This window comes from Nocardia carnea (assembly GCF_029869215.1).
GTDB classification, from domain to species: Bacteria; Actinomycetota; Actinomycetes; order Mycobacteriales; family Mycobacteriaceae; genus Nocardia; species Nocardia carnea_B.
In genome coordinates, this window is sequence record NZ_JARWPM010000302.1 from 1 (window position 1) to 57,671 (window position 57,671).

Annotated in this window: 20 protein-coding genes and 3 pseudogenes; 13 read left to right on the plus strand and 10 right to left on the minus strand. The window is 65.7% G+C overall.

Annotated elements, in window-relative coordinates; translation table 11 throughout:
• The first annotated feature begins 243 nt into the window (after positions 1 to 243).
• The 4 genes from QH276_RS21345 to QH276_RS21365 all read left to right on the plus strand — a co-directional run bounded on the left by QH276_RS21345 (position 244) and on the right by QH276_RS21365 (position 37,813).
• Positions 244 to 34,455 (plus strand): hypothetical protein, encoded by a 34,212-nt coding sequence (locus tag QH276_RS21345; protein WP_280406875.1) that lies wholly within the window; start codon positions 244 to 246, stop codon positions 34,453 to 34,455.
• Between the two features lie 364 nt (positions 34,456 to 34,819).
• A complete protein-coding gene (locus QH276_RS21350; protein ID WP_280402860.1) occupies positions 34,820 to 35,353 on the plus strand; it encodes a hypothetical protein in 534 nt (177 codons plus the stop codon).
• 802 nt (positions 35,354 to 36,155) lie between these two features.
• Positions 36,156 to 36,599, plus strand: coding sequence for a hypothetical protein (locus QH276_RS21360; RefSeq protein WP_280402861.1), 444 nt, complete (start codon positions 36,156 to 36,158; stop codon positions 36,597 to 36,599).
• Positions 36,600 to 36,601: 2 nt separating this feature from the next.
• A complete protein-coding gene (locus QH276_RS21365; RefSeq protein WP_280402862.1) occupies positions 36,602 to 37,813 on the plus strand; it encodes an MFS transporter in 1,212 nt (403 codons plus the stop codon).
• A 408-nt stretch (positions 37,814 to 38,221) separates the two neighbouring features.
• Here QH276_RS21365 and QH276_RS21370 read toward each other — a convergent pair whose 3' ends face one another.
• Positions 38,222 to 39,577 carry an MFS transporter gene (locus QH276_RS21370; RefSeq protein WP_280402863.1) on the minus strand — a complete coding sequence of 452 codons (1,356 nt, stop codon included), beginning with the start codon at positions 39,575 to 39,577 and terminating at the stop codon, positions 38,222 to 38,224.
• Positions 39,578 to 40,820: 1,243 nt separating this feature from the next.
• Here QH276_RS21370 and QH276_RS21375 point away from each other — a divergent pair.
• Positions 40,821 to 41,087: a hypothetical protein gene (locus tag QH276_RS21375; protein ID WP_280402864.1), complete on the plus strand. Its 267-nt coding sequence runs from the start codon at positions 40,821 to 40,823 to the stop codon at positions 41,085 to 41,087.
• Between the two features lie 220 nt (positions 41,088 to 41,307).
• On the opposite strand, the gene QH276_RS21380 is transcribed toward QH276_RS21375, so the two are convergent.
• Complete coding sequence (locus QH276_RS21380) at positions 41,308 to 41,919, minus strand: hypothetical protein (RefSeq protein ID WP_280402865.1); 612 nt, start codon at positions 41,917 to 41,919, stop codon at positions 41,308 to 41,310.
• 302 nt (positions 41,920 to 42,221) lie between these two features.
• On the minus strand, positions 42,222 to 42,410 hold the full coding sequence (locus QH276_RS21385; RefSeq protein WP_280402866.1) for a peptidoglycan-binding domain-containing protein: 189 nt from the start codon (positions 42,408 to 42,410) through the stop codon (positions 42,222 to 42,224).
• A gap of 55 nt (positions 42,411 to 42,465) precedes the next feature.
• On the opposite strand from QH276_RS21385, the pseudogene QH276_RS21390 reads away from it, so the two are divergent.
• The 6 genes and pseudogenes from QH276_RS21390 to QH276_RS21415 all read left to right on the plus strand — a co-directional run bounded on the left by QH276_RS21390 (position 42,466) and on the right by QH276_RS21415 (position 48,009).
• Positions 42,466 to 43,547, plus strand: a pseudogene (locus tag QH276_RS21390) (IS701 family transposase).
• A 108-nt stretch (positions 43,548 to 43,655) separates the two neighbouring features.
• Positions 43,656 to 43,814 (plus strand): hypothetical protein, encoded by a 159-nt coding sequence (locus tag QH276_RS21395; RefSeq protein WP_280402867.1) that lies wholly within the window; start codon positions 43,656 to 43,658, stop codon positions 43,812 to 43,814.
• Positions 43,811 to 44,107 (plus strand): hypothetical protein, encoded by a 297-nt coding sequence (locus QH276_RS21400; RefSeq protein WP_280402868.1) that lies wholly within the window; start codon positions 43,811 to 43,813, stop codon positions 44,105 to 44,107. The genes QH276_RS21395 and QH276_RS21400 overlap by 4 nt, the downstream gene beginning before the upstream one ends.
• Positions 44,108 to 44,750: 643 nt before the next feature.
• The gene (locus QH276_RS21405; RefSeq protein WP_280402869.1) at positions 44,751 to 45,806 is read left to right on the plus strand and encodes a methyltransferase; all 1,056 of its coding nucleotides are present in this window, start codon (positions 44,751 to 44,753) and stop codon (positions 45,804 to 45,806) included.
• Positions 45,803 to 47,461: an FAD-dependent monooxygenase gene (locus QH276_RS21410; protein ID WP_280402870.1), complete on the plus strand. Its 1,659-nt coding sequence runs from the start codon at positions 45,803 to 45,805 to the stop codon at positions 47,459 to 47,461. Before QH276_RS21405 ends, QH276_RS21410 begins: the two co-directional genes overlap by 4 nt.
• 83 nt (positions 47,462 to 47,544) lie before the next feature.
• A complete protein-coding gene (locus tag QH276_RS21415) occupies positions 47,545 to 48,009 on the plus strand; it encodes an RDD family protein (RefSeq protein WP_280402871.1) in 465 nt (154 codons plus the stop codon).
• 45 nt (positions 48,010 to 48,054) lie between these two features.
• On the opposite strand, the gene QH276_RS21420 is transcribed toward QH276_RS21415, so the two are convergent.
• The 5 genes and pseudogenes from QH276_RS21420 to QH276_RS21440 form a co-directional block, all read right to left on the minus strand.
• Positions 48,055 to 48,555, minus strand: coding sequence for a GNAT family N-acetyltransferase (locus QH276_RS21420; protein WP_348536682.1), 501 nt, complete (start codon positions 48,553 to 48,555; stop codon positions 48,055 to 48,057).
• Positions 48,556 to 48,842: 287 nt separating this feature from the next.
• A pseudogene (locus QH276_RS35380) lies at positions 48,843 to 49,751 on the minus strand (hypothetical protein); the annotation flags it as partial.
• A pseudogene (locus QH276_RS21430) lies at positions 49,714 to 49,869 on the minus strand (MFS transporter); the annotation flags it as partial. The pseudogenes QH276_RS35380 and QH276_RS21430, both read right to left, overlap by 38 nt.
• Before the next feature lie 386 nt (positions 49,870 to 50,255).
• Positions 50,256 to 51,170: a TAXI family TRAP transporter solute-binding subunit gene (locus QH276_RS21435; protein ID WP_280402872.1), complete on the minus strand. Its 915-nt coding sequence runs from the start codon at positions 51,168 to 51,170 to the stop codon at positions 50,256 to 50,258.
• A 223-nt stretch (positions 51,171 to 51,393) separates the two neighbouring features.
• Positions 51,394 to 52,272: a TAXI family TRAP transporter solute-binding subunit gene (locus tag QH276_RS21440; RefSeq protein ID WP_280402873.1), complete on the minus strand. Its 879-nt coding sequence runs from the start codon at positions 52,270 to 52,272 to the stop codon at positions 51,394 to 51,396.
• Between the two features lie 770 nt (positions 52,273 to 53,042).
• On the opposite strand from QH276_RS21440, the gene QH276_RS21445 reads away from it, so the two are divergent.
• Both QH276_RS21445 and QH276_RS21450 read left to right on the plus strand, forming a co-directional pair.
• Entirely contained in the window at positions 53,043 to 53,705 is a 663-nt protein-coding gene (locus tag QH276_RS21445) for a response regulator transcription factor (RefSeq protein WP_280402885.1), read from the plus strand.
• A gap of 45 nt (positions 53,706 to 53,750) precedes the next feature.
• Complete coding sequence (locus QH276_RS21450; RefSeq protein WP_280402874.1) at positions 53,751 to 55,142, plus strand: sensor histidine kinase; 1,392 nt, start codon at positions 53,751 to 53,753, stop codon at positions 55,140 to 55,142.
• A gap of 18 nt (positions 55,143 to 55,160) precedes the next feature.
• Here QH276_RS21450 and QH276_RS21455 read toward each other — a convergent pair whose 3' ends face one another.
• Together QH276_RS21455 and QH276_RS21460 are read right to left on the minus strand one after the other, a co-directional pair.
• Entirely contained in the window at positions 55,161 to 56,117 is a 957-nt protein-coding gene (locus QH276_RS21455) for a TAXI family TRAP transporter solute-binding subunit (RefSeq protein WP_280406876.1), read from the minus strand.
• Positions 56,118 to 56,741: 624 nt separating this feature from the next.
• The gene (locus QH276_RS21460; protein ID WP_280402876.1) at positions 56,742 to 57,467 is read right to left on the minus strand and encodes a cytochrome P450; all 726 of its coding nucleotides are present in this window, start codon (positions 57,465 to 57,467) and stop codon (positions 56,742 to 56,744) included.
• Positions 57,468 to 57,671 lie beyond the last annotated feature (204 nt).

The window sequence follows — 57,671 nt, forward strand, 5'->3', positions numbered from 1 at the left end:
CCGCCGAGTAGACCCCGGCCGGGGGGGGCCGGAACCCCCCGGGGCAGCGGGGGGTCCGGTGAGGAGCGACCGCCGCATAACGCGGGGGGCCGGTGGGCGGGGGGCCGGGCGGGCTGTATAATGCCGTGGCCCCCCACCGCCGCCCCCCCCCCCCCGCCGGGCCCGCCCCCCCGGCGGGGGGGTCTACTCGGCGGCGCCGCGAAGCTGGCCGCCGGTGCGGCCGCCGCGGCCGGGTTCGCGGCTGTGGGTGACGCGATCACCGATTCCAGTTACGACACACCTGACGACCAGCCGGTCGAAACCCCGGAACACGTGATGACCTGGCTGGGTGCGGACGTCGATGAGCTGGTGAATCGCTCGGCTACGTTGGCGGGTCAGGTGGCCACGCTGCTGGGCGGCACGCTCAGGCACCGGGGCTCCGCGCAGCCGCAGATCTGGCGGATCGTGTTCGGCGCGCGCAGTGAGCTGGTGATGGAGCCTGATGGCATCACCTGGACCCTCGCGATCGACCGGAACCTGCGGGGAGAGCCCGGGATCGTGGTCCAGGAGTTGGTCGTACTTGCCAAGCGCGCCCTGGAAGCCGCGCCTCCGTACAAGCTGGAGCCGCCCTCCGACGGCATGAGCTTCGACGAGTGGTCCGAACGTGAACTGACCAAGCGATTCGGTCCTGACGCTGTGGAAATCCTGCATGCCGAGCTGGAGCGGCGGCAGATTCGCAGCAGCGAGGGCAATCCCGATATCGGTTCGTATACCGAGCGGAAATTCGGTATCGAGAATGCGTTCGGTGAGGAAGAGGCCGCGGCCGCTTTCACTTCCGGTCAGGTGAGCCTGGAAGAGGCGGGCAACCGGGTATTGAGCGGGATGCTCGCACAGCGCGATACGGAGCCGATGGCCCAGGTGCTCACCGAACTGGAAGAGTGGTGGTCCGAGAACGCAGCGGACGGGGCGTGGAATTCGGGCGGGAACAGTGTGCCATCGGCTTCGCATTCACCGGATCCGGGTATACCGGTGGCCGGCGCCGCAGCAGCCGCCGGGGCGACAGTCGGCGGCAGCGATGATCAGGATTTGTCCTCGGGCGTCACGCTCGAGCGGGGACAGACCGAGCGTAGCGGCCGGCTGCGTGTGAAGGTCGTGCGGCTGCTGGACGCGGCCGGGATCGCGCCGGAGGACCCGGGGCGGGTGGACCTGATGTTCACGGTGGAGCAGGATCTGCAGTACCTCCTCGAGCATTCCGATGTGACTTTTACGTTGTCGCTGCACGGGAAGAGGCCGCGGCGATGGGTCGAGGGGACGGTCGTCACGAAGTCCCGGATCGGCGAGGACGCCCGCACCCGGGGCGACTCCCGGACACGAGCGGTGCGGATATACGAATCATCGTGGGCTGCGAAAGACGTGCAGTGGCTGGTGCCCCTCGAAGTCGCTGTGGTGCCGACCGTGGACGGCCCGCGGCCGGTGGTGGTGGGTCCGCGGGACGCGCCGGCGGACCATATGAAGGCTGTACTCGACCGCGTGCGTCGTGACCCTGAGCTGACTGCGGCTATCGGTGAGGGCGAAGTGCTGGCGGCACGCTGGACCAAGCGTCCTTCTGGTAACAGATTCGGCGCCGTCGATGTTCTCGAACCGGGGTCGTCGCTGCCTGGCGCGCTGGTGCCGGACACCGTTCCACCGGTAGTGCCCGCGCGAGATATCGCCCGCACATCCGGGATGTCCGTCGAATCGGCGGACGACGGTCCGGAGGCCCCCGACGACACCGAGACGGGCGGATCACCGGCTGAGGGTGAAAATCCGGACGGGCCGGAGCTGAACTCGGAGGAACCCCATGGGCTCGACTCCGACGATGTCCCGCGGTCCGGCGATCCGGATGCTGAGGCAACGGCCGCTGCCTTGTCGAAACAGTTCAGGAACATCTCGAGGTTGGGGAACCCGGTCGTGGGTCCTGTCACCGAGGTGGCAGGCCGGCCCGGGACAATGCGGGTGGACGTACGCACCAGCGAGGACCAGCCTCTACTGCGTATCGAGGTTGCGCCGGACGGCACACGCACTGTCGAAATCTCCAGTCGAGACCTCGCGATCCGCCGTGCGGTGGCGAACATTCTGGCGGCGGGCCGGCTGTCGGGTAGAGACGCGGGCCGGGTGGGAGCAGCGCTGGGGTCCGCCGGCGGTTCCGTAAAGTTGTCGGTCAAGGATGCCGAATTCGTTATCGAAGTGCCCGGCAACGAATTCTTCACGCTGGGTGAGCCGATCACCGGCCGGGCTCGCTCTGCCGCAAGCGCCCGCGAATTCAGCCTCGAGCGTCACTGGTTACCCGCTCCGATTCCGGAGGGCGCATCCGACGGTACTTCCGGTTACGACCTGCCGCTTGTGTTCGGAGCGGAATGGCGTGGTGCCGGTGACGGCGAGATGCCGTGCCGGAGTATGGCCGAGGTATTCGACCTGGTCGAGGTGCAGGGGGGCTATGCACACGCTTTCGCGCGTAGGCGGATGGCCGACCCGCGGTCCGGAAGTCCCGTCTCCTGGGTGGGGACGATAAGGCGGGATGGTCACGGGACGATCTGGGTGCGTGAATGGACCGACGATCCGGCGACGCTGCCTGCCCACGCAGTGGATTGCGGTCGCGGCGTATACGAATATCGAGCCACCCGCCGGTCTCTCGCTGAGTGGGCCCAATTCACCAAAGGCGTTGTGGGGGTTTTCCATCGCCCCGGCGACGAATGGGCGCACCCGCTTGGCGAAGGAGTCGCATCGAGCGCTGTCGCCGGCGAACATTTTCCGGATATCCAATGGGACAATGTCTACAACACCGATGATCCGCCCGGACGAGCCCGGGACTCCGACGTCGACTCGTCGGCGGATACTTCACGCGGACTAGCGCGGAGAGATGCGATCGAACTGACGGCGAATATCGTCGTGGGCTCACTGGCCGTCTTCGTCGGCTTATCTATGGCAATGTGGGCCTTTGACGAGACCCGGGAACCCCTCGCGCCAGAGGGCCCGGCGCCCGAACCATTGCCGCCCACCCCGTGGCCCGCGGTAAACGAGCTGCTTTCGAACGCGCCCTCCTTGGTCGAGAAGCTGTCGAGACTCACTTCGCACGACGAGGACGGCGGTGGCTGGTCCGTACAAGCAGTGAAAGAGCGGGGCAGTTACGTCGATTTCGAGAACAGGGTTCTCGCGCTCGGCGTCGATCCCGAAGACAACCCCACCGAGGCGGTGTGCGTGCTCTCGATGCTGGCCGGCATCGCTTCCTACGGTCCGGTCGCCGCTGCCGCGCTACGGGAGCCCGCCGACTTGGCGGAGGTGCCCCGGATGTTGGAGATCCGCGCCGCGGTGGACGCCGCGGGACTGCTGAGCTTCGCTCAGGCATGCAGTGAGATCGAGGCCGGGACTGGCGAAGACATCGCAATGGATTACTCCGGTGAACGCACCGAGAGTTTTGTCAAACGCTACTTCGGGGTCGAGCATTTCGGTGAGCGCGAGGCGTACGACGAGGTCGTCCGGGAGGCGCAGTCGGACAACCCGTTCACGCCGGCCGATGCGCGTGCCCGGATCGTGGACACGATGCTGAACGATCCCGAATCGCACTACTACAACTATCTGGCGTCTTTGGCCGAGAACGCGCCCACCCAAGATGTGTATTGGCTGTGGCCGGTGGACAGCAGGTCCGGAGGCGGTTACCTCGCCCCCGCTGCCGCCGTTGCCGGGGCCGGCGCGGTTGCCGGAGATCCGGCGACTCCGGGCTCTACTGCTGCCGCCGATTCGGGGGCCGCTCCGGTCGATGACGGTGGTGGGGCACGTCCCACCCCGGCAAGGTATCGGCGACGCTGGGCACCGGGCCCTGTTCCGGAGTGCTACCGGTTCAGTGCGATAAAAAACTATCCCGGTGTCGAGTGGGATGCCCGCGTGCCCGGGAATTTCGACGACCTGTCTGCGGTGCAGTACGTATTGAAGGCGCAGTTCCGGCAGGGTGATGACAAATTCCGGTCCGTTCAGGACGCGGTGGCGCATGTGAAGGCCACTGGCGATGTGGTGCATCTGTTCATGCCGGATGGTCGTGTCCTGTCGCTTTTCCTCATGCGTGAGGGACAGGTGTGGGTCCACGAATGGAACGAGGACGAGGCCCAGATCCCACTTCCGGATCGGCACCGCGTGGCGATCCCACATGTCTACGAGTATCCGTTCGATCTGCTGGGTCGGTTCGCGGACATACCGCTCGGAGAACCGCTGGAAGCGGTGGTGTTGCCTGGTGGCGGAAGCGAGAACGGACAACCAGTTCTGGTCGCGGAGTCGGGTTTGGATCCGGGGGCGTCCGCGGAAGCCGGACGGGCGGACCTCGGTGCAGGATCGCCGGTCGCCCGGGAGTGGCGGGATACCAGTGCGGCGGCAACCACCGTGGTGCGGGTGTCACGTATGCCGGACGGTCGCTTGGTGGCTTTGCCGTCCGGTGTTCACCTCGATACTGCGGTGACCGGTGCGGTGCCGCTGGAGGAGGTTCTGGAATCGCTGTCCGGGCTGCCAGGCCGGGTTGTACTCGACCTGTCGGCCGCACCGGGTGCGGCGGCCGCGCGGGCAGTGCTGAAATCGGCAGCCGAGACAGTGCACCGATACGACCTCCAGGTCGAGGTGAAGAGCAGCTTCGCGCGTGTCGACCAGCGTGCGAAGAAGATCTTTCCGGATGGTCTCACCCGTGCGGCGATCGTAGCCGGGCTCATGGATCTGCCCCCTCTTCAGCGCGAGACGCTCACCCGGCGTTACAGAGACGGGCTCAGCCGGTGGGAAACGGGCAAATCACTGTCCAGGGAAGTGCTCAAAGGAGTCACGGCCTGGATGGTGGGTGACTTGGAGGCCAGAGCGATCCCGAAGCTGGTCGCACTTCGAGGGTCGCGAACCCAGATATACAGCGACGGGTTCACCAGCACCGGAGGTCCCGGGACCGGGAGTCATCGTCCCCGGGCCGGGGCGGTGGATCGGTCGAACGAGTTCCGGGACCGATCGACCGCGTTCGACGCCTCCGCCGGCTTCCGGGCGCGGCTGGTATCTGCCTTGTCGCCGCTCGAAGCAAAACTACTGCGCAGTGCCGGGCTGGTAGGTGAGGTTACCGAAGCGAGTGTCGAAGACCTACTCACCATCGCTCTTGGTGTGCTGCGGGAACCTGGGCTGGCGGCCGAGGAATGGGAGCCGGTCGCCGATATCGTGGCCGATCACAGCACGGTGGCCCAGCGTTGCCGGGCCAGACTGGAAACCGCGCTCGAACTGCTGAAGGAGTTCTCGGCGGAAACGATTGGACTGCAGAAAGAGTTGTCGCCGAATACGCAGTTCGCGGCGCTGGTGAACAGCACCCGTGAGCTCCTGGCCAACGACGCGTCGTTCGGCGCACTCATTGCGTCTGCACGCGAACTGCTGCGGGAGGACCGGAAACGCCGGTCGGCGTTCGCTGAAGAAAACCGGCGGAAGGCGGCCGAGAACCAGCCGGAACGCGAACCGGCGCGTGAAGAATTCCTGCCGGATTGGGCGCGGCGCTGGATGATGGATGCCGTCGCCTGCTACGACGCGGCGCTCGACGGGACAGGGATACCGCCGGAATCCGGTGAGCGGCCTCTGCCGGTAGCCGGTGCGTACCCAGGCCACCGGAAGCGCCCGGTGGTTACCGTGACCGGAAGCGTGGCGGCAGATTTCGATATCGGCCAGGTGAACTGCCTGCGTAACGGGGTGATGTCGGCCAAGTATCTCGGCCTGATCACCGACGGGCGCCTGGCCCCCCTGCCCGACCCGAAGCAAGCCCCGAATCCCCGCAAGGCGGAGATCGTACTCGGCGGCAGGCACCACCCGGGCGGCTTCGGCTCCCTCACGAACCCGTCGGCGTCCGACGATCCGTATCAAGCCATCAAGGACGCCTACCAGGAGATGGCGGACTGGCTGCTGTACGGCGACTCGCCGGACCGAACCGCCGACCCGGCAGACCGTGACGGTGCCTGGCTGATGGCGTTCGAGCAGGACCGGTCGCGAATGGGGCGCGACGAGGTGGGTGCGCATGCGGTGATCCTCTGCAACGAGGGTGGTCGCATCAAGGTGTACGAAACCGACAGTCCACGGAACTTCGGTAAACCGATCTCGTTCGAGAAATGGTCGCCGCGCTCGAACATTCTGCCGTGGATTCCGGCTATCGTCTTCCACGGTCCGGACCAGCCGGAGATTCCGCGCCGGGGCGGGTTGTTCGGGTGGTTCCGTTCCGCATTGGGCACTCGGGGCAAGGATTACTCATTCGGGCGGATCGGGTCACCCGCGACCGGTGCGGCACCAGGCGAGTGGAATACCCATGTCGATCCCAGCTCTACGGCCGCCGCGGACCTGCCGGACGGGACGGCGGCGCTGCCCGCAGCTACCGCAGAAGAAGAGGGGCAGACGGGCCACGCAGTGGATCCCTCCGGGGATACTTCCGCGGGCCCACAGGAATACCCGGCCGAGCGCGTGCCGGACGGAACCCCCGTGGACTGGAACGCCCGCCGCGAAACAGAGATGGTGGCACTGCTGACAGCCGCGCGCGAACATCCGGCGCTTCTCCGGTTCGTGTCCCTGGCGATACGGAACTCCAGCGGGAATCCGGCGGCGGACACCTTCGACCGGTGGCGAGACGGTGAGCTGACCCTGGAGCAGTTGACGGAGCTGACCATCCTGCTTCCTGCCGACGGAGAAACCCTGGCCGGTCGCGGCATCATGGAGCAGGCGGCGGACCTGTTGTCCGGTCGAATTGATGGATCGGTCAAACCCGGTGATGTGGTGGAGGCGGCCCGGCGCTGGCCTAGCGGTGCTTATCCGGCCGCTTATGCCGCGCTGACGCCCGGTCGGCGGGATGAACTGGAAGGCCCGCACCGCGGCCTCGCTGTCGCCGAATTGCGACGCGGACTCGGTATGTTCGGGAAACCCGGCACCGTATCGGTGGTCGGCACCGGTTCCGCGGATTCCGAGCCCACGGGTGAGTCGGGGCGCACAGTGGCCGACGGACAGTCGGCCGCCAGTGAAGCGGAAGCGGCGGCGATCGCGTACGCAAAGGCCCGGCAGCGTCTGGTCGAATCGGCGGACGACGCCGGGGAATGGTATCGGCGGGCGCCGGATGAGGTGCTACCCGGTGATCCGATCCAGCAGCTGTGCCGGCTGATCGAGGCAGTACAGCCCGGTGTTGTGCACACCCGGCACGCGGAACGAACGGGCCGGCCCACAGTGGCCGATGTGTATGCCTGTTCCGGCGGACCCGCAGTATTCGAAGAGGTCCGCGGTGACGACTCCGGGACCGCTCACGACAAGATTGCGGAGCACCTTGCGGTGGGTGAGCTCGCGGTCGTGATGGACCGGCACGAACGGCCGGGCGACTCGAGCACGGACGTGTACGTGTATGCGGTGATGAAACTCGACGGCCCCGCCGTAGTGGCCTGGGAATGGCGGGCGGGACAATGGGTGCCGAACCGGCACGTGCCCGGCACACCGCTGCGCGGCGCGGCGTACGAGGCACCCACGCAGACGTGGGCGGCGGTCGTCGGGGTCGACGGCTTCCGTGCCGGGGTAGGTGATCCGGACGCGGCAGCGCTGCCCGCGGACCTGACCATCGGCGGGCCGCTTCGTGAGCTGGCCGGCTCGGCGGATACGGACACGGATGCCGATACGACGACGGCGATCGGGAACTCGATACGTCGCGTGATGGCAGCAGCCGACACCAGAAGGGTGCCCACACGCGCCGCGGACGACGTAGTTGTGGCGACGGCCGCCATCGTCGGTTCCTGCGGGGATGGCACGTCTCCGGTGGACATGCGCGTGCGCCGGGATCGGTCCGGGATGCCGCTGCTGGAATTGGATACCGGCCTCGGCCACCGACTGACCCTGAGTCGCCGGGGATTGCAATACACCACCACCATCGAATCCGGCGATGCCGCGGAGATCGAGGAACTGTGCCGGCATATGGCGCATATGGTGCAGTCGGCGGGGGCCGAGAATTCCGATCCGCTGGATCTGCTGCGTCGGGCATTCGACCCGGGCGATAACGGAGATGATCTCGGCTCGGTCCAGCAGCTGGCAAATCGGCAGGCGCCGATCACGGTGACCTTGACACTGGACACCGCAACGAAGTGGCGGGGTCTGCACGCCACGGTGAGCGCCGCGGACTTCGAACGCACGACAGTGCTGTACACGGCGGCTGAGCACACGAACGTGGGCGGCGACCCGGTCCAGGTGTGCGTCGAAGCGCCGGATCCCGAGGCGTCCGGGTACGTAGTCGCAGCGAGGGATGTGGCGGCAGCGGTGCAGCGCGACCACAACGCACGGCAGCAGCTGTTGGCTACGCTGCACCGGGAACGGTTCGCTCTGGTGGAATACCGCCAAGGTGCCGATTCCCTGCCGAGCGGGTGGCCGGTGACGATCGAGGGTGCGGATATCTATGTGCGGGATCCGAACGGTCGCTGGCACTGTGCGAGCGGCCACGTCGTCGAGACCTTCGACCAGAGTGTGTGCTGGACGGACTTCGGACTGACCACGACCAGGCCGGGCGCGAACTGGCCGGAGTTCCCGCGCGCCGAATCGACAACCTTCCCACATTGGGACGCCGCCACGGCGGGCACCGTGCGCGACCCATTCATGGCGCGGGGTACAGAACCGCTGATCGCGCTCACCATTGCGCACGGTACCGAACACGAGAAAGCCTGGCTGGACAGCCGCCTGTACGACGCCGCGCGAAATTCGGAGTTCCCTGTCGAGTGGATCGATCCGATCTGGGAGCGACTGGTCGCGGCTCTACAGTCGTCCGGAGATTCGGGCCGGGAGGTGCGCGAGTGCTGGGTTCGGCCGGGTCGGAAGGCGATATCGCTATATCTGGTCTATGACGGGAAACCGTGGTTCGGCCTGCGGGTGTCGGAGAAAGACGGTTCCATCCATGTGCATACCGAGCTATCGCCGGCCGGCCCCGATTCGGAGATAGCACCAGAAATGGCCGAGCGCAGTATCGGCGACGATCTGCGTGGGGTGCCACCCGAGCGACGGATCGGGATGACACAGCGAATGCGCCGAAGGGTGCGGCAAGAACTCCGTGTTTGGCGCTGGGGTAACGAGCCACAGTGGCATATGTGGACATCGGTGGACTGGGGGAACGAGAGATTCGAGGTCTTCTCTGCCCGCGGCACCATTGCGAGGAACGAGGCACCGACAGCGGGATTGGCTGCCGATCGGATCGCTGGACGTCAGCTCCTGGCGGCCATTGCCACCGAACGGGGCGATCGGCGGCCCGAAGCGGGCATTGTGGCGAACCCGGGCCCGCGTCCGGATCATCGAATCACCGTAGACGGATCCGTGGACTCCGCAACCACTCCGGATATTGCGGACTGGCTGGCCGGACAGGGTTTCGGTACGTGCACCACCGAGGTGGCCGCGCTCATGGCGGAATGTGCCGGCGGCTCAGTCACCGCGTCGATATGGTCGCCGGGCGGCGACGCGCTGCTGCTGGTGGAGTTCTACGACGAATCCGGCCGGCGCCGGGTGACACTGGATATCGTCGGCCGCGATGGTGATGCCCGGATCGTCCGGCAGGTGGTACCACCCCCGCCGGTCTCTGCGGACGCCGATCCGCCCCACACCGAACCCAGCGAGGATCGCGGGCAGCTGCGGCGTCTCGGGACATGGTCGGCGGCTACCGGGCCGGACGGTTCCGGCACGCCGCTGAGCGCAACCTATCAGGTGGTGGATGCTGCCCTGTGCGGCGACCGGCCCAGGCGGGTGACCACCGAGATATCGGACGACTCGAAGATCCTGGTGACGGTGGCGGAGGCCGACGGCGGGGCTACCCGCGTCACGATGGCCGAGCGCGCGCAATGCTCCGGGACGTGGCTCGATATCGAGGTGGGCGCGGAACTGGCGGCCGGGGAACGGGACCCGATCCTCGCGGCAGCGGTCGGGTGCCTGCCGTCCGCCCGGCCGCCGGCAGCGGCCGCATGGACGAGTATTCTCGCGGACGCCACCGATGATTCCGACCCGCTGCAGCTCAGGCTTGCGGGGACGGAACCACCCGGGATGATCGCCTATTGCGGTTCCCGCACCGACGATCCGACTCAGTGGCTCGAACTATCACCGGACACAGCGAAATTCGTCTTGCAGGTAACCGACGACGCCGCCTCGGAGGAGTCGGCCGCGCTGGTCGGGTCGCTGGTCGATGCCGTCCCGGGGGTCTCGATGCCGTGGTTGGCCGAATGGCTGCAGGCCGGATCAACTCCCGGAACTCGAATCGAGGTGATCACTCGGTCGAACAATTCGGTGGATATCGCGCTGTATCAACGGGAGGGTGACCAGTGGTACAGCGAGCCGTACCATCGGCTGTCCATCCCTGCGGTTCGACCGAACGAGACCTTTGACGGCCAGGCGGTCGCCCACTGGGATCGGCGGTATACCGGTACCGAAACGCGGCAAGAATTCGTCGATATCGTCCGAACGCAATTGCTGCGAGTGTGGAGCCATGGCGAGAAAATGGTCGAACTCGAAAATTACGACAAGCCGCTCGCGGATGCGTCGGCGCTGAGCTCGGCCGCGGATCATGTCGAGGTGGTTCAGGCGGAATTGAGCGGGATTCCGCAGCAGAGCCGGCTCGGCGTGGACGTGGACACGAATATCCTCCCCCGGAGGAACTATGTGGCCGTGCCGGCAACCATGGTCGAATTGGTGCACGACGAGCTCCGAATAGCGGAACGTCACCGCAGTCGGGTGTACGGCAAGTACTCGGGCGAGATCGCGGACAGGAAGTTCGATGAGGCCGTCACCGAGGTGGAGCGTTTGCGCGGCGAACTGCGAATGCTCGAGGCACATCCGTTCCTAGGTGACCTACCGCCGGTGTGGGACCCGCAGCTGGGGATCTTCAAACCGGACCTGTCGGACGAATTGCCCGAACCGGCCCGACCCGCGGATATGGGCATGCCCGCCATCGTGGCCGAAACGATCGATCGGGTGCGCGCCACGGTGTCGTGGGAGAACGGCAGACCACACTACCGCACCGACGACATCGATCCTCGGGCACTCGACCTCACCTTCCGGTACCTGATGGAGAAACAGGAGAACCTCCCGCACCAGTATCAACCCCTCCTCGAAACGCTGAGCGCGGCGACGGGCCCCGTCGGGATGCGGGCCAAGGCCAAGCAGCTCTGTGACGATTTCTTCGCTGCCAAGAAGGCGGAGGAACCCGGGATAGACGGGCGGGAGGAGCTGTTCGAGCAACTGAAGGCGATGCTTGCCGATGAGAGTATGCGCGCCGAAATCCTCCGGGCAGTGCAGGCGGTGGACGATGATCCGGACTGGCGGGACGATCGGCTGGCAGTTCTCGGCTACGGCCTGCATACCTTGACCTTCATGAAGCGGTGGTTCACCGATAGCGAGGGCAACGGCGATGGTGTCCTTGCCTATCCGCCGTTCGACGGAGAGTCACACAGCAAACTCACCAAGAAACAGAAGCGGGCGGAGCGGGAGAAACACAAGGCAGCGGCAGCGGAGTGGGAAAGGAGCGAACTACAAACACGGCAGGCACGGGTACAGGAACTCACTCGCACGGACGGCCCGCTGACCGAACTGGTCAAGGCGGCATTCATCGACCGCTGTGCCCGCAGAATCGTAGAAGAACTGGGGAAGAGGAAGCGGAGGCTCCGGAGTCCCGAGAAGGAATTGTCGGCCCTGCTCGACCAGTCCAGTGTGGTCGACGGCTGGATCGATGAGTCGATCGATAAGGTACACCAGGCATGTAGAGAAGCCCTGCCCCGCACGGATATCGACGACCTCATCGAAATCTGGTCGCGGGAAGAGGCGGAACGCCGGCAGGCTCATTTGATCGAACGCCTCGAGAAGTGGACGCCGTGGATCGAGAAGGTCGTCGCCTGCCACGAGTACACCATGCGCCGGCTCTGCCGCGGTGACAGCTCGTTCGACGGTGTCGCGTGGATTTCCGAGCACGGTATCGAGCCGGTGATTCCGATAGTCGGTGACGACCCCATCCTGGAAATTGCGTTCAGTTATCTGAACGGTCTGCTGGTCGAGGTCGAAGGCGCCGGACCCTACGGATGTAAGGCCATGGAGCTGAACGAGGACGGCAGCATTACGATAACGCTGAAGAATGCCTCGCTCGACGAGATACTCGGCGCCAACATCGCGGCCACGATCTACGAGATGCTGCGCGGTGAAAAAGTTCACGTCGTCATGCTGGTCGATTATGTGCACGAGCAGCCCGGCCGCGCGGAGATGGAAAAGCAGTACGAGGAGCTGAGGAAACGCAATCCGGCGCTGGCTGCCGAATTGAAGATTCCGCTCATCGCGGGCGAATCGGATGGTGTCCTTACCTACACCGACGAGGCAAAGTCCTACTCACTCGTGTGGCATCTGTTCAAGACCGATGCGCTCGGTGTGGCACCGCAGCATCTACGGCAGCTGGACGAGGGCAATATTCCCATCGAAGGTCTCCTCGCGGCGTTGGAGCACGCCGCCGAGGACCCCGACAGCGGCGTCGAATTGTACTGGGCCTGCCGCGATCACGAGAACCAGCATGTCGACGCACAAGGCCACTGCGGTGCACTCGACGGGAGTGGCGAGAGCTGCGGAAAGAACCTGTGCCGGTATGCGCGCATCAACGGGGTGGATGTGCGTCTCACCGAGGAAGACGGAACCGGGACGTGTGAAGCGCTCGACCTCGGCGCCTACATCCGCGATGCACTGGCGTTCATGCGGAACTCGGATATTTTCACCGCGATATTCCTGCGCCAGTACATGCGTGAGCAGATGTTGGCGGTCGGCGTCGGCGCGCAAGCGCTGGGCCTGTACTACAACAGCGCGGCATTCGAAGTCGACGAGACCCGGGCCACCGTGCCGGAAATGATCGCCGGCCTCCGCTTCGGAATCGCCAAGGAATTCGAGCGTGTCAGCAAGGTGCTGTGGGAGATCGTGCGGGACACCGAGAAACTCGCGGCTATGTACCGGAAACGGCATGTCAGCCCGATACTGGGTGAAAAAGCCCAGCACGATGCCGCGTACAAGAAGCGCCGGGATGCCGCCGCGCAGGAGCCGGAACCGACGGAAGAGTATGGGGGGAAGCAGCGACCCCCGAAGGCGCCGGCCGCCGCATCCCCGACACCGGCCACCCGACCGGCCGCACCAGGGCGCGCGACCGGTCCGCATCGTGGCATGCGCCCCGGGTCGGGTGGGCGCGCGCCACTGCGGGGCCCGGGAAACTTCGATATCCCAAGGGGTCCTGAGCGTTGGGGTGGGCACAATCAGTCGCGCGACCCAGATGATGTCGCACACACCTCCGCCGATGCCGCGATGCCTCCGGCCGAGGACGGCACCGGCGGTCACTCATCGGCCGGGTCCGAACCGCAGTCAGGGCCTGGTTCGACAGGGGACCCGGTGGATCTGGGGAAGACCGGGACCGGTATGACCGACCCCGGTGGTCTCGCGGGCAGCGACCACCGGGGGCAGGTTCCGTCGGCGGATGCCGGTGGCCTCGGCGCAACGGATGCGGGTAACCTCGCATCACAGGGCATGTCCGGCCCTGAGATCCCGACTGCACCCGACCGCAGCGAGGGGATCCGTGATGCCCGGGACCGGATGCGGAGACTGTATGAATCCGTGCCGGAGAAGTGGTTTAAATTCGCCGGCAGTGCATGTGGTGGCACCGCACTCTGGATTGCCGCGGACCTGACCGGTAATTCGGCTATCGAGCTACCGGATCGAGGGCTGGGATCCGCCGGGATACGTAAGGAGGAGGTGTCGTATCGCTCCGGCGGACGCTTTTTCCGGTGTTCGCTCGATGGTCTCGACACATTGATGGACGCGCACACCGGCCGCGTAGTTGCGCTCGTCGATACCAGCGGGTGGATGACAGCGGACGGAAAGCGCGCCGAGCACAAATATGTGGTCGACAAGTCGGACGATCTGATCGTCTATCCGAATGAGCGAACGCGTGCCGGGGCGCCGAGCGATCCTCATCATTTTCCGCCGCGGTTCGACGAGGCCGCCGACGGTATCGAGGTCGCACTTCTCGATGGCAGCGGCCGGCCTGTCCACCCCGCCGACGACCTCGGCCCGCGCGAACCGCGAGAACCGCTGCTGCGTGCGGAAGTGGTGCAGGACTTCGGTCCGGTCAGGTCGTGGACGGAGGAGACCTGGAAAAGGCTTGACGCTCTGTTCCGTCGCGGCGTGGACGGGATCGCCCTCGAGCTCACCGCAGATCCTGTTCCGCCCAGTGAGCGACTGAATGGACGAAGGGCCGACGATGCCGATGTGCGGGTCCTGGACCGCGCTGTCCGGCTCGCCCTCAAACGTGGCTGGCACGGAGACTTCATGGTGACCGCGAGTCCGAAGCGTGCACCTGGTGTCGCAATGTGGCTCGTGGATCAAAGTATTCAAGTGCTGGAGTCCTACGGCCGAAACTATTGGCTGGCGAGCACGAATCGGCATGTGCTGTACTTCGCATCGGCCTTGAGCAGTCCACGGGGCAAGGTCGCGGCCGTGCTGGCCCCGGATGGCGATATACAGCATCCGGCCGCTGCCCGAGAATTCGGTGCCACCGCACTGTCTGTGCCGGCGTCCGCGATGACAGCCCGCATTCGGCAAGCAGCCGGTGATCTGAGCCTACTGGTACGGGATGTCGGCGATTCAACTGTGTCGAAGGCCTTGGATGCCGAACCGGCTGCCGTGATCGGTACCGACTCCGGCATCATCTGCGACGAGTTGCGAACGCGCGGCATCGAACTCCCTCGACCCGTCCCCTTGCCCTACCATGTGGAGGGAATCTCCTCCACCGCCGTGCCGCCGCGCGGCGGTGGCGGCGGAACAGCGGCACTTCTGCAGGAGGTCGTCGACTGGTTCGCCCGCCGGGGGGTCACTGTCCGGATCAACCTCGCCAATGCCGGACCGATAATGACAGCCGGGGCCATCGAAAAGCGGACGGACGGAGTGATCCGTCATATCACCTCGTACGACGCAGTCGAAGATACGCTGGAGCGGCTGGGACCGGGGTCAGCGGCGTTGGTACTGGATCAGCTCCACGTCCCGATAGACCAGTTCGGTGTCGCCACAGAACCTACTCTCTGGACACTCGATGAGGACACCGGCATCGAGGTGCTCGACCTCGACCACATATCGCCCGATGCGAAAGACTATCGACCATCGGCTGAATGGTCTCCGAAGCATCGGGTCGGCGCGACGTGGATACTGGCGTGGGCGCCCGATGGCTCTTGCGAACTACCACGAGCTCTTTTCGCACTTCCACCGGAAGAACGCGCCAAATTGGTTCACATCCGCCCCATAGCGAATGTCGGTCGCTACGGGCCACAAGGCGAGGAGGACGAGGCTGCCTCGTCGCACCACAGTTCCGCCGCTACTCGGGATGCCATCCCGGCGTCTTCGGATACGGGGAGTGACGTGCCCCGCAACGGAATACCGGCCGCGGCGGAAATCGCCATAGCGTCAGGACTCGAGCCTCCACGAGCCGGGAACCCGGCGCACACCGAGGGTGAATCGGGGCCGGCGGCGGAAATCGGGCCGGCTGATCATGGCCACTCTGTCCGTGATGCGATAGGCCTGCTCGAAACCGATTTGCGCCCGATTGCCGAGGCTGACCTGCTCAATGGTGAATCCACCGAGGACATCGCCACCCGAACGGGCGGATCGGTGAGGTCGGTCAGTGATCCACTGAGCCGGGGGCGGGCCCGGATCGACAAGTTGGCGGGCGAGGAGCGGGACAGCGCCCCCGTGTCACTGGCCGAGTTGCCGGCGGAATCGGGCCAGGCCCGGATGGGCGACCCGGCCCCGGCCGAGGAACCGGGACGGGCATCGAAGTCGCCTATGCGCGAGTCGAATCGGAGCATCGGAGCACGGGACGGGCGATCGAACCCGGCGGACACGGCCGCGCACGGCGGTCCGAAATCCCGCGGCCCGGGCGATACCCTGCGCGGAATCGGCGGAATGATGGGCCGCCCGGGAGGAGCGTTGGGTAACGGCGTGGTCCGGTCGGCTGGTGATCCGGTCGTCCGGCGTATGCGGGCATTGACGGCGCGAGTGTTGAAGACGCCGGCTTGGGCGGCCGCGGACCGCGAAACCAGGTCAGCGATCAGCCGAGTGGTAGAGGCAGCGCTGCGCGGGCCGGACGACGGCTTCGCCGTGACCGACTCGGACCTGCCGGAGCCGGTAGTCACCGAGCCCGGCGGCGCGCTGCGAATCCAGGTGCCGCTGGGTGGCGTGTCCTACGACCTGATGCTGCGCGACGGTGAGCTCACGTATACCGCAACGCTGGATCAAGGCCAGGTTGGGGAGGCTGAGGTGCTGGCCGCGCATCTGAGGTCGTTGGCGCTGGCGTGCGGGACCGATCTCGGTGATCCTGTGGAGCTGCTGGGAGCAGTTGCCGAGGATCAGTTGGCCGTGGGGCGTCTGACGGTGGAAATGAGCTTGCACGGTGGAGAGCCGTACCGGTATCTGGACGGCCGCTGGAGGCCGGAGAACGGCGAGCGGTGGGAGTCGACCGGTACGGTCCACGAGACCACAACAGCCGTCGGCGAAGTGGAGTGGCGCGTGGACCGGCGGATCGGTGTTCGTCATCACCCGGACGGCGACCGGTTGGTTGTCGTCGGTGACGCCGGTATGTCGGAAACATCCGTGCGCCGAATCCTGCTGAGCAGGATGCGGCTCGTACCTGGTTTGCGTGACCTCGTCGCTTCGGGGATGAAGGTCGACTTCTGCAGGTGGTCGCCGGCCGGTCAAGACCTCGGTCGGCTCGGGACCGGAACCGCGGTGGTATCCGAATATCCGGGCTTCCCCTCCTGTGCACTGTCCGTCTGCGGCACTCGTGGCGATTGGCAGCACGAACTCGACAATCTGCAGCTCGCCGAGATCCGCACCCGCGTTCGCGCCGCGATCGGTGAGGGACGCCGGATGGACGAAGCGGTGAACGAGATCCGTCGCCGCTTCGAAGGATCCGTCGAGCCGCCTACGGCACTGCTCGATGTGGTGAACTCCGTACTCGGTGTCCATGCCGGAGCACAGGGCCGCAGCGGTGCCTCGCAGGAGCCCGGAAAAGGCGGGCCGCCAGAGAAGTACATCGGCACCGGTGGATTTCCGGGTCCGAAACCGCCGGTCGGAGGCTCTGGTATGGCAACCAGGGTGCCCGGGGAAGCGCCATCGGTACCTGGCATGACGGAGGATGACGGTTCGACCCCGTCGTCCGCCGTGATGGCAGGTGCCGCGCGGGCGTCGGCATCCGATGCCGGTGCCGACGAGGACGGGCGGGGTTCTCGCGTCGCACACCTCCAGCTCGCTGTGCGCAAGGACTGCTACCTGTACGTGGGATTCGCCACCGCCGGCTACGACGGCGTGAACCTGGACACCGATCTACTGCTGGCCGCCGGGACACCGGACGGTGACGGTGGGGTTCCGGAGAAGTACGCCGAAGCCCTGCACAACGATTGGCATGCCGAGCCCTCGGGCGATCCGGACGGTTACCAGGGGTACGAACACCTGGATCGTATCGCCGAGAAGGTGAAACGTGACGGGCGGATCGCCAATGTGGCACTGGAGTTCGCGGGAGTCGGCAGCCACTTGATGCTTTTCTACCGGGGCGAGGACGGTTCGCCCTGGGTGAAGGAGAAAATCGGCGACGAAGTCCATCACTACAAGTATGTTGCGGAACAGGATTGGGCCCGCCGCCGAAAGAACCCGAAACCGGGGGAGTTGTCGGGTATATGGACCATTGAATGGCTCCGGGACGACCTGTCAGGGAAATATCGTGCCGAGAACCCGCTTACTGAGCACAATCCCCGCTCGAGCGGAATTCCGGGCGGCACGATGCCGACGTTGCCGATGGGCCACCGCGAGTCGGACCCCGGAGCAGGTGGCCCTCCGCCGCCCGACGGGGAAGCCGCTGCACAGGTGCATGGCAACGTCGTGGACGGTGCCGCGATACCAGAATCGATACCGAGCCGGGCCGAGGAGGCGGCCCGGCGTGCCCGAGCCGAGGCGGTGGCCCGGCGGGCCGGAGTGGACGTGGATGTGGCCCGGCGGGCCGGAGTGGACGTGGATACCGTATACGGGGTTTTCCGGGGTTCCTCCCGTTCCGCGGGGAACCCACAGACGCTGCGGAAGATCCTGGATGCCGCCCGCGAGGTCGGTTTCTCCCGTGTCGGGGATCCCGCTGATCGGGTGCCGATACCGGAGGCGACCTCCAAGGCAGCGGTTTCCGCGGAATTCGGGGCCGCAATGCGTTGGTGGATGACCGAGGAGGAATGGGCGAATCGGCCCGGCCCACGGGAGGTCGAATGGTGGATGGGGGTCCGCGACCGGATTCTGGAGCCGGGCCCGCAACAGCCCGAAACGGTAGTGGAGTGGTGGGACTCCCTCGACCCGGTGGAGCAGTCGGAGGTCGCGAAACATTTGCCGATCGCGTCGGATCCGGCGCGGTTGCGGATACTGCGGGAGGTCGTCCGACGATTCGGTGCCGGGTACCGGGAGGCGGATGAGCGGCGTCTGTCAGCGCACGACGACCTGGACGAGGCGTCGGCTGGGCTCAGCGGTTCGGGTAGAACCTGGAACGAGGCCGTCGGGCGATGGGAACGCGCCGGACGGCCCGAGCAGGGAACGAACGCGGACGCTGACGCTTTCATTGAGAGGATCCGGGCCGTCGAGGCCGAAAGGGACGCGGCGATCGGTGCGGTCGACGCCGCCAATCGGTCGCTCGATGCCGCGAAATCGGCATCGCGGGCGGCGTACCGGAGTTGGGCTCGGTGGAATGCGCAGTACCAGCGCTGCTCGGCCGGCCCGGACAATCAGGGGCATCGGTTCGCGTGCGGGCGGCAACCGGAGAACACCATGGCGGCGCTGCGGTTTGCCCTTCGCACGGTCGTGGACCGGGTGGAATTCGACGTCGGCCTGCCCTGGATCCCGGCCGAGGGCGACCGGGCACCGGACAGCGCGGAGCGTGGTGGCATCGATTCGGCGAGTACGGCACACGTGCAAGGCGCCTCCACGGTCCCACGGGTTCCGGTGCTTCACGACGAGCGCCTGACCAGGACGGTGCGGGACACGGCTCCGGTGGACCCGGATGACCCCATGTCACCGTATGCGGGAGCGCCGGTCCGGTGCACGACCGAGCAACAGTTGGCGACCATGGACGCCGGCGTGGTCGAGGACAAGTTCGCCGCGACCCAGGTCGAGGTGGGCGGCCCTACGGCGTTGTTGTTCTTGGACGAGGTCGCGGCCGAGGCCGAGAGATCGGACCCGGCGGTCGTTCTCTCCATCGAGATCAAGGCGAACCCGCACCTGTGGTCGGATGCCGATGTCCGGGAGCTGGTCGACATGGTCGTCGCGACCATGCGCGGCCGGAATGTCCGATACCGGATCACGTCCTTCGACTGGCGGGTGATCGGCTACGCCGCCGAACTGGGGCTGCCGGGCGTGGACCTGGTGGCGGCGGTTGCGCCGGGGACCGCCACCGCACAGTGGCTCACCCTCGATCCGGACGGTGATCTGCCCGCGGCGGCCCGCCGCGTGGGCGCGACACATCTGTCACCGTTGTCGGCGCTGGCCGGCGCCGCGCTGTACTGGCAGGCCGAAGAAGCGGGTATTCCGCTCGATGTGTGGGATGCCGGCGATCGTGCGGCGATGATCCGGCATATCGAATACGGCGCCGGCTCGCTGATAAACGACTGTCCGGATGTATTCCGCGACCTGAAGAACGAACGTGGCCTGGGCATGCCCGACCCGTGGGTTCTGCGTGCGGCACTGTTCGAGTGGATGTCGGAGGAGGAAAGAAACGAGCACGCCGCAAAGTTGGATTGGCCCCCGATCGCCGACCGGATCGTTCCCGCCGACGCTTCCGGCCCCTCGCCTCGGGCGGACCGTATCGAGCGCGTCGGGAGGTGGTGGGCATCTCTGCCGCCGCGGCTGCGGGAAGCCCTGGTGACGGCCTGTCCGCGACAGCTGGCCGCGGCCGAGGGAATCCCGGCGGACGTGCGATCCCGGGCGGCCGGCGTCGTCGATGCCCGCGCGCAGTTCGATGAGCCGCGTATTCCCCCTGGGGAGATTCCCCCCAAAGCTGAGGGGGACACCGGCCGGGCCGACCTCCCCGGATCGCTCGTCCACCCCTTCGAAACCGGAACGGCCGAGGTCCTGGTCGAGGGACGTGATACTCGAGGGCTCGATCGCCGGCAACCGCTCGAGGAAATATGGGAGATCCCTCGTATCGAGGATCCAGGTGTGTACTGGGCGGCGGCCACCGAAGCCGCCGATTTCGTGCGATCGGTGATGCAGCGGTCGGAATGGCGCGATATCGGGGGGAACGTCACGAACGCGTGGCTGGCGGCGCGTGAGGCAGTGTTCAGTTCGCTCCAGGAAAACAGTGGTGGGCCACTACGGGTATCCAGTCGGATCGAGCTCATCGGAGGCGACGAGACGAGCACGCCACATCGGCTACTGAGATGCACGGTCGAACACGCGGCAACACCGATCCGTCCGGAGACGGCAACCAGAGGGCGGACGGAGCCGGTACACGGTGATAATTGGTTGTCCGAACTGCTGACCGACTACTGCTCCCGCGATACCGAAAAGCGGACCTTCCGGCTGTACGAGAACAAGCCGACCCTCTGGGGTGGACGACCGACACCTCCCGACGCATCCACCCCCTGGGGTGAACTGTCCGGGCAGCAAATCTCCGTCGACCCTGCGGCGGCGGCGGAGGTGGCGGCCGCCCTGGAGCGGGCGCGGCGCGACTACATCGAGTCCTGTACCCACCCGAACGCGTGGGAAGCAAACCCCGACCGCGTCGAAACACCTGCCCAGGCGTTCGCTTGGCGCGCGTTGACACGAGATCAGCAGCGAATCTATGTCACGGCCTTCCCCGAGCGGGTGATGAACGGAAAGGTACCCGCTTCCGACCAGGACAGGGACTTGGCGTGCCAGCTGATCGTGCATTCGTTCCTGACCGATGCGGCGAATCTGAGTCCTTTGCGCGACGAATCCAGGGCGCGTATGCGGGACCACTTGCGAGAGTGGAAACGTGCTCTCGGAAGTGCGCGGGCATGGTATTCCACGCTCCCCGGCCGGCCGGAGTTGTTCGTCCGCGATCTCGACCTCGCCAGTGGTGAGCTCACCATCGCCATAACACCCGGTGCGGGGATCCCGTCGGATGGAGAAGAGACGCTACGGGAGCACAAGTGGCCGGCATCTCTGCTCGAGACCAGACTTGCCATCGCCACCAGCCGGCTGACTGCACAGGCGACCAGCGTGCCGCGTGGCCACCAGCGGTTCGTCGTGAAGTTCGGTGGCAGGCCGGTCTACCGGATGCCTGGCGACCAGGCGGTCGACCGACAGAGGGACCTTTGGATATACAAGGGGATCGAGGAGATTGTCGAAGACCACCGGGGTCGCGCCCTGGCCGGCCATGTCCTGACAGCGCCGGTGGTGGGAGGACGCCAACCGTGGACGTCCCCGGTGGCATCTGCCGCGGAGAACCCGGAACCCGCGGCGCCGGATCCGAAGCTACGGATCCTGGTGTTGGTGGCCGACCCGAGCCATATCAGCGATACCACGGCCGCGATGTCGCGGGTGATCCGCGGATTGCTGGTGGCCGGGCACGAGGTTCATCTGCGCACGGGTGAACCGGCGCCGTTGCATTTGACACACCCGAATCTCGTGGTTCGTGGTCCGGCCGTACATTTTCCGGGGATTTCGCCGCGCGAGCAGCTACTGAGCGACCTGGATGATCTCGGGACGGATTACGACGGCCTGCTGGCCGGCTGGGGAGCCGGCGCCGTCGCGGGCCGCGTGCTCTGGGGCCTGCTGCCGGAAGTGTCCTATGGACGCCCGGTCGACCCGGACTGGATCCCTGTCCCCTACACCGGGCTGGCTTTCGATATGCAACATCCACAACTCCAACGTCTGCACATGCAAGAGCAAGACCTCGAGGTGTGCGCCGATATCTCCGTCTACTTCACTCCGCTCGCCGCGACCTATGCACGGGATAATCGGGATACGGCGCGCGGCAGCGCCTCCTTGGTCGAGGTGCGACCGGGGTTGTCGGTTTCCGAATCGGCGTGGGAGCCACCGCGGGACGGGCCGCTGCGTATCCTGCTCGGTGGGCTCTACGACGCGCGGCCGGAAACGTTGCCGGAAAAACGGAATATCCGCATGGCCAATATCGCCCATGCGGTCAACGTTCTCAGCACAGTGGACAACAGCGTCCGTCCCGTCGAATTCATAGTACATACCTCGATGCCACGTACAGACGTCCTGAAAGCATTGAACTCCGACAGCTGGCAGGCGCCGAATTGGCTTTTCGTACGAAAGCCGGAACCCGACGACCGCTTGGATATCCGGCACGGCGGCGTTCATATCGTATTGCCGAACGACGGCGCCGGGTACGAGAACGAGGTGATCGATGCCATCGAGTCCGGCGTCGTTCCGCTCTTGTCGGCCAAGAGCGGAATGGCCGCTTTCCTCCGCGGGGCCGCGCCGGCGGAACTGGTGGATTTCCTGCTGGTCGACGAACGCGATCGAGCCGAGATGGATGCCGACCCATGGCTGGCGAAAATAGTCGCGATAGGCAGGGCGCCGGCGGAATTCCATAGCAAGGTGGTGCGCCTGCGCGATTACCTGATCGAGAATGGCTACCGCCCCGAGCTCAGCGTCACACCGCTGGTAGAGGCCTTCCGGGCTGACCAGGATCGCCGCAAGCTCCGCGCGCGCGTTGCCGGCAGCGCGCCCAGCGTGATGCTGTCGGGCTCGGTGGCGCTCGTTCCGGGTTCTCCTGCACAGCAACCGAAACTCATCGTGGCCGGCCTCGCCGGCGACAGCGACGAGTCGATGCGTCACCAGGCGATCGCCGCGCTCACCCGCTCGCCGGAGTCGCGGGCCCAGGTGGAAGCCGCATACCGGGCAGGTCAAGTGGACGCGGACGAGACGCGCCCCACCCCGCCCTGGGCGCAGCTGACGGTGGAGTATTGGCGGTCGTCCGAGGATCCGGCCGAGAGCCCGCGGCGGGCGGGCATCGGCGAGATCCTGGTGGCCGGCGACCGGGTCCTCGCCACGGAGACGGATCCGGACAGCGGCAATACCCAGTGGCGGAACTACGACGGCATGATCGTCGACCCCCGCACCAGCAGGCTCGGCGAGAATGCCGGCCCGGAGGAACTGCGGGCCTGGTTGAACGACCGAGAAGGTACGGATCCGGACCGTGTGTGGGGGGTACTCCAGGCCGCGATACAACCTGGCGAGAAGATACGGGGGCATTGTTCACCGAGCGGGGGACTATGTGTGCAGATCGGCGATGTGGACGGCGAACCGCGTGTCGTACTGGTGCAGCCCGCCGGTTCGGACACGGTGCGTGTCGAGTCGATGCTCGGCCCCGGCGACTGGCGGGAAACCTCCACCTACCTGGCGGGCCATCTGATGGACGGGCTGGCGGACGCCGACCGTGATCACGCACTCGCACGTTTGCAGAATCAATTCGCGGGCCTGGGCGACGACACCGGCAGTCTCCGGATGGTCGTCGAATACATCCCGGGGCCGCGTGACGGAGAGGTGGAGATCACCCAGGAATTCTCGCGTTGCCGCCACGCCGAGATCCCCGGGTACGGACATCTGCGCTACCGGTACCGAATCCGCGAGCCGCTGGAAAGCCGGAATTTCGACGCCCACATGAACTCCGCCGACGATATCGACGGAATTGTCGCCGGCCTGCGAACCTGGCTGACGAACGGCCGGTTCGGCGACCCGGATGCCGCCGACCCACTCGGCCGGGCGGTTGCCGCGAACGTGGTCGGGCAGGTCCGGGCCGCACTGGAGGCGTCGGCCGGTGGTCCCACAGGGATCGTGGACATCGTTGCCACCGTCGACGATCGCGCGAACCGCCCGTCCTGGCCGGACGGCACCCCTCGACCCGACACCCGGGAGCTGCATATCCAGCTCATCGACCGGCGCGGTGCGGTACGGGGTGTACTCGTCGCGCACGGCGACCCGGAGCACGAGGGCGTCCGGAATGTGCGTAAGGATCCCGCGCAAGGGGACACGGTCGAGCGTGTGCCGGTGGACGCGGCCAGGGTGACCCTGGCAGGTGAGATTCCGGCGCCCTCGGAGGGAGACCCGGCCGAAGCGCACCTGTGGCTGCCTGGAGCTCCCAAAGTGTGTGTGTCACTGTCGGTTCTGTTCACCGCGGAAAAACTTCTGAAACTGAATCCCGACACGATGAACATGCTGCGGGAGGTACTCGCAGGCGACCGGGTGGTCGACTGGCGCGGAGTGTCCCCGCAGGCGCTGGCCCGCCTGTTGGGTGCGCAATGGCATCCGGGCGGGTTCACCGACCGTGACGGGGCCGCCGACTGGGTGGCCGAACACGGTGGGTTCGTGCTGGTGGCCGAGGAGTTTCCGGTGGAGCTGGATGCTGATGGTGATCCGCTGCACCGCGACGAGGCCCGGACGCATCTGAGCCTGGTATACCGGTCGGCGCCCGACCCGGAAAGCGATGCGGGCCTGGAAGGCACTCTCGGCGAGGGGCCTGTGCGCATCCACAATGTGGAGTTCCCGACCGGTGATGTCGGCGAGGCACGAGAGACGGACGTACCGTACGAGTGGGGGCAGGCCCGGCCGGAGGGGACGACGACGTTCGGCATTGTGGGCAGCGAATCGGGCTGGGAGAAACTGCTGCAGGTCGGCGACACCGTCGAAGGGCAGCCAGGGGAGGATTACTCGCTCACCCGGATGGGCGGCCCGGCCCCGTCCGAGGAGCCGCGACCGGTGGCCCACGGCGGGGAACCGGGCGCAGGGACCACCGTTACGCCTCAGCGGATCGCGGCCCGCGAGGCACTGCGGCCTTGGCTGACTCCGGACGAAGCACGGCAGCCGGCCGAACACGTGAACTGGTCCTCGGTGGCGCGTCGTCTCCTGCTGCCGGACTACACCGACCGGTTCGAAGCCCGTGCCGGGACACCGTCTCATGTCCGGCGGGTAGCACAGTGGTGGGTGGATCTGACCATGGATGAATACACCGCCCGCGACGACGACCAGCGGATTACCCACCGGCCTTTGTTCGAGGCAATTCCGGACGGTGGATACGCACTGGTGGCCGATGAGTACGGGACCATAGACGTGAACGGAACCGATGCTCCTCCGAACGTGATGGCACGTGTCGGCGACACACTCTGGGTCTACCACACCAGCAGCGGGCGCTGGTTCGAGTACGACGAGTGGCAGAACACCGCCCACCTCTCGCGCATCGACGAGATCACCGGTGTGTACGCCGTGATCTACGGAGCGGACGGCCTGCCCCTGCCTCCGCCGAACGACTCCGGTCCCAGCGGCACCTATCCGGTACATCCGATCGCCGGCACCGGCGACGGCGGGCAGACAGGCCACGACGAGCAGTTGCGCCGGCCGCAGATCCTCGCGGAGAGGGTCGACGGCTCCGGTCCCGCGACGCAGCAGGAGAAACCCCGGGCAACCGGACCGACCTTCGCCCCGGCAACGGAGGAACAACAGCAGGGCGCAACGGCACCGCAGGCATCCGCCACCGAGGAATCCGGGTGGAAACCGAAATCGTTCACCCGTGGTGATGGTGATGGTTTCGCCTACCCCGCGGTGCTTCTCGACGGGACACCCCTCGAGGTAGCCCGCTGGTTGCGGGCGGCCTACGGGGTCTTGGTGGAAGGTGCGCGTACGGACGGCGTCGATCATGAGGCGTTTCGCGAACTCGGCCGGGCATTGCACCGCGCCGCCGTCGTGTACTCGATGGTGCCTTCGTTCGTCTCTGTCAACAATCCCGGCTCTTCGGTCGGAAAGCACCGGGCGCTTGTGCGGGAGCTCGTTTGGACTCCGGGTCCGCTCAGGCGGCTGGGAGCCGGAAACTTCACAATGAGATTCGCTCTCGAGGATTTCCGATCCCCTGGATCCCACGCCCACAGAATCGAAACGGGAATCCACACGGGATCCGTTTCCCGGCCCATCTTCTCGTTGGCGGCGCACGGTATCGGCCAGATGCTCATCGAGATGGGTTCGCGGAAAGCGCTGAAAGAGGTAGTGAACGGACTCGCGGACCTGTTCGAGAGGTCGACGGGCCGGCGACCTGCCGAACGTGTGCAGCAGTCCGGCGAATTCGATCCCGAGCTTCGGTCATGGCTCGCTCGTGAACTGAGTTGGGCAGACGATGGCACCCTCGATGTGGAAAGAGCCGCGATAGCAGGATTTGTCACGGTATTCGCCGATGGGCGCGAGAACTCATCGCCGGCCGCACGCCTGATCCACGATACCCTCGAGGAACACGCGAGTGCGTCGTGGGCTCGGCGGTGGGCTGCGGGCAAGGCCCTCGAGGCGGGGGAATCGACCGGCGGGACCGCCGTGACGAGCATTTACCGGCCGAGGTCGGCGGACCTGACCCGGGCCTTGGCCGCCTGGAGCCGCGATTGTGACGATCGAGCCCGGGAGTTCTCCGAGCAGCGAAGCAACCTTATGGCGCTGATCCACAAAATGTCTCCGGGTATCGATCTCACCGAGGTCGATACCGACACGCTGATCGCATTGTCGGGCCGGCTGTCGCGCGACTCGGCCGCGCTCGAGGAAGGGCGGAACGGAAAGCGGCGGCAATCGAAGACCATCCGAAAGCGGCAGCGGCTCGACCGCGCGACGAAGCAATTGGCGGAGGTGGTCGACTGGGCCCGCGCCTCGGGTTCGGAGTTGTCCGAGCTGAGTCTCGCGGTGCAGCAGGACCTGATGTTCACCGAGGGTGGGCGCCCGATCACGGTCGGTGATGCCGTGCTTCCGGATGTCTGGCGGCTCGATACCCAACCGCCACGGGTGGTCGCCACCTCGGAATCCGGGGTAGCGGCCTTGGCGAGGCTGACACCGGCACAGTGGACCGAACTGTGGGGCCGGGATGCGATATTCCTGCGTTGGAGTATCGATATCGACGATCGGGGTGTCGTTCGGGTGATCGAACACGGGACCCTCGACAACCCATGGAAAGCCACGCCGGAGGCCGCCGCGCAGGAGGCGGCGGACGTACTCGGCCGGGCTCCGGCGGTGGGTGGGGCGACGGGTGTGGTTGCCGGATCGGAAGGTTCCGGTCGCGAGGCGGATGGTGGCAGGGTTTCCCCGGACGAGGAGCCCATACCGCAGACGTTCGTGCGTGGGGACAAGACCGCCGATTATCCCCCGGAGCTGGTGTACGGAACGCCCGCTGGAGCCGCCGAATGGCTGTGGGAAAACTACCGGTTCGCGCTGACCGGGATCCGCCATGACGGTGTCGATCGTGATGTGGTTCTCGATATCGCCCGTGCGCTGCACGCCGCGTTCGCCGAAGGGTATGTGCCGCGCGGGGGTATCGGCGTTCGCTATTCCGACGGTGCACGACCATCGCTCGGCAATGTGGTCGACGATCATATCCGGCCGGGACGAGGAGCTGGGGCGACCAACGTCGTCGATCCGCGAGACGTGTTGTCTCCGCCGCTCGATGCCGAGGAGGGCGACACCGGATTCGATCTGGGGTCACATGCCCGGCCCGGATTCGTCTTGGTGGGCCGTCATATCGGGCGAATCCAGGCCGGCAAGCTGAGCCGAAAGGCGTTGGCCGCGTTGCGGGAGCGTCTGTTCGACTTGTTCGTCGAAGAGACCGGCCGTGGACTTCCCGCCGGAGTCGCTCGCCCTTCTGGCTACCTCGATCACGAGTTCGTCGTGTGGATCGAGCGGGTATTGGGCGGCTCTTGTCTGCGGGCCGACGGGACGTTGGATCCGTACAAAGCCGCGGTGGCGGGCTGCGCCGAAGTTTTCGCGGAGGGGCGCGAGAGATCATCGGCCGCGGCGCGACTGATCCACGATGCCGTGCTCGAGTACACAGGGCCGCTCCGATCCCGGAGGCCGAATACGGGCAATGCCGTCGAGTCGCCGGTATCCGCGGGTGGTCGTCGTGATCGGAACAAAGCGGCCGAACGAACTGGGGCCCTACCGAGTCGGCGTTACGACCAGATGGTCGACGAGTGGCGTCACGTGCTCGTGAAGCGGATTCGGAACGTGTCCCCGGCAGCGGACCTGGAGGGGCTGAGCTCCGCACAGCTGATTGCCTATGCCGAGCGGTTGGCGGAAGAATCGGCGGGCGACCCGGACGCAGGTCTCGATCGGGCTCGGCGACGCAAGTCTCAGGAGCAGCATCGCGAGCGGCTGCGCCTGCTCATCGAGGCCACGGTGCGGTTCGCGGCCCTGTATACCGAAGAACCGGAATGGAAATCCGGTGAATTACCCGAACCGCAGGAATCCCGCGGCGAGGCCGCGACGGTCAGCCGATATCTACCGAGGAGCCCGGGTCTACGCCGGGAACTGGCCGAGTGGAGTCGATACCAGCACCGGGTGTCCGGTCCGCGCATCCAGAGGGAGGACGCGCTCGTCGCGCAGCTCCGCCGGATGTTCCCGGAGGCCGAACTGGCCGAGCTCGATTCCGAGGGATTGATATCCTACGCGAATAACGCGATCGAGGAGTGGATGCTCGATCCGGCGAGGGATAGCGATACGGCGCGGGCTCATGCACACCAGCTCACCGTGGCGAGCGACGAACTGGCGACCACGCTGGCCGAGGTGCAGACTTCGGCGCAACGGCTGGCCGAGGTGCAGAGTTCGGCGCAACGGCTTTCCGAGCTGACCAGGGCGGTACAGCGTGATCTGATGTTCGCCGAAGGTGCCCACCCGGTTGTGGCGGAGGGGGGCGAGGTTCCCGGTGTGTGGCGGTTCGATTCCGAACCACCACGGATCGTCGTACTCGGCGCGTCCTGGGAACCGGCCCTGGAATCGATGGGCTCCGAGCAGTGGCTGCAGTTGTGGCGCGAGGATGCGGTATTCCTGCATTGGAATATCGTTATCGACGCGCACGGTGTCGTGCAGGTGATCGAACACGGCACCATCGCGCATCCGTGGGAGGTTCCGGGCAATCGCACGGAACCGGTGTTCGTGGACGGCACCGGCGGTCACTCATCGGCCGGCTCCGAACCGCAGCCGGGGCCCGCAGATGCGGCGGGTGGGGAGCCGGACAGACAGCCGGCCGCGGCCGAGGAGATCCCGGCGGACGTGGGATCCGGGGCGGACGGCGCGCGGATCGATGGGCCGCGCATACCCCCTGCGGAGACACCCCCAAAAGCTGAAGGGGACGCCGGCCCGGCCGGCGTCCCCGGATCGCTCGCCCACCCCTCCGAAACCGGAACTGCCGCGGTTGCCCGTCCCGTCATCGACCGGCCCCAGGGCGGTGACCCAGGTGATGGTCATGACGGTGAGCCCCATACCGCATCGAATTCTCCCTATGGGGCGAGTGCCGGGATCGGCTGTCTTCCGGACGTTGCGCCCGGAGATCCGCAGGAGGCCCGGGCGCACCTGGACGGTCCGCGCCGTTCCGGCCCGCGGGATGTGCGGAATCGGCTGAGACGTGGTGGCCGTCATCCCCGGCGCAGCCGGCCTCGCGAACCCGATCCGGACGACAGCGACCCCCGGAAGCGGGCTGCCGGTCCGGCGAACCCTGCGCGCAGCGACGAACACACGGCGAATCGCCTCCGGCGAGAACTGGCGGGATGTTTGCCGGAGGGAGTCACACTCGACAATATCCGCGCCGGTGAGGGCCCACTGGACAAGGCCGATGCCACCAAGGTGGCAGGGGCCCGGTGCTGGGATGGTTGGTCGCCCGCGGAGAAGCGGATTCTGATGAGCGTGGATCCTGACCTCGTCGGCAATCTGCCCGGGGTGGAGGACGAAGCGCGCACCGACGCGAACGTGCGGGCGATGCAGCGGGACAGGGATGAACTCTCGCGATTGCTGGCGAGTACAGCGGGCACCCGGATGGAACGGCGGCGCTGGAGGCGGCTCCACGAAGAAATCGCCTGCCTATTGTCGGATCTGGCCGTGTTCCTGGAAATCAAGCGAGATCCCGGGGCGGGTCTTCCGCTACCGGTGAGCGTGCGGTCGTATGTGCGGAGCGAGGATCGGGTACGGGCGGTGGTGCGGATCGGCAATGCGGAGGCCGACGCGATGTCCTACCTGGCGCTCACCGGGGAACTCGTCAGCGCCCTGAGATATGCGGCACTCCTCACCCGCGGGGCGATCGAGACGGCGCTCCCCGACGGGCGCAGTGTCCCGCTCCGCTCGGATCCCGACGCGGCAACGACGATCTGGTACGAGCCGTCGCGGTTTCTTCGACCGCCGCATCTGCGCAGCGCCGCGGCGCTGGCCTGGGAAGTCGCCACCGGGGCGGGTGCCCGGACGGCCGGTGGGCCGCCGGCGAAGACCCCGGCCCGTATCACCTTGTTCGGTGAACGCCAGCAGAACTGGGTGGTGCAGGCGGCGTGCCGGCTGCTCGATCGGACACCGGGCGTGCACTACAACAGGGCCGTGTTCCTCGGACCCGACTTGGCGTTCGAATCTGCGGCGCTGGTCGAGGACCCGGCGAAGATGTACCTTGCCGCTCCGGCCCGGGAAAAGCAGAGTACGGCCGGCTCGTTCGTCCTGCCTGCGCACCATTGCTTCGGCGACGGGACACTGTTCGAACGGCGGCAGACTCCGGCACTGGCGAACTTCATCCGGATCGTGCTCGGCCGCTACGACGAGGTCGTCGAGGCCGAACTGTCCTGGTTGCCGAAGCTGGGTGACTTCATCATCCCCGGTGACCTGCATCCGGTGCTACCGATACTGCGAATACTGCCGACCGCGCTCGGCAAGCACTACCTCGCGACGTACGACGATCCGGCGGCGCCGGTTCCCCCGAGGCGTCACATGGAGCGGGCAGTGCAGGAATGGGAGCTGCTGGCGGTGGCGGTGAACGATTTCGCCTGTTGCGTCGGGCGGGATCTCCGATTCTTCGACGCACCCGGGCCCGAGGGAGTACTCGGTCTCGCGCTCGAGGAGGTGCTGGACGGCCGGTTGCGTGAATTCCGCTCGCTGGGCCACCTCGCCGACACGCTGCAAAGGTGGGGCAAGGGTGCCGCAGCGCTGGTGTTCGGCACCGATACCGGACAGGGGCACCCGCCGGCGGTTCTCGCCGTGCGTGCGGGAAAAGTCGCGATCAAGTACCCGCGGACGAGAACTTTCCGTGCATTCCGTCCCGAGGAGGGTCGTGATCACGAACCGGTGATTGCGGTTGCCTACGATCGGCACGGGGCACGTCATCCATTGCCGACACATCGATCGCTGATGCCCGGGCGGCGATTCTGTTCCGGAGCCGGACCGACGGCGGTCGGTGCCGGGAACGAGCGCGAGGGGGAGCCCGGCCGTACCGAGGTCGCGCCTGCGTCCACCGTGTTGCCAGGAAATACGCCGGCACCTGTGGACGAGGCGGAGCCCGAAAATGGTGCGTCCGCAGACTCGGTGGTGAGTTCGTCGCCCGCGGGCCCGGACCCGGATGCCCTGCTGGACCAGCTCGCCGCGCAGCTCCCGGACGGAACTACCGTGGAAGATGTTGTATACGGGGCTGATTCGGGGCCGGAAGTGTACGTGGTGACCGCGGCGGTCCGAAAATGGTGGCGCTCGCTCGATGCCACCGAGCGAGCGTGTCTCATCGAGACCCGTGCGTGGGCGGTGGGGAATCTACCGGGGGTGCCGCTGGAGGTGCGGTGTGCGGCGAACAGCGCAGTGCTGAGGCGGGTGGCCGCAGCGGGGCCCGGTATGGCCGATGTCCGGCCTGGACAGCTCGAACGCTGGGCGCAGCGTATGGATTTTTCGTTCTTATCGGTTTTCCTCGAGCCGTCCTGTCAATGGCCCGATAGTGGCGTGGGAGTTGTCAAGTGCGTGCTGGCGGGGCGGCGCCCACGGGTCGTCGTGCAAGTCGGCCCGCTGGCGGCGGATAACCTGACCTGGTTCCGGCCGGGGCGCAATATGAACGGGTACGAGGCGATTCGCTCTGCGAACGCGCACAATAAAGCGACACGGGACGCCGTGGTTTCGGAGGACCGGCCCGTTCTGTTGGGGCCCGTCACACGGTCGGCGACGTTGGTGTGGCAGGAGTTGGCACCACACCGGGAATCGAACTATCGCCGACGCACGATCACAGCGAAGTTCCTGGTGAACGACATACTGGAGCACAACGCGGGCCTGCGAGCCGCGGGGTATTCATCGACGAATTACCTGTATGCCGCAGACGAACGGGTCCGTGACATGGAGGTAGCCCGGCAACTCCTGGAACAGTTGCGGCCGGACGCCTATCGGGCGGCCATTTATCTCGGCACGTCCGGACATGCACGAGGTCCCGGAATCGGAAAAGTAGTCGAGATTCCGGAACCGCGCCCGGCCGATGCCGGAGCGGTCGTTGCAGGTCTGCTCGACACGCCCGAGACCGCTGGACAAGCGATAACTCGCCACCCGGCGTCGGTTCCGGTGATTGCCCGGCGTTTCCTGCTCGCGTATATGCTGGCGAGATTCGGCTCGCAAGTCGGCCAGGATTTCCGGTTCGACCGCGAACCGGCCGATATAGGTGCTTCCGCTGCGGACCTCGAGGCCATCACCGGAGGCCGGTGGCGACGCTTCGAATCCGTGCGCGACCTGGTCGACAGTCTCTCGGCGCACCACCGCTCCACGGGTTCGAATGCCTGCGCGCTCGTTGTCACACCGGGCGGGAGCCCGGAGCAGATTCCGGTCTTGGTGACAGTGCGGCCCACCGGAGTATCGTTCTCGGACCGCCAGCTCGGAGTACCGGAGGGGCCGAGGCGCCTGGAAACGGGGCCGGTACTCGCATTGTGTGCCGTAGGTGGCCGGCTGCTCCATCCTGTGGCGGATTATTTGTCGGATGCCGACCCCGGCCAATACTTCGGGGCTGCTATGGTTTGGGTTCCTCCCACTCCCGGTGCCGGCGTGGTGTTCACCGCCGACGTGCTCGATTTCCGGAATCCCCCGGATTTCTGTGCCGGGCGGACGGTGCTTGACCGCGCCGAAATTCTCCGGGCGATTACCCGGCATTCCGGCCGGAAGAACAGAAACTTCGGTTACGCACTCACCACGATGGAAGCGGAGGTGTCTTCCGGAATTACGGCCGCCGAGCAGCAGATGGCCGGGGCGGTCGCGGAGTTGTTCGGAATCCAGCTGGGATTCTGCGAGGCGAATCCGGCCGGGGTGCCGCTCCGCACCCATACCGGAGGAATTCCCAAACCGGTGTGGTTGTCGATGAAAACCCTCGATGAGCTGGACTGGATACTGGGCGCGGACAAGCGGAACCTCGGAAAGGTCGGCATCTACCGGCCCCGGCTACCCGAATGGCTCCTCGAGATACTCCCGCCCGGCGTGCGGCAGGCTGTGCGAGAGCGGTACGAAAAGCGCTTGCGGGAATGGGAAGAATGGTTGCGGGAGCCGCCCGATGTCTGGGTGGATGTGCGGATCGAGGCCGACGGAATCCTCCATATTCGCGACGACAACGGTGAGTGGCAGCCAATTGTCTCCGATGTCGACGGTATGGTGATACTGCGAGACCTCGGGACTGCGGCAGGGTGGGATTTCTCCGCCGCACCGCAGGAACCCGACGATTTCTCACCCGAAATGCTGGTCGAGGACCCGGATTTCTACCATTTCCTCGTACTGGCCCTCCATCTCCTCGGTATCGTGCAACACGGATTCCGCGGCCAATGGTATACGCGTAATGATTCCGAAACGGCGAAGCGCAACGGGCTGCTGGCGGAAGACGAATGGATGGTGGTCGTCCTGCCCGGAGGGCGGGTCGTGCGATCGCCCAGTCCCCGACCGGAGCAGGCTTGTTCCGTCGGTGATCTGCCCACTCTGCACGATCCGGCCGCCACCTTGCTGGACTATCTACATTGTCTCCCGCGCCATGCGCCACGGGCGTGGCAGCGGTTCCGGCACCGGCTGGTCACCGAGTACCGGGCAGCGACCGGGGCGGCCGACGACGACGCTCAGGTCGAGCTGCTCCGAAATTCGCCGGATACCGATCTGCTGGCAGCCCTGCGCAGCCTGGGCACCGGTACCCGGTGGGTATTCGACGGGAAATCGCTGCTGCGACTCTTCGGCCTCGAGGTGCCGGACGCCGATATCGCGGCGCAAGCCACCCAGACCCTGCGAAAGCCCGCCGAGGGGCGGGTGAAAGTCGTGGAAAGCGATCTGGACACCGCACGGGCATACGGGTTGCATCAACTGGCTGCGGCGCTGGCTCTGGGCACATCGCCTGGAAGCGGAATAAAATCCCCACCCGATCCGGACGACCCAGCGCCGGCTTCATCGCCGATCGAGGCGGCGCTGCATCAGGGTCGGATCACACCTGCGGCGGCGTTCGGGCTGGCGGCCTCACTGGGCTTCGCACCGCCTACATCGTTCGGTATTACGGGCGGCCGGAGTAGCGACGAAGAGCCCGACCCTCCGTCCGGGTCGGTGCAGAACAGGGGTGAGCCGGGCAGTCACGATCTCGAGTGTGGAGCGACGGTCCCGGATCCGTCCTCGGACGTCGGCCGTTACCGCTAGGAGGCGCGCGCGAGCGACTGTGGAACATGACGTCGTCCGGCTGCGTGACTCCCTCGACTGGATGGCCTGCTGCGTGCAGCTGTTCTTCCTCGAGGGGTTCGACGCAGGCGATCAGTGTGCTGATTTTCCTCGCTCGGCCCATGCAGCGAACCCCGATGCTTTCCGTTCGATCGCTGATCTGGTGCCGCCGGAGAGCCGGGAGTTCATGTTGGGTCTTGCCCAAGGACGCGGAGCTATCGGGAAGCATTCTCCGCTCTTCCGCGGATGTCGACGAACTTAGGAATCTTTATGAATATGATGAGGTTTGGAATCAGTGTTTCCCACGGTTCTCGGGGGAAGATCAGGCGGCTGCGATTGTCCTGATGTGTTGGCTTCGGGATGGGATGTTGCCTTTGAGATCGCACGCTCGCAGGGGCTGTATCTCGGCGAGGTGCAGGAGCTGCAGCGTCGGGGAGTGGCGCGCATGCGGCCGCTGATGTCCGAATGGTTTCAGCCGTTTTCGACCGACCGGATCATGGCCATTATCGACCATGAAATCAATATCGACCGGCCGCTCGGCCCGATGAGTGCACAAGAGGCGGCGGATGAGTACGGAGTGCCGGATTGGCTGCGCCCAGTGTGGAGGAGGTGCTGCAAGATCTGGAAGCGGAGGGGTTTTATGTGCAGGTCGACTGTCAATTGGGCCCCGTCCACCCCTGCGGAAGCAGAAAACCAGCGTAAGCTCATGCAGAAGTACCGTCCCGGCGGTGAACGACTGCTCCGGGTGGCCGCGGGAGAAGATCCCCGGGGAGTGGAAGGGCTTCCTGCCGATGCAGCCCGGCGGACCCTCCTGGAGTTCACTATCAACGACCGTCCGGTTTTCCGAGTCGTTGCCGGCTCGGGAGGAATCGGCGCCTGACATGCGGCCGTCGAGCCAAATCAGGGGCTGTTTGTGGATTTTCGGCCAAGCCTCGGCCCGGATGCTTGGGAAGGTTTCCGTTGCTGGCGGTCTTGATAGGCACGTCGTAGCGTGGTGCCGGCTGCTGGTCGGGATCGAGACCGACCGCGGCCCGTGGGTCGCGGCGCTGGTCGCGGCCGGATACTCGGTTTTGGCGGTGAACCCGTTGCAGGCAACAAGGTTTCGTGACCGGCTGGGGTCTCGAGCGCCAAGAGCGACGCCGGGGACGCGCACGTGCTCTCCGGCATGGTCCGCACGTTTCTGGGTTGATGCCGCACCACCGCTCAGCGGCAGTGGCCGGGCAAATGACAATCTCCGGACCGGAGGGGTCGTCGGGTAGTACCTCCCGCCGGGTCCGATCCGGCGACAGGCTGCCTCGATCGTAAGTTCACGATTCACGAGCCACGCAACACAGTTCGGCCAACCTTTACATTGAATTTGGATACAACGACCTCTGCACCCTTTGCATATATTTGATGTAGGGCGGATTGTGTGGCGTTTTGGCCGTTCTACGAGTTCAAACCCTTGGGCAATAACGGAATCTGCAGTATTCGGCTCCCAACCCACCATTGCATGCGCCGGTAGACAGCGGTACATTAATTACCGCCACACGGCGTTGGCGGCGACATCGATCAGCAATACTGCCGCCGCCCGCAGCGGCGCCTTCTCGGATTATGCATGAGGAAAGGTTCCTTCAATGTGTTCGACTAATCATGTTGTTGCCCCTAATCCCGGATATCTTTTCGAGACCGAAATGTCGAGCATGGCCGCCAAGGGTGCTTTGTTCACGCGCATGCTTGCCCACCACGCCGAAGTAGGATTGACAGCCGAGCAAATTGCCGGCCTGCTTACTTTGAGTGGCGAGTACCACGACAAGCAGGTCGCGCTCCGTGTCGAATTCATGGAACTCGCTGAGCGAGCGGAGATCAAGTGGGGCCGGGTCGATGCTGATTTCATTGCCTCGCGCGAGCAGTTTCTCCGGCGCCGATCCGAGCTGCTGTTCGCCGAGGAAAGCCTTTTCTTCGAGTATGCGCGCCGGGGCCACGACCTGCTGTCGGACGAGCAGATAGCGGCTGCGGAAATCGTTTACCATACCGAGAAGGATGCCTGGGTGTCCGCGATGAGCGGACCGCTCGGCCGGGCATTGGCTCCGAGCTACGCCGTGGAGCGATCTCTTACCGATGCGACGTCCTCGCCGACAACGTAGGAGTGCGTAACCCGCCGGATACCGGTACATCGCCGGCCGCCCCGCCGTCGTATAGGTCGCTGTTTGCGTTCCCACCCTATCGACGGTTGTGGGCCGGCCAGACACTGTCCCTGCTCGGCGACAGCATTGCCCGAGTCGCGATGCCGGTGCTCGTGGTATCGATAAGCGGCAACGCAAATATCTTGCCATTGCTGTTTGCGTTACAACAGGTGCCGTGGCTATTGGGACCTTTCGCCGGGATTCTGGCAGACCGCTTCGATCGTCGTTCGATCGTACGAATTGCTTTGGCGATCGAAGCAGTCTCGATTCTGGGTATCGGGTGCACGTCGTCGGTCGAAACAATTCTCGTTCTGGCATTTGTGGCCGGTTGCTGTCAGGTTGTGCAGGCCCCGGCCCGGGCGGCGGGTATGCCCGAGCTACTCGGCGGCCTGTTTTCGGTGGGACTGGCAGCCACAACGGCGACAATTCAAATCTCTGAGGTAGTCGGCCAAGCCGTGGGTGGACTGCTGATGCTGGAAATTTCTGCACGCGTCCTACTGGTCGCCGATGCAGTGTCCTTTCTCTTCTACGCATTCCTGGTCCCGAAGTTGCCCAATGCATCGAGTCGCGCCGCCGCAAATCGACCGAGTATCACACATGGGTTTCGTCGTCTTTGGAACGATACTTCCCTGCGCTCGGTTGTGTCGGTCATGATTGCACGGGGACTCACGCTCACTGCGGCTTTGTTGTCGCTGCCCTATGCGATTGTTGTCCACCGACAGGGAGGTCCCGTCAGCTTTGGTCTACTCGTGTCCGTGATGACGTTCAGCCTGACGGTGGGATCACTGCTGACCGGCAAGCTCGCAAAGATCGAGAACGGCGCTCGTGCACTTCTCGCAACGACCATCGTTGCAGGGTTGGCTGTGGTGCCGATAGTTGTCAACCCACCGCTACCGGTTATCGCGGTGTTCCTGGCGGTCGGCGCATTGTTGTTCGCGCCGGGAAACATCATCGCGAACGGAATGCTGTCCCTGCGGGCCGAGCCGGATGAACGAGGGCAAGTTATCGCTGCCGCATTCGTGATGATCAAAGCCGGTCAAGTCGTCGGGGGACTTGCGATGGTTGGAGTTCTCGAGTTGTGCAGACCGGCCGAGGCGTTGGCGATTGCCGGGGCAGCCCTGGCCCTGCTGACGATCGGACTGTGGCCGGCCGCCAGGTGGTCGTGGGAGGGCTGACCGCGACCACCTGCGCGTCCTGGCGTGCGTGAGCGTAGATGCCGAATCCTGGCCGGGTACCCCTCGGTAGCGGTGCGCTGTCAGTGTTCGCGTGGCCAGGGGTTGCACCGCGGGTGCTTCGACACATGTTCGACAATTGCGAGTCCACCGCCGCGTAGCGGTGTTCCGGTGGACTGGTCGGGAATACTGAAGAAGCTGTAGAAGGTTGCGGATCGGTGCTGGGCGCGACCGAGCCGTGCGCACGCTGCAGCCCGGGTGCCCATCCAGGCGGTACGCACTATCGGGACTCCAGCACAGCGAGTGGTGTGTTCCCGCGCATCATGCGTCGAAATCCGGATCGTATGTGGAATGGTCCGATGGACTGCAGGGAGCCGAGCAGGTCGCGGCTCCCTGTCCAGTGTGCGATTCCTACCTCGGCGATCTCATTCGGGAGAGCACGACCGTTCCCCTGGGCAGGGCCGCAACCTGGTGGCTTCGGACGATCGAAAGCGGTGTTGCGCGGCGCTTACCGCCACCCTGCGCCCCGACGGAAACGCGGGCGTGCCGGACGGCGAATCCGAGGACCGTCGGCACGGCCAGGAGCAGGAGAACCGCAGCGTATTCCCGGGTCACCACGCTCGGGTCGCCCTGCTGGATCGACAGGTACCCGGCCACCACCGCGGGGGCGCCGAAACCGAGGTAGCAGCAGATGTACAACACCGACAATACGCCCGCGCGGTGCTCGGATCCCGCGTGCGGGACGACGGTACGGATGCCGCCCTGGAATCCGCCGCCGAACCCGATGCCGGCGATCACCGTGCTCGCGTACAGTCCGGCAAGCGAACCGGTGTGAAGTGCAGCGAGAGTGCCGACGAGGCCGAGAACCAGTGCGCCGACACCTATTTCGAAGAGGCGCTGCGGCTCGATGTCGTGCAGCGCGACGATGGTGACAACGGCCACGGCGGTTATGAGGAAGATCGGCAACCCCGCCAGCAGTGGGGAGGGCCCGGGATGGAGTGTGTCCACCAGGGCGGGGCCGAGGGAGCCGTAGAGACCAGCGAGGGCCCACACCGCGAAAACTACCGGCGCCGCGATGAACAGAGGCCGGCGGGCGTCCTGCGGTACCGCGAACGTGGGACGTAACGAGGCCAGCGCACCGTCGCGGCGTGTCCCGGTCTCGGGCATGGTGGCTACACCGACCGCCTGGACGGCGAAGACAACCAGCATGATCAGATAGATCGTGCGGGTGGGATGTGGAAGATGCTCGACCACCTGTGTGGAGACCAGAATTCCCAGCGAGCAACCGATGACCGGGATGACCGCATTGGTCAGGGTGCTGCGGGCGCGATCGAGATCGATGAGCGTCGCGCCGACAGCACCGAGCGCGGCGCCGATCGCCAGGCCCTGAACCATACGTCCGGCCAGCAGCGCGTAAACCCCTTCGGCGGTGGCGAATATCGCCATGGCAGCGATCTGGGCGAGCAGCGCGGAAATCAGGACGGGCTTACGGCCGATATGGTCGGAGAGCGCGCCGAATGTCAGTAGCGTCAGTAGGACCGCCAGCGAATAGATGGCGAAAACAACCGTGATGGTGAGCGAGGACAGGCCCCAATCCGACTGGTACACAGGGTAGATGGGTGTCAATACGCTTGTGGACGCGAGGAAGGTCACGACAATGGACGCGGTAAGGATGAAATGGCCCGCCGGTAGCTGGATACGTGCCGGAGTGGACAGGAAGCGGGAAGATATCGGCGGATGGTTTCCGACGGAGTGGAAGAGGGACACAGACGTCTCCTGATGGATGCCGTGTTGGGCGTGCGTTATTCCCAACCACATGGACACGGGGACTGATGCGTAACCCGTGTGTCGACTGACTGATGTTTGCTGCCGTCGCGAAATCCTCTGTGCCGTGGAAAGTCTGGCCTGGACTCACACCGGAGAACTTCTGTGGCGGGGGCGAGGTAATCGTATTCCCCTGTTTTCGGGTTCGCCGCCGGAACGAAGGGTGGGCGGACTGTTTGATGATTCCTTGAGTAACGGATCCGTCCGGCGGGTAGATCTGGGCGAAGTCCGGCCGCGGTTTCGTACGCAGGTGAGCAACTGCTTGCTGAGCCGACGTCCCAAACCGCCGCGGTGGGTGTCGACTGCGTCGGTTCCGATAGCCGGCGGCTGCGGCCGGTCGGCACTTGCGCACGGATCGTGGCGTCGAGCGGTCACGGCTACCGATCCGGTCGAAAACGCGGGCGCAGCGGTGCTGCGCCGTGCCCGGACAACCGACGGAATCGAGGCCACCTGCGCGACGGTGATCGGTCCGTTCGCAGTAGCCGGGCTGTTACCGGACGGGGCGAGCCGGTCCCGGTGCCCGGACCATCACGGTCCGCAGCATCAGGCTCCGGCAGCTCGGCTGCCATTCGACGATCTGGTCCGGTATGAGAAGGCCCGGCTCCTGGCCGAGCCCGAACTTGTCGGCTCACCTTACGCGCAGGTCAAATGTCGCGAATGGTGTGGAAAATGTTGGATTATAAGCCGCACTACATGGCCGGCCAGCGAGGTGCACCTTGCTGGAACGCACAATTCGACTACGGTCGAAGTGGCTGTACCCGCCGGTCGTTTCCGCTCACATCGGATCTCTGTAACGGGACGTTTCTCTGTTGACGGTGGACCACCCAGGAGAAGTGGCAGGCAGGGCTTACCGCCTGGTGTCCGGATCGGCTCCCGGCCGGTACCTGGCGAACTCGGACCCGGAATTTCCGGTGCAGCGCATCTTTTCGGTCATGGACCCGGACACCGGCGAGCTGATAGTGCCGGTTACCTATCTGCTCGCGATCGCGGTGTATATGTTCGGTAATCGTGTGGGGCGCGAACTGCGGTTCGATCGAGAACCGGATTTGGATAGATTCTCGAGGGACGAACTCGGGAAGACCTTGGACGGGCGCCTGCGCATGTTCGACAGTATCGAACCCTTGCAGCGGGTCCTCGAACAGCTCTTCCAGCACAGTGCCGGTGAGGTGAGAATCCGTATTCGGGATTGTGCCCGATCAGTGCGGATACCGCCGAACTCCTGCGGTCCGGTCTCGGCCATGCCAAGAGAAAAGAGATCAAGAACAAGACCCTGCGCGGGCCCGACAAATTCGTGTTCCGTGGGGTGCGGGACTCCGATCTGGGGCGGGTCTTCTGCTACCCGCCCGGCCCGGTACCCGCCGGGCTCAGTGTGCGGGCTACGAGGTTTCTCGACTTCGCAGTAGAGGTGCGCCGTGCGGCGTACGAACGCGGACTCCTCCAGAACGGAGCATAGAGCGGCGCCCCGGGTTGCCGAGTACCAGCAAGGACGCTCCTCGGTTTCTACGCCTATGGGTCGGCGCCGGACCCGGAACCCTGACCAGGTCGGTCTTCTCGGCTCGGCCGTCATGACGCGTCCCGCCGATTGCGCACGGTAGCGTGTTGGTACGGCAGCCTGGTTTCGTCGTCTGTACGGCGCCCCGCTCGGTTGTCGGAGTCCGTGAACTACTCGTGGTTCAGGCAGTGCCCGCCGGACCGTTCGCTCGCGGTATCACTCCGCTGATCTTCGACATCAATGCTCGCGAGGTCTGTGCGTGCACCACCCCGGCCGGGAGGTAGCGGACACCGGCGCGTATATCACGATGGAGATCGGCGTACTCGAGTTCCAGCTCGGCCAGCCGTGTCCAGGCGCGGTGCAGCCGCGCGCCACCGATATCGGCACACATCAGCAGCTCGAACGCCTCCGCGGCGGCCCAGGCCAGCCGGTCGATGAGCAGGGCGAGCCCGGGTTCGTACGGGCGGGCGGAGGGCGAGGGGAGCGGCAACTGCCGTGTCAGGGCATCGATGCGGACCAGTAGCGGGATCCGGAGGGCCAGCAGGTTCGCATCGGAATCCGGACGCATGATCCGGCGCCGATGAATGTCGACCAGCTGGTAGGCCAGACTGCAGAGCGGTCCTTCGAGATGTTGCCCGGCCATGGCGCACAACAGGGTGCTGGGCGGGGGCAGTGATATCCGATCGGCGCTGCCGTGGCCCCGCGCCACGGACGGCAGCGCGGCGGGGTGCTGCCGGAAGGTCGAATACGCGGCCGGAGAAAAGCGGTCGCGGTGTGGTTTCACAACAGGCATAGCGGTGTCCCTGGACGTAGGTGGGAACCATTCCGACAAGCTGTTCCGCTCGGCTTTCGGGTAGATTTCCGATGGGCTGATACTCGAAATGGTAGGGGCAACCACCGGGGTCGGATACGGCCGAACCCGACATTCTGCATACGATTCGCGACATTTGACCTTCGCGTAAGCTGCGCAGAGAAGCTCGAGGTCGGCCAGGTCGTGGCTCGACGTCGGTGTAGGCGAGCTTGCGGCCGCTCTCCGTGTCCGAGCCAGACGTTGATGGTGGCGGTGTGACGGTGGCGCGATAGCCGACGGCGAGTTTACCGGCTCGCCCAACGCTGCCTCGACGGTCGGCAGAGCCTGTCGCAGCCCCCGCGGTTGGTGAACATCCACTTCATATAATCGCCGGTATCAGGACCGAAGCTGCCGTCAGCGGATGTGCCGATGGAACGCTGTGAGGCTATCAGCGCCGATCGTGTCTCGGGTCCGAACTTGCCGTCCGGAGTCAACGAGGTGCCGTGGCAGCTTTCCGGCGCCAGTACTCCAGCCGCACTTGGTTATGTTATGTGGTGTCGTGTCGATGGCGAGGATCTGGCCGCGTGGGTGGCTGGGCTGGATGATCTGTTCGGGCTGGTCACGGGGCGTTTCTATCCTGCGGAGCCGCGGTTGCGGGCGCGGATGTATGTGCGGGGGTTGTTGGCGCCGTTGGCGGGGAAGAATGGCTGGACGCTCGCCGAGGCGGCCGGTGATCTGACGCCGGACGGGATGCAGCGTCTGTTGAACAAGGCGGCGTGGGACGCCAACGGGGTGCGTGATGATGTGTGCGGTTATGCGGTCGAGCATCTCGGTGATCCTGATGGGGTGTTGATCGTCGATGAAACCGGGTTCCTCAGAAAGGGGGTGAAATCCGCTGGGGTGCAACGGCAATATTTGGGTACGGCAGGGCGGATGGAGAACTGTCAGCTGGGCGTCTTCTGCGCCTACGCCACCAGTAAGGGCCGCACGCTGATCGATCGGGAACTGTATCTGCCGAAGTCGTGGACCTTCGACCGCGCCCGCTGCCGGGAGGCGGATATTCCCGATAGCGTGGAGTTCGCTACCAAGGCGCCCTCGCCCAGGCCATGCTCGCGCGAGCACTGGACGGCGGGGTCCCGGCCCGCTGGGTCACTGCGGACGAGGCGTACGGCGGCGACTACGAGTTCCGGACCCGGCTCGAAGCCCGCCACATCGGGTACGTGGTGGCGGTGCCGCGCAGTCAGACCATTCCGATCACCGCCGGCTGTACTCGTGCCGACCAGGGCTGGAACCGCTGGCTGCTCGCACGCCGGGCGTTGACCCCGAACAGCAAAGGCGAACTCGAGACCGCCTACTACATGTGCTTCGCGCCCACCGGTACCAGCGACGACACCCTCATCCGGGTCGCCGGCACCCGCTGGGCCATCGAGGACTGCTTCCGGAGCGCGAAAACCGAAGTCGGCCTCGATCACTACCAGGTCCGCCGCTACGACACCTGGTACCGCCACATCACCCTCGCCATGCTCGCCCACACCTACCTCGCAGTCACCGCCGCCATCTCCCCAAAAGCATTGGCAGCGGCCTCATCTCGCTCACCCTCGGTGAGATCCGCCGTCTTCTGGCGCACCTGATCACCCACCACCCCGACCGCACCACCATCTGGCAGTGGTCAACGTGGCGGCGCCGGCATCAATACCGGGCCAGGAAGGCCCACTACCAGCGCAGCCGCCCTCCTAGATATGCATCACCGTTACGCGAATCAGCCGGGCCGGCTCGGCCACCTGCTCGAAGCGGTGCCCGCCCTGCCCGAGGCGGTGCGCTGGGCTTTACGTCTGGTTGCGGCGGACCGTACCCGCTACCCGGGCAGGCTCGCCGGTGCTCTACGTGACCAGACATGACGCTCGGTGAAGCCGGCCGTCGGCAGGAACCGGTTACGGTGGCCCGAGCAGCGCTGTCGCTCGGTCAGGAGGTCGGGACCGCGGATACCGGCGATCGGCGCCGGCATATCGCCGAGGGCCACGACCTGCTGGCCGACAGCCTGGCGGAGGTCGGGCGTCAGACAGAGGCGCTCGAGCACAGCGTGCGGGCGGTGTCGTACTGGGAAGAACTGGCGGCGGGCGAACCTGCGGTTTTCGGGGCCCCGATCGATACGGTCGCGGCCGGCGAGGACGATCCCCGGCGCACGATGTAGGCCGCGCAGGTGAGGAAGGCCCGGCCCCCGTCGCTCTGGGCCTGCCTCGACTGCGGGGACCACGCCACCCGCCCGGAGAACCCCCGGCTCCGGGCGGGTGGTGGTCGCGGTGGCAGAATATCCATATCTACTGTCTTATGCATTTTCCAACCGTATCTTTAACGCCTCTTTGATTTTCTGCAGCGGTTTCCCATGGCGGTTTTCGCGGAAATGTAGATATGGCAGCTGCGTAATACATTGACCGATAGTTGGATACGTCGATTCATGCGGGGAATGTTTTGAATGGCAATAGATTACGCATTTTCAGTCGCATTTATCGGATGGTTGATGACTCGACGGCCCCGGCCGGATATTGCGCGCTGCCGGAGGTTCGCGTGGCGGCGAACCGAGCAGGGGCGCTCCCGGTAATCCAAAGCAAGTGCAAAGTCTGCGGGTTCCGGGTGCGAAAACAGTTGTCAGAAGGAAGTATCAGTACTGCTCCGCAGAGCGGCACGGTTGCCGGCGGGCGATCGGACGGCAACCGTGCGGGCGGGGTGGTTTCCAGCGTCTGTTCATCGGCCCTGCCGCTCGTACGACCGGCGACAGTGCGGGCCGAGGTGCCGATCCAAGCGCTTCCGGCACATCTTCACAAAGGACAGTCATCATGGACATCGGATCCCACGATCCCGCCCCCGACCGTACGGTTCTCTCTCTGACCATGGGGTTCCTGGCAAGTGCCGCGATCGGGGCCGTCGTGCGGCTGGATATCGCCGACCATATCGCCCAGCAACCCCGGACCGCCGCGGAGCTTGCCGAACTCACCGGTGTGGACGCCACCGGGTTGCAGCGGACCCTGCGCTTCCTGGCCGGATCCGGGACGTTCTACGAGGACGGTAGCGGGCGGTTCCATCTCACCGCAGCCGCCGAACGACTGCGTACCGGTGCGCCCCAATCGTTGCGTGACGCGGTGGTCTTTCTCACCGAACCGATGTTCTGGCAGGCGGCCGGCAATTTCGGTGCGAGTCTCCGGCGCGGCAGATCCACCCTCGACGAGATCTTCGGAGTCCCGCTGTGGGAGCATCTGGCCGCGCATCCGGATGCCGCGGCGATCTTCGACGCGGGAATGGTGAGTTACTCGGCGCCGCAGGACGCCGCGATCGCCGACACCTTCGACGTATCGGGCTACCGCCGTATCGTCGATGTCGGTGGTGGCCGCGGCGGCCTGTTGTCGCTGCTGCTGTCCCGTAATGCCCAGGCCACCGGCCTGCTGTACGACCGTGCGCCCGTACTCGGTACCCATCTGTTGGATACCCCGGAACTGGCGGGACGCTGGACAGTCGAAGCGGGAGATTTCTTCGAATCCGTCCCCGCCGACGGCGACCTCTACGTCCTCAAACATATCTTGCACGACTGGAACGACGAGGAATGTATCCGCATTCTGCGCCGATGCCGCGAGATGATGCTGCCCGGAAGCCGGCTGCTGGTCGCGGAAAGTATCGCCCCGCCGCCCAATACGCCGCATTATGTGTGGTCGCTGGACCTCATGATGCTCGCGGCCCTCACCGGCCGGGAACGCACCCGCGAGGAGTTCGAGCAATTGTTCGAGGCGGCGGATCTCGCGCTCGACCGGGTGCGGACGACAGCTTCCTACAGTTCTATGGCGATCATGGAGGTCGTACCGTGCGAGCGCACCGCGGCGAGTGAGGAAGCCGGCCGATGAACGACGTACCTGTGCTGATCGTCGGCGGGGGGCCGGTCGGGATGATTCTCGCCCTGGAACTGGGGCGGCGGAATGTCTCGTGCCTGGTGCTCGAGGAGACCGATCGGTCGCCGGCAGTTCCGCGGGCGAGTTCGTTCAGTGCTCGGTCGATGGAGCACTTCCGGAAATTGGGAGTCGCCGGTCGGATCCGGACCTCGGGCTTACCCGGGGACTATCCGACCGATGTCAGCTATCGCACCCGCATCTGCGGCCCGGAGTTGCATCGCATCGCCCTGCCGTCCTCGGCCCGGGTACTCACCGCGGCCGGATCCGGCCACAGCGGACCGACGGCGGAGCCGCAACATCGGATTTCGCAGCTCTACGTCGAACCCATTCTGCTGGAGCGCAGCCGGGACTTTCCGCATGTGCGTATCGAACGCGGCAGCAAACTGCAGGGTTTCGAGGAGACCGATCACGGTGTCCGCGCGTTCGTGCGCTCGACCACTACCGGAGAAACCCGGACCGTCACCGCCGATCATCTCGTCGGTTGCGACGGTGGCGGCAGCACGGTGCGCAAGGCGCTGGGAATCGCACTGACCGGTGACGAAACGGTGCTGCAGGCGATCACTGCGTTCTACCGCGTGCCGGACCTCGCGGAACTCGTCAGTCCACCTGCCTGGATGACCTGGTCGGTCAACGGAGAGGTGCTGTGCGTGACCGTCGCCGTCGACGGACGCGACCACTGGCTCGTCCATGCGTTCTACCCCGCCGGGACCGATACCTCCGGGATCGACGCGGGAGCATTGCTGACGCAGGCGATCGGACGCCCGGCACGCCATGAAGTATTGGGCATCGAGCGGTGGACCGGACGACGCCTCGTCGCCGATCGATACAGCAGCGAACGGGTATTCCTCGCCGGTGACTCGGCGCACCTGTGGGTGCCGATGGCGGGTATGGGAATGAACATCGGCATCGATGAGGCGATGCATCTGGCCTGGATGCTCGCCGCGGTTCACCAGGGCTGGGCCGGACCGGACCTGCTCGCTGCCTACGACGCGGAGCGGAGACCGGTCGCCGAAGCCGTTTCCGGGTTCGCCACCGGAATCGGCAAGGGCCTGCTGGACCTGGTGAGTGCCGAAGTGAACGAGGAAGACAGCATCGCCGGTATCACCGCGCGGCAGCGTCTCGGCCGGCAGGTGGCGGTTGCGGACAGCGGCCAGTTCACCCCGATGGGTCTCAGTTTCGGCTATCATTACTACGGTTCACCGCTGATCGCCGCCGACCGGCGGCCCCCCGACTTCAGCGTCGCCGAATATCGTCCGTCCATCACCGCGGGTGCGCGGCTGCCGCATCTCGTCCTGGAGGACGGTACCCCGATCTACGATCGGCTGGGACTCGATTTCACGCTGCTGCGCATTGGTGACCAGGCTCCGGATCCGGAACCTGTCGTGCGGGCGGCCAGTGCCTGCGGTGTGCCGTTGAAGGTTCTCGAACTGCTGTCCCCGGCGGCGATCGAACGATACCGCAGCCCGTTGCTTCTCATTCGTCCCGACCAGTACGTGGCCTGGCACGGCGCCGCGATTCCCGACTCCCCGCGAGATCTGATCGATCGTGTGCGTGGAGCAGGAGTGCCGACCCGTAACGCCGGAGTGGCAATCAGCGTCAAGGTTCCGTAAAGCCTGGTCAGCTGCTTGTCGTGGGCGAAGATCCGGGGCAGTTGGGCGGATGAATTCGTGGCCGGTCGTCGACAATTGCGTTCGTGAACACTTATCGCCATGGTCAGGCGCACGCACCGCACGACTACCAATCGCGTCCCGCGCCGGTGCGTGTTCCGGAAGAGGCCGGGGAAGGCCGTCTGACCTGGGCTGTCGTCACCGATGTGTTGCTGGCATCGGGGATCGGCGTCGCGGTGGTCGCGGGGTTGCTGCAGTACTCGTTGAGCGACCTGGCCTTCGCGCCCGCGGTTCTCGGGATTGCGGTCGCGGCTTCCTTTGTCAACCACGTGTTCGGCACTGTGCTGTTCCGGGGAAGTTTCGGCAAACAGCTGTTCGGGCTGCGGGTGGTGCGGGCAACCACCGGCCAGCGGTCCGGTTTCTGGCGTGCTGTCGGCCGGTGGTTGCTGGGCTTTGTACTGTTGGCGGTGGCAATGGTGGCGGAGGACGGCGTCGGCATCGGTGAGGCCAACGGACTGCGGGTGATCCGCCGCCGCGACGAGCGGCAATGAGCCGCCGGGGAACCGGATGAAGGGCACGGAGACGCCGCCGAGTTCCTATACTTCGGAAGGTGGCTCCAGCTCCATCGACATGTAGACGGCGGATGCCCCGTAGCCGGCCGGGAGTGTGAGCTCGCTGTGCGGCCGATAGCCGAGGCGGGGCCACAGCACCTCGGGCCCGTGTACCGCTACCAGCGAAGCCGTCCGGAATCCGCGTGACCGCGCGGTAGTGGCGAGATGAGTCAGCAACAACGAACCGAATCCCTGCCCGCGGAATTCATCCCGGATCACCATATCGTGCGTGTGGATATTGTCCGAGTGGCCTTCGAAGCTCTCACTGCGTCCGAGATCCGGGCAGCGGAACAGCGGAAGCGGCAGGGCCAGGAGATATCCGCCGAATTGTCCGCGATGTTCCAGGACGAAGCAGGTGCTGTGATCGGTGCCGCGCGAGCGCAGGACCGCGAGAGACCTCCGACGCAGGTGTACGGCAGCGGATCGAAACCGTTGAAACCGCGGGTGGTATAGGCCGTGGCATAGGCGCCGCAGGAGAAGATCCACACCGGATCGCCCGAGGCCGCGGTCCGTGGGACCCGGACGAGGCCGTCGCCGGAACTGTCGAAGGCATCGTCACTGTCGCAGGTAGGGCCCGCCACGACCGCAGGCACGTATTCGTTACCGTGGTAGGACGGAAATTCCAGCCGGTACTGGATCCTGTCCATCTCGTACAGGCCATTGAACTTCCCGCAGCTCAAGTAGAGCCAGCTGACGCGATCACCCTCGGCACGGCACCGCGAGGACAAACGGGCGACATGTGCGCGGATCGCGCCGTGATCGGCCACCAGATACCGCCCCGGCTCCATCAGGAATCGCAGCGGCGCACGGGACACTCGACGCAGTCGGCTCATACCTTCGCGAATGGCAGAGAACATCTCGCGCAGTGGCGGATTCAACGGCTTCCCATGGTGGTCGAGGCACCCCAGCGCCGGCAGGCCACCCCCGAGATTGACGTGATCGACCGTGCTTCCGTGTGCGCTGAGGCCGGACAGCACACCGGCCAAGGTGTCGAATACGGTGCGCCACGCTTCGACAGTCATCTGCTGCGACCCGACATGTTGCGATATCCCGGATGGGATGAGACCCGCGTCCGCCGCGGCGCGCAAGATGGCGACGGCGTCGGCCGCGGTGCAGCCGAACTTCCGGCTCAATCCCCAGAGCGCCCTGTTCCCGCTGGTGGCGAGCCGGCAGAACACCCGGGAGCCGGGCGCGTGCACGGCCTGGGCCGCCACATCTTCCAGGCTGTCTGTCGCGAAGTCCCGGATACCGAGGCTATAGGCCTCCGCGATCTGCACGTCGGATTTGATGGTGTTGCCGTAGTGGATTCGGTCCGGCGGCACACCGGCCTCGAGCACCTGTGCGATCTCCTGCGGGCTGGCGGCATCGAAGCCGGAGCCCTGGCGGGCAAGGGTCGTGATGACTTCGTCCACCGGGCAGGCTTTCACCGCGAAGCGGATCACGATATCCCGGATTTCCTGGAGCAATGCGGAGTACTGGGTCGCGATACCGTCGAGGTCGAAGACGAGCCGGTCATCGGTAGCAGCCGCCAGCGCGGCGCGGATCGCTGTGCGATCGGTGTCGGAGGCCGTGGCCGGGTCCTCGGCCGTAATGGCGGTCGCCCGGCGGTCGGCGCCGCGGTCGACAGCGAGGTTGTGGTGGCCCCGGCCGGCGCCCGATATGGTCGGAGAGGCTGCCAGCAGTGAGCAGGGCGATCAATACGGAGGCGGAATACGCGGCGAATACCACCGTGACAACGACCGGGCTGAAGCCCCAAGCATGTTGATAAATGGGGTAAAGCGGAGTCAGGGCGCTCGTCGCTGCCCAAAAAGGTCACAGTGACCGAATCCGCGGGGAAAAAGTACCCGATCGGTCCGGGCGTCCATCCGGCCGCGTTTCCGAGTAGACCGGGATTTCCGGGCCGGCCGCGGAGATACCAGGGAAATCTCGGAATTGCTGCTGTCCGATCGATGCAAGGCGTGATTTCCGCATGTTCGGCTGCTCCCCTCGGTACCACTCGCCGTTGCATGAGATTGTTAAGACTTTTCGCTCACTGCATCGGGCAAGCGCAGTCTTCTTACGCTCCGTTGAGCTTTATTGTGGTACGGCGATATTCGGCCTCTGCAGGCAGGCGCCGTGATATTCGGTGACACCGTCTGAAAGGTGCCGTTGATGCCGCGCGTAGCGGCCGGCCGGTACGCGGGCCGTCAACCGTGCTGGCTTCGGTAGTAGGCCGCCGCGGCGGGGTGGAGAGGGATACTGCCCGTTTCCACCAGCCAGCGCCGGTCCAGGAACTGGAATCCGCGCACATGTTCCGGCACGAGTGTGTGGCTGTCGTGCAGCAGGAGCTCGGCGAGGTCCCGCACCGTGCGATCGCTCACCTGTGGGGCCACGAGTAGCAGGACCGGAGAGCCGATCGTCTCGAATCCGGGAACACCTGGATAGGTATTCCCGGGAACGGGGACCCGATCGTACGGGTAGCCGAATCGGTCACGCATCGGCTGCACCTGCTCGCCGAGATCGAGCATTCGAAGGGCGGGTGGAGTCGAGTCGATACGCCGGGTGGGTATGCCGTCGCCCCAGATGATCGCATCCACTCGTCCGGATCGGAGCGCTGCGAGCGCCTCGGTCAGCGGGCGTCGGTCCACTCGGAAATCGGTGCCGGGTTCCAGGCCCGCGCTGCGTAGCATCCGCTCCGCGGTCACGGCTGCGCCCGAACCGAGTACGCCGACATTGACCCGGGCGTCGTGAAGGTCGGCCAGCCGTCGAATTTCGCTGTCGGCGCGCACGGCCAGATGGAGGTAACTTTCGTAGAGCCGTCCGACAGCGAGCGCTCGGGTACCGACGGCCGCCGCGGTGTCGGCCAGGGTGAGTGCAGCATCGAGTGCTCCGCGCGCGACCAGTTCCAGATTGGTGGCGGATCCAGTGGTTGAAATATCACGTAACCGCAGGACGGGGAACCGCTTCGCGCCGACGGCCAGCGCCGTTCCGAAGTCGTGGAACAGGTCGCCGGGTAGCCCGGAACCCAGTCGGATGGGTGCGGGTTCGGTATCGGCGCGCTCTGTCGCCGTGCACGCGATTATTGCCGCCCAGTAGCCGACCAGCTGTCGCCGAGTGATCATCGGCGCACGAGCAGCGCTGCCGAACATCGATCGTTGCGCTCCTCGAATCCATTTGTTTGCTGCTACTATGGCTGCCCGCAGCATTGTCAGCAGGTTGTAGACTAGCGCAGTAATCACCGGGTAGCCAGTGATTGACCAATAGTTCCGAAATCGTCGATCACGTCCTTCTCCGGCTTCGTAGTGCCGTTGATGTCGAGGCGCGCGGTGTAAGTGGCGGAATGGGTTACCCGTGCTCGTTCCGGTAGTATTCGGCTGCGGCCGGATGAATTGGTATATCGCCGGTGCCGACCAGCCAGCGTCGATCGAAGAATTGGATTCCGCGCGCTCGTTCCGGCATCAGTGCCCCACTGTGGTGCAAGAGAATATCCGCGATGGCCACCACCGTGCTCCCGGCGAGTGCCGGCGCCGCGAGCAGCAGGACCGGCACCCCGATCGTTTCGAATGCGGCGATATCCGGATAGGTGTTCGCCGGAACCGGGACCCGGTCATAGGCGTAGCGATAACGGTCCCACATCGGTTGCACCCAATCGCCGAGGTCGAGGAGCCGAACGAATGCCGGTACCGGGATGTCCGGGGTCGGAACTCCTGCTCCCCAGACGACCGCGTCGACTGTTCCCGAGCGCAGCTCACGGATGGCATCGGAGAGCCTGTGATGGGTCACGGTGATATCGATACCGGGCTCCATACCCGCGGTCCGGAAGAGGCGGCCGGCGGTGAGGGCTGCGCCCGAGCCTGTTATGCCGAGATCCACCCGGGCACCGCGGAGATCGCCGATGTGCTGGAACCGGCTGTCCCGACGGACCGCCAGGTGGATGTAGGTCTCGTAGAGACGTCCGATTGCGGTCCCGTTCGTGCTGAGTGCCACGGCCGCATCGCTGAGGGCGAGGGCGGCATCTATTGTCCCGAGCTCGAGCATTTGCAGGTTTGCCACCGAACCGGCGGTGGCTACGGTGGTGATCCGCACCGACTGCGAACGCGTGGCAGCCGCGGCCAGATTGTTGCCGAACTCATGGAAAAGCCCCCCTTCATGGCCGGTGCCGAGCCGGATTCGGTCCGACGTACCGCCACAGGCCGCCGAGGCCGCGACGACGGCGAAGATCATGGGAGGTATGGCCAGGAATCCACGACGTGTAATCGGTGCCGCATGAGCAGCGCTACCGCACATGAACCGCTGCGCTCCTCGACTCAACCCGATCGGCGTGCCGGTCTAGGAGGACGTGGCGTTCGCCGTGTCACGAACAGTGCAGAGAGTAGCGCAGCGCGGGAGCAGTTGCCTCCTGATTGCCCGGATCGGCGGACTCTCATCGCGCTGGGGCCGGGGGTGCTGACGTGGTGACCGATGGCCTGCTCTGTGGCACTCCTTGTATGTCGCCGGACACACAATGGAAGAGTTCGCAGCTGCGCGTGAACCTCACCTGAAATTGCTGGGACACAGCGGCGGTGGCCTGCCGCGGTTCGGCCCAAGATGCGGGCAGGCGGTCACCAACGGGTGACGCGGCACCGGGCTACCGGGATATCAACTCGCGGATAAACTTTGGCGACATCTTGAAATGCGGTCCCGAAACATAGTTCGATGGTGTGGGTGGCGATCCACCCACGGGCACGGGGCGGGTTTTTCCGAACCGGACCGTTAGCCGGCCGGTGGACGCGCGCCGGCCGGGAGTTCCGCGGGTTTCTGTGTGGAATACAGATCGTTCGGGAACGTCTCTACCGGGAAGGCTGGACGATGATGGACGTCGAAACGACGGGCGGGTTCCGTGTGTGGTCCGTCCCGGCGCGAAGGAGTGTGGGTTCGTGACCAGGGAGACGGCAGGTGGCCCTGGTCAGGCCATCGGAGCGCACAATGACCATGACCCGGTGGCCGATCGGCGGATCCGTATCGGAGTGGTCGAGGACGATGACGACGTCGGCGCCGCACTGGTCGAGGTTCTCGGCGAGTACGGCTACCGCGCCGAGCGGAAGGTGCGGGGGGCGGACCTGCTGTTGGGACATCGTGGCTACGACGCGGTGATCCTCGACCTCGGGCTCCCGGACGCCGACGGCCTGGACGTGTTGCGCAAGTTGCGCGAGGTGAGCGCGATCCCAGTCGTCATCCTCACCGCCCGCGACGATGAACGCAGTGTGGTCCGTGGGCTGCGGACCGGTGCGGACGATTACCTGGTGAAACCACCGCGTGTCGCCGAGCTGATGGCACGCCTCGAGGCGGTGGTGCGCCGAGCAGCGCCGGTGGACCAGGGTGGTCCCGGTGACGCGGTCGTCACCGGCGACGTCCGGGTGGACCTGGCAGCACGTACGGTCACCGCCGGGGGTACCGAGGTAGAGCTCACCCAGAAGGAATTCGAGCTGGTCGAGGTCCTGGTCAGCCGGCCGGGATGTGCGGTGAGCCGGGAAGTGCTGATGGACAGGGTCTGGGGCGACGCGTTCCTGGCGGTATCGCGTTCGCTCGATGTCCACATCTCGACCCTGCGGAACAAACTCGGGCGGCCCGGTCTGATCACCACCATCCGGGGATTCGGGTACCGCTGGGGTCCGTGAGCGCGGGCCGGGATGCGTAATCGACTTGTGGCGATACTGGTGGTCATGGCGGCACTGACCGTTTCCGGGCTCGCCATTCCGTGGGGGCTCTCCTCTGCCACCGCTCGAACGCAGGAACTGTGGTTCAGCCGGTATGTCGATGCCGAGTGGTTCGGCGATCTCGCCGCGCGAGCCATCGCCACAGGAGACAACAGCGGTCTGGTGCTGGCCATGCGACGGTACAGCGATCTGTACGGTGACCGGGTGATCGTGGTCGACGCGGCAGGCCGGGAGGTGGCCAATACCGGGGTCGCCGCTGACGACCCGGCCGTGATCACGAGCCTCACCGAGGCGCGACGCAACCGGCATCCCCGGCAGCCGCCGCAGCGGCTGCATCCACAGGGTCCGCCCACAATGTTCGTCGCGCTTCCTGTGGGCCATGGTATCCGAGTGGACGGCGCGGTGTTGATCGAGGCCTCCACGAATGCGGCCAAGCAGGACATCCAGGCGGCGTTTGCGGTTATCGCCTTGCTGTCCTTCACCGCGATGGCGGTTTTCGCACTTGTCGCCGTCATGGTGAGTCGATGGATACTGAGCCCGCTGTGGAGGCTGTCGCGTTCACTGCGCGATCTCACCGGTTCGCTGCCCAAACCGGCGGCGGGAACAGCGCCCACCGCAATGCACCGGCATTATGGGGGTCCGCCGGAAGTCCGGGCGCTGGCCCGGTCGTTCGATACGATGGCCCTCGCGGTGACCGAGTCGGTCGATGCGCAACGACAACTGGTCGCCGACACCGCACACGCGATCCGGAACCCACTGGCAGCATTGGCGATCCGGCTCGAATCGCTCGAGCGCTTCATCCCCGGCGAAGGTGCGGCCGCGTTTCAGCGCGCCATTTATCAAGTGGACAGGCTCGCCGCGGTTCTCGACGGACTGCTCCGATTGGCGGTAGCCGAAACACCCACCGGGTTCGCTGCAACCCATCCTGATGCCGACTGGCCTAGTGATTGCGGGGTGTGCCCGGTGGTCACCGATCGGGTGGAGGAGTGGCGTCCGGCATTCGAGGCCGCCGAAATGGTGCTGGATCTGGACCTGTCCGCGACGCCGGATTCGACGACGGTCGCGGCTCCTCCCCAGGCGTTGGAGCAGATCCTGGACGTGCTTCTGAGCAATTCTTCCCGCTATGCGGGGCCGGGTGCGCACACCCGGGTCACCGTGGAAACGGTCGCCGCCGATGTCCGGATCGCAGTGGCCGACGACGGGCACGGGGTCGCCCCGGCCGAAGTGGACCAGCTGGTGAACCGTTTTTTCCGCGGCGCGTCCGCAACCACCGGTGGTACCGGCCTGGGCCTGCCTATCGCGGCGGCGCTCGCTACCCGCTACGGCGGTGAGTTGGCCATCGAGTCCGTACAACCGCAGGGTTTGCGGGTCGAGGTTCGCCTACCAGGGGTTTCGTGACAGTGCACGCCGCTCCGGTCAACCGTGTCCGGTACGATAGTACGCGGCTGCCGCGGGGTGTAGGGGCACGTGCCCGGTGCCGACCAGCCACCTCCGGTCCAGGAATTGGAAACTCATCGTATGTGTGGGGACGAGCTTGTCGCCACGGTTGAGCAATAGCTCGGCGATCGCGGTGACGGTGGGATTTGCGAGGTGTGGGGACGTCAGCAGCAGTGTCGGTACGCCGACGGTATCGACCGCCGTAGAACCCGAGTAGGTGTTCATGGGAACGGAAACCTGGTCGTACGGATAGCCGAACCGGCGGTGCATCGGGATCACCCACTCGGCGAGATCCAGCAGGCGTAGCCGCATCGGAAGGCCGAATGCCGGGGTGGGGACTTCGTCGCCCCAGAGGATCGCATCCACCTCTCGATTGTGGAGCGCGCGTAGGGCCGCAGCGAGAGCTCTGTGCTCGACGGTGACATCGATACCGGGCCGGAGCCCCGAAGTGCGTAACAGTCGCACCCCGGTGCGTGCCGATCCGGACCCGAGCAGCCCGAGGTCGATCCGCCGTCCCCGTAGGTCTCCCAGTCGTGAGATCGGACTGTCGGGCCGGACCGCGACCTGGATATAGCATTCGTGAACCCGTCCGATTGCCAGGGCGCGCGTACTTTCGGGTATCGAATCGCCGAGTACGAGCGCGGCATCGATGGCGCCGTGCGCCAGTAGACGCAGATTGGTCACCGATCCTTGCGTGATGACCGGTTCGATCCGGATCCGGGTGTGCGAGGCAGCAGCGACCGCGAGTGCCGAAGCGAAGTGGTGGAACTGGCCACCCGGCTGCGCCGAGCCGAGCCGGACGGGCCTGTCCGCGCTCGCGCAGCCCACCGATGCCAGGGCGACTGCCACGCCGGCGGCGAGGCCGAACGTGCCACGTCTATTGACCTGTGCCGTTTCCGCGGCTCGCGGAGAGATATCGGAGCGAGACTGAGCCACGGTGTGTTTCACCGGAGCCGAAGGGTCGACGGCACACATGGGTGGGGAGGCCCTGCAATCGGGACAGCCCAGGGTTCAGGGTGGAGCGCGGCGAAGCGCCGGAGATGAGCCCGAAGGATTCCGCATCCGGAAGGTAGGGGAACGGGCGATAGCGATTGGTGATCGCTGCCGTACATGTATAGCTTTCCTGGACCCTACTTCTCTGGGCGCTGCCAAACCCTTGTTCAGCAGACGCCGCGAACACTCCGTGGAAAGTAACCCTATCCAAATGGGATAGGAGTCAAATGGCAGGGGTCGCCGGTGGCGGGAACACCCGTACCGTGCATCAACCGAATGCAAAGAATTCGCCTGAACGGGTAGCGGGCGTGTCGCGCGGAGTACGATCTCGATGCCGGTCGGCGGATCCGGTGCCGGATTCTCGTTACCAGGAGCGCGGATGTCCACGGAAGATCCTGATGCTGTAGCTGCCGGCACCGCAAGTCGAAAAGGTATTCCGGTCATGGCGGCCCCGATCGTATTCGTAACGGTGATCTGGCTGGTGAGTACCTTCGCGCACTGGGCGCTTCGAGGTTTCTCTTGGATCGTTGCGGGACTCTCGCTGTTTCTCGCAGTCACCTTGCTGATCTATGCGTCGGCGCTGATACTGGTTGCGTTCTCCGCCCGGATCCACTCTATGCGAGGGCAGATCATGGCGGGGAGCGGGAACACCCGCGACGAGCTGCGTGCCGAACTCGGCGGCCGCGCTGTGCACGGGGGCGTGGTGAGTTCTACCGACCGGGTCTCCAGAATATGGCCGACCACGCCCGCGATCAATCTGCGGGAGAATTCGCCCGCTACACACCCGAACGGCCCGGTGCCGAACAGTGCTGTGCGTGGCGAGGGCAGGCCGCGGAATCGCTCCGGCACATACTTTTCGGGTTCGGGCCACCTCTGCGGATCTCGGTTGAGCAGGTACGGCAAGGCGCCGACGATCGTATTCTGCGGAATGTAGTAGGGAGTGCCGTCCGATGCGGTATAGGAGAGTGGTTTCTTCAGCCAGCGGATGAGCGCAGAGACCGGATTGAGCCGGATTGTTTCCCACGCACACCATCCCAGATATTCCTCGGGATCAGGCGCCTCCTCGACCGCGCTGCGCACACGGGAATCGGCGAGAATATCGACCAGAGTCCACAAGGTGTAACTGCCGGGGTAGGTCACCGCGTTCCACAGTACGTACATCATCATCCACGGCACATCGGCCTCGGCGACTCCACCGTCGCGAATTGCCCGGACGATCGGTGCGCCGGGCATTTCGCGCAGTGCGCGGGCAAGGAGTGCCCTGAGCTTCCCGGTGGCGCGGTACTCAGGCATGAGGCGGTAGAAGGGGGTCGCAGCGAGTGCGGCGCGGGGAACGTCGATCCCATTCGCGATCGAGCGGAGCAACGGCGTGAGTTCGGGCCCGTATCGATCCCAGAATGCGTCACCCGTGAAATAGCGTCCCGCTATTTACCAAGCCGAGGACCGGGCCCACAGGGCACGGTTCTGGACCCCACCGATCACCGTGCGCAACTGATG

Bases quoted from the DNA above. Each gene is read 5' to 3' on its own strand.
- QH276_RS21410 (WP_280402870.1), top strand. From the start codon at position 45,803: ATGAACGACGTACCTGTGCTGATCGTCGGCGGGGGGCCGGTCGGGATG.
- QH276_RS21440 (WP_280402873.1), bottom strand. From the start codon at position 52,272: ATGATCTTCGCCGTCGTCGCGGCCTCGGCGGCCTGTGGCGGTACGTCG.
- QH276_RS21405 (WP_280402869.1), top strand. From the start codon at position 44,751: ATGGACATCGGATCCCACGATCCCGCCCCCGACCGTACGGTTCTCTCT.
- QH276_RS21435 (WP_280402872.1), bottom strand. From the start codon at position 51,170: ATGATCACTCGGCGACAGCTGGTCGGCTACTGGGCGGCAATAATCGCG.
- QH276_RS21400 (WP_280402868.1), top strand. From the start codon at position 43,811: ATGACGCTCGGTGAAGCCGGCCGTCGGCAGGAACCGGTTACGGTGGCC.
- QH276_RS21450 (WP_280402874.1), top strand. From the start codon at position 53,751: ATGGCGGCACTGACCGTTTCCGGGCTCGCCATTCCGTGGGGGCTCTCC.
- QH276_RS21395 (WP_280402867.1), top strand. From the start codon at position 43,656: ATGCATCACCGTTACGCGAATCAGCCGGGCCGGCTCGGCCACCTGCTC.
- QH276_RS21360 (WP_280402861.1), top strand. From the start codon at position 36,156: ATGGCCGCCAAGGGTGCTTTGTTCACGCGCATGCTTGCCCACCACGCC.
- QH276_RS21460 (WP_280402876.1), bottom strand. From the start codon at position 57,467: ATGCCTGAGTACCGCGCCACCGGGAAGCTCAGGGCACTCCTTGCCCGC.
- QH276_RS21380 (WP_280402865.1), bottom strand. From the start codon at position 41,919: ATGCCTGTTGTGAAACCACACCGCGACCGCTTTTCTCCGGCCGCGTAT.